54 protein-coding genes and 1 other RNA gene (2 of these 55 running past the window's edge) are annotated in these 56,579 nt (G+C 61.0%); 28 read left to right on the forward strand and 27 right to left on the reverse strand.

Features of this window, described 5'->3' with window-relative positions:
* The 7 genes from AC4PR2_RS15390 to AC4PR2_RS15420 form a co-directional block, all read right to left on the reverse strand.
* Positions 1 to 392, reverse strand: partial view of a sugar ABC transporter ATP-binding protein gene (locus tag AC4PR2_RS15390; RefSeq protein WP_060441311.1) — the 5' end (the start) only. It extends 1,126 nt beyond the left edge of the window; 392 of the gene's 1,518 nt are visible here — the first part of the coding sequence; its start codon is at positions 390 to 392; its stop codon lies off the left edge, out of view.
* Positions 393 to 394: 2 nt separating this feature from the next.
* A complete protein-coding gene (locus tag AC4PR2_RS15395) occupies positions 395 to 1,378 on the reverse strand; it encodes a substrate-binding domain-containing protein (RefSeq protein WP_060422843.1) in 984 nt (327 codons plus the stop codon).
* A gap of 47 nt (positions 1,379 to 1,425) precedes the next feature.
* Positions 1,426 to 2,244, reverse strand: a complete 819-nt coding sequence (locus AC4PR2_RS15400; RefSeq protein ID WP_004931653.1) for a DeoR/GlpR family DNA-binding transcription regulator — start codon at positions 2,242 to 2,244, stop codon at positions 1,426 to 1,428.
* Between the two features lie 378 nt (positions 2,245 to 2,622).
* Positions 2,623 to 2,940, reverse strand: a complete 318-nt coding sequence (locus tag AC4PR2_RS15405) for a BrnA antitoxin family protein (RefSeq protein ID WP_187321684.1) — start codon at positions 2,938 to 2,940, stop codon at positions 2,623 to 2,625.
* Positions 2,903 to 3,226, reverse strand: a complete 324-nt coding sequence (locus AC4PR2_RS15410; protein WP_492175271.1) for a BrnT family toxin — start codon at positions 3,224 to 3,226, stop codon at positions 2,903 to 2,905. The genes AC4PR2_RS15405 and AC4PR2_RS15410 overlap by 38 nt, the downstream gene beginning before the upstream one ends.
* A gap of 76 nt (positions 3,227 to 3,302) precedes the next feature.
* Positions 3,303 to 4,049, reverse strand: a complete 747-nt coding sequence (locus tag AC4PR2_RS15415; protein WP_141960188.1) for an SDR family oxidoreductase — start codon at positions 4,047 to 4,049, stop codon at positions 3,303 to 3,305.
* Positions 4,050 to 4,144: 95 nt separating this feature from the next.
* The gene (locus AC4PR2_RS15420; protein WP_060441308.1) at positions 4,145 to 4,378 is read right to left on the reverse strand and encodes a hypothetical protein; all 234 of its coding nucleotides are present in this window, start codon (positions 4,376 to 4,378) and stop codon (positions 4,145 to 4,147) included.
* Positions 4,379 to 4,567: 189 nt separating this feature from the next.
* Between AC4PR2_RS15420 and AC4PR2_RS15425 the strand changes: the two genes are divergently transcribed.
* The 3 genes from AC4PR2_RS15425 to AC4PR2_RS15435 are packed head-to-tail and all read left to right on the forward strand — an operon-like array spanning position 4,568 to position 7,177.
* A complete protein-coding gene (locus AC4PR2_RS15425; protein WP_019455640.1) occupies positions 4,568 to 5,227 on the forward strand; it encodes a response regulator in 660 nt (219 codons plus the stop codon).
* Positions 5,228 to 5,231: 4 nt separating this feature from the next.
* Positions 5,232 to 6,650 carry an ATP-binding protein gene (locus tag AC4PR2_RS15430; protein WP_197779682.1) on the forward strand — a complete coding sequence of 473 codons (1,419 nt, stop codon included), beginning with the start codon at positions 5,232 to 5,234 and terminating at the stop codon, positions 6,648 to 6,650.
* Positions 6,647 to 7,177, forward strand: a complete 531-nt coding sequence (locus tag AC4PR2_RS15435) for a GNAT family N-acetyltransferase (RefSeq protein ID WP_187321687.1) — start codon at positions 6,647 to 6,649, stop codon at positions 7,175 to 7,177. The genes AC4PR2_RS15430 and AC4PR2_RS15435 overlap by 4 nt, the downstream gene beginning before the upstream one ends.
* A gap of 10 nt (positions 7,178 to 7,187) precedes the next feature.
* On the opposite strand, the gene AC4PR2_RS15440 is transcribed toward AC4PR2_RS15435, so the two are convergent.
* The 8 genes from AC4PR2_RS15440 to AC4PR2_RS15475 all read right to left on the reverse strand — a co-directional run bounded on the left by AC4PR2_RS15440 (position 7,188) and on the right by AC4PR2_RS15475 (position 17,684).
* Complete coding sequence (locus tag AC4PR2_RS15440; RefSeq protein ID WP_337046858.1) at positions 7,188 to 8,153, reverse strand: zinc-binding alcohol dehydrogenase family protein; 966 nt, start codon at positions 8,151 to 8,153, stop codon at positions 7,188 to 7,190.
* Between the two features lie 108 nt (positions 8,154 to 8,261).
* A complete protein-coding gene (gene gcvP / locus AC4PR2_RS15445; RefSeq protein ID WP_060432203.1) occupies positions 8,262 to 11,141 on the reverse strand; it encodes an aminomethyl-transferring glycine dehydrogenase in 2,880 nt (959 codons plus the stop codon).
* Between the two features lie 92 nt (positions 11,142 to 11,233).
* Entirely contained in the window at positions 11,234 to 11,620 is a 387-nt protein-coding gene (gene gcvH / locus AC4PR2_RS15450; protein WP_049199255.1) for a glycine cleavage system protein GcvH, read from the reverse strand.
* Between the two features lie 46 nt (positions 11,621 to 11,666).
* The gene (gene gcvT, locus AC4PR2_RS15455) at positions 11,667 to 12,764 is read right to left on the reverse strand and encodes a glycine cleavage system aminomethyltransferase GcvT (RefSeq protein WP_004931631.1); all 1,098 of its coding nucleotides are present in this window, start codon (positions 12,762 to 12,764) and stop codon (positions 11,667 to 11,669) included.
* Positions 12,765 to 13,270: 506 nt separating this feature from the next.
* Positions 13,271 to 14,473, reverse strand: a complete 1,203-nt coding sequence (gene ubiI, locus AC4PR2_RS15460) for an FAD-dependent 2-octaprenylphenol hydroxylase (protein WP_049273437.1) — start codon at positions 14,471 to 14,473, stop codon at positions 13,271 to 13,273.
* 80 nt (positions 14,474 to 14,553) lie between these two features.
* Positions 14,554 to 15,732 (reverse strand): 2-octaprenyl-6-methoxyphenyl hydroxylase, encoded by a 1,179-nt coding sequence (gene ubiH / locus AC4PR2_RS15465; RefSeq protein ID WP_337046856.1) that lies wholly within the window; start codon positions 15,730 to 15,732, stop codon positions 14,554 to 14,556.
* A 4-nt stretch (positions 15,733 to 15,736) separates the two neighbouring features.
* Positions 15,737 to 17,050: a Xaa-Pro aminopeptidase gene (gene pepP / locus AC4PR2_RS15470; protein ID WP_049199264.1), complete on the reverse strand. Its 1,314-nt coding sequence runs from the start codon at positions 17,048 to 17,050 to the stop codon at positions 15,737 to 15,739.
* Positions 17,051 to 17,105: 55 nt separating this feature from the next.
* On the reverse strand, positions 17,106 to 17,684 hold the full coding sequence (locus AC4PR2_RS15475) for a YecA/YgfB family protein (protein ID WP_038871164.1): 579 nt from the start codon (positions 17,682 to 17,684) through the stop codon (positions 17,106 to 17,108).
* 319 nt (positions 17,685 to 18,003) lie between these two features.
* Between AC4PR2_RS15475 and zapA the strand changes: the two genes are divergently transcribed.
* From zapA to AC4PR2_RS15490, 3 genes are all read left to right on the forward strand, one after another.
* Entirely contained in the window at positions 18,004 to 18,333 is a 330-nt protein-coding gene (gene zapA / locus AC4PR2_RS15480; protein ID WP_004931621.1) for a cell division protein ZapA, read from the forward strand.
* A 40-nt stretch (positions 18,334 to 18,373) separates the two neighbouring features.
* Positions 18,374 to 18,556: non-coding RNA, 6S RNA (ssrS, locus tag AC4PR2_RS15485), on the forward strand.
* Positions 18,557 to 18,608: 52 nt separating this feature from the next.
* Complete coding sequence (locus AC4PR2_RS15490) at positions 18,609 to 19,217, forward strand: 5-formyltetrahydrofolate cyclo-ligase (RefSeq protein ID WP_060441302.1); 609 nt, start codon at positions 18,609 to 18,611, stop codon at positions 19,215 to 19,217.
* Positions 19,218 to 19,265: 48 nt separating this feature from the next.
* Here the strand turns inward: AC4PR2_RS15490 and serA are convergent, their stop codons facing one another.
* On the reverse strand, positions 19,266 to 20,504 hold the full coding sequence (gene serA, locus AC4PR2_RS15495; protein ID WP_025304156.1) for a phosphoglycerate dehydrogenase: 1,239 nt from the start codon (positions 20,502 to 20,504) through the stop codon (positions 19,266 to 19,268).
* Positions 20,505 to 20,796: 292 nt separating this feature from the next.
* Positions 20,797 to 21,453 carry a ribose-5-phosphate isomerase RpiA gene (gene rpiA, locus AC4PR2_RS15500; protein ID WP_025304157.1) on the reverse strand — a complete coding sequence of 219 codons (657 nt, stop codon included), beginning with the start codon at positions 21,451 to 21,453 and terminating at the stop codon, positions 20,797 to 20,799.
* Between the two features lie 203 nt (positions 21,454 to 21,656).
* Here rpiA and AC4PR2_RS15505 point away from each other — a divergent pair, with 203 nt between their 5' ends.
* Positions 21,657 to 22,550 carry a LysR family transcriptional regulator ArgP gene (locus AC4PR2_RS15505; RefSeq protein WP_004931613.1) on the forward strand — a complete coding sequence of 298 codons (894 nt, stop codon included), beginning with the start codon at positions 21,657 to 21,659 and terminating at the stop codon, positions 22,548 to 22,550.
* Positions 22,551 to 22,598: 48 nt separating this feature from the next.
* Here the strand turns inward: AC4PR2_RS15505 and AC4PR2_RS15510 are convergent, their stop codons facing one another.
* The 3 genes from AC4PR2_RS15510 to AC4PR2_RS15520 form a co-directional block, all read right to left on the reverse strand.
* Positions 22,599 to 23,330 carry an oxidative stress defense protein gene (locus AC4PR2_RS15510; RefSeq protein ID WP_025160209.1) on the reverse strand — a complete coding sequence of 244 codons (732 nt, stop codon included), beginning with the start codon at positions 23,328 to 23,330 and terminating at the stop codon, positions 22,599 to 22,601.
* Positions 23,331 to 23,451: 121 nt separating this feature from the next.
* Positions 23,452 to 24,069: an arginine exporter ArgO gene (gene argO / locus AC4PR2_RS15515; protein ID WP_004931603.1), complete on the reverse strand. Its 618-nt coding sequence runs from the start codon at positions 24,067 to 24,069 to the stop codon at positions 23,452 to 23,454.
* A gap of 124 nt (positions 24,070 to 24,193) precedes the next feature.
* Entirely contained in the window at positions 24,194 to 25,012 is an 819-nt protein-coding gene (locus AC4PR2_RS15520; protein WP_049199270.1) for an IclR family transcriptional regulator, read from the reverse strand.
* Between the two features lie 374 nt (positions 25,013 to 25,386).
* On the opposite strand from AC4PR2_RS15520, the gene AC4PR2_RS15525 reads away from it, so the two are divergent.
* From AC4PR2_RS15525 to AC4PR2_RS15580, 12 genes are all read left to right on the forward strand, one after another.
* Positions 25,387 to 26,940: an ATP-binding cassette domain-containing protein gene (locus tag AC4PR2_RS15525; RefSeq protein ID WP_197803848.1), complete on the forward strand. Its 1,554-nt coding sequence runs from the start codon at positions 25,387 to 25,389 to the stop codon at positions 26,938 to 26,940.
* Positions 26,933 to 28,015: an ABC transporter permease gene (locus AC4PR2_RS15530; protein WP_337046852.1), complete on the forward strand. Its 1,083-nt coding sequence runs from the start codon at positions 26,933 to 26,935 to the stop codon at positions 28,013 to 28,015. The genes AC4PR2_RS15525 and AC4PR2_RS15530 overlap by 8 nt, the downstream gene beginning before the upstream one ends.
* A gap of 14 nt (positions 28,016 to 28,029) precedes the next feature.
* Entirely contained in the window at positions 28,030 to 29,130 is a 1,101-nt protein-coding gene (locus AC4PR2_RS15535) for an ABC transporter substrate-binding protein (RefSeq protein ID WP_060422797.1), read from the forward strand.
* Positions 29,127 to 29,993 carry an SMP-30/gluconolactonase/LRE family protein gene (locus AC4PR2_RS15540; RefSeq protein WP_244952581.1) on the forward strand — a complete coding sequence of 289 codons (867 nt, stop codon included), beginning with the start codon at positions 29,127 to 29,129 and terminating at the stop codon, positions 29,991 to 29,993. Before AC4PR2_RS15535 ends, AC4PR2_RS15540 begins: the two co-directional genes overlap by 4 nt.
* A gap of 256 nt (positions 29,994 to 30,249) precedes the next feature.
* A complete protein-coding gene (gene yiaK, locus AC4PR2_RS15545) occupies positions 30,250 to 31,248 on the forward strand; it encodes a 3-dehydro-L-gulonate 2-dehydrogenase (protein ID WP_064290724.1) in 999 nt (332 codons plus the stop codon).
* A 13-nt stretch (positions 31,249 to 31,261) separates the two neighbouring features.
* Complete coding sequence (locus AC4PR2_RS15550; RefSeq protein ID WP_100396851.1) at positions 31,262 to 31,732, forward strand: NanQ anomerase/TabA/YiaL family protein; 471 nt, start codon at positions 31,262 to 31,264, stop codon at positions 31,730 to 31,732.
* A gap of 124 nt (positions 31,733 to 31,856) precedes the next feature.
* Positions 31,857 to 33,152 carry an MFS transporter gene (locus tag AC4PR2_RS15555; protein ID WP_060422782.1) on the forward strand — a complete coding sequence of 432 codons (1,296 nt, stop codon included), beginning with the start codon at positions 31,857 to 31,859 and terminating at the stop codon, positions 33,150 to 33,152.
* Complete coding sequence (locus tag AC4PR2_RS15560; RefSeq protein WP_337046875.1) at positions 33,152 to 34,642, forward strand: FGGY-family carbohydrate kinase; 1,491 nt, start codon at positions 33,152 to 33,154, stop codon at positions 34,640 to 34,642. The genes AC4PR2_RS15555 and AC4PR2_RS15560 overlap by 1 nt, the downstream gene beginning before the upstream one ends.
* Positions 34,639 to 35,295, forward strand: coding sequence for a 3-keto-L-gulonate-6-phosphate decarboxylase UlaD (ulaD, locus tag AC4PR2_RS15565; protein ID WP_060422776.1), 657 nt, complete (start codon positions 34,639 to 34,641; stop codon positions 35,293 to 35,295). The genes AC4PR2_RS15560 and ulaD overlap by 4 nt, the downstream gene beginning before the upstream one ends.
* 1 nt (position 35,296) lies before the next feature.
* The gene (locus AC4PR2_RS15570; RefSeq protein WP_060422773.1) at positions 35,297 to 36,157 is read left to right on the forward strand and encodes an L-ribulose-5-phosphate 3-epimerase; all 861 of its coding nucleotides are present in this window, start codon (positions 35,297 to 35,299) and stop codon (positions 36,155 to 36,157) included.
* On the forward strand, positions 36,151 to 36,846 hold the full coding sequence (araD, locus tag AC4PR2_RS15575; protein ID WP_197803843.1) for an L-ribulose-5-phosphate 4-epimerase: 696 nt from the start codon (positions 36,151 to 36,153) through the stop codon (positions 36,844 to 36,846). Before AC4PR2_RS15570 ends, araD begins: the two co-directional genes overlap by 7 nt.
* Positions 36,847 to 36,988: 142 nt before the next feature.
* Positions 36,989 to 37,687, forward strand: coding sequence for an RluA family pseudouridine synthase (locus AC4PR2_RS15580; protein WP_197803842.1), 699 nt, complete (start codon positions 36,989 to 36,991; stop codon positions 37,685 to 37,687).
* Positions 37,688 to 37,694: 7 nt separating this feature from the next.
* Here AC4PR2_RS15580 and AC4PR2_RS15585 read toward each other — a convergent pair whose 3' ends face one another.
* Positions 37,695 to 38,234: a DUF2058 domain-containing protein gene (locus AC4PR2_RS15585; RefSeq protein ID WP_025160208.1), complete on the reverse strand. Its 540-nt coding sequence runs from the start codon at positions 38,232 to 38,234 to the stop codon at positions 37,695 to 37,697.
* 315 nt (positions 38,235 to 38,549) lie between these two features.
* On the opposite strand from AC4PR2_RS15585, the gene AC4PR2_RS15590 reads away from it, so the two are divergent.
* The 3 genes from AC4PR2_RS15590 to AC4PR2_RS15600 all read left to right on the forward strand — a co-directional run bounded on the left by AC4PR2_RS15590 (position 38,550) and on the right by AC4PR2_RS15600 (position 42,105).
* On the forward strand, positions 38,550 to 39,527 hold the full coding sequence (locus AC4PR2_RS15590) for a DUF1852 domain-containing protein (protein WP_047729897.1): 978 nt from the start codon (positions 38,550 to 38,552) through the stop codon (positions 39,525 to 39,527).
* Between the two features lie 25 nt (positions 39,528 to 39,552).
* Positions 39,553 to 40,584, forward strand: a complete 1,032-nt coding sequence (locus AC4PR2_RS15595) for a methionine synthase (protein WP_047729896.1) — start codon at positions 39,553 to 39,555, stop codon at positions 40,582 to 40,584.
* 171 nt (positions 40,585 to 40,755) lie between these two features.
* Positions 40,756 to 42,105 carry an MFS transporter gene (locus tag AC4PR2_RS15600; protein WP_197803841.1) on the forward strand — a complete coding sequence of 450 codons (1,350 nt, stop codon included), beginning with the start codon at positions 40,756 to 40,758 and terminating at the stop codon, positions 42,103 to 42,105.
* Positions 42,106 to 42,187: 82 nt separating this feature from the next.
* Here AC4PR2_RS15600 and mscS read toward each other — a convergent pair whose 3' ends face one another.
* Entirely contained in the window at positions 42,188 to 43,054 is an 867-nt protein-coding gene (gene mscS, locus AC4PR2_RS15605; RefSeq protein WP_015378992.1) for a small-conductance mechanosensitive channel MscS, read from the reverse strand.
* A gap of 205 nt (positions 43,055 to 43,259) precedes the next feature.
* On the opposite strand from mscS, the gene AC4PR2_RS15610 reads away from it, so the two are divergent.
* Complete coding sequence (locus AC4PR2_RS15610; RefSeq protein WP_048234646.1) at positions 43,260 to 43,928, forward strand: DUF1345 domain-containing protein; 669 nt, start codon at positions 43,260 to 43,262, stop codon at positions 43,926 to 43,928.
* A 219-nt stretch (positions 43,929 to 44,147) separates the two neighbouring features.
* Here the strand turns inward: AC4PR2_RS15610 and fbaA are convergent, their stop codons facing one another.
* The 4 genes from fbaA to AC4PR2_RS15630 all read right to left on the reverse strand — a co-directional run bounded on the left by fbaA (position 44,148) and on the right by AC4PR2_RS15630 (position 48,861).
* A complete protein-coding gene (gene fbaA / locus AC4PR2_RS15615; RefSeq protein ID WP_025304179.1) occupies positions 44,148 to 45,227 on the reverse strand; it encodes a class II fructose-bisphosphate aldolase in 1,080 nt (359 codons plus the stop codon).
* A 116-nt stretch (positions 45,228 to 45,343) separates the two neighbouring features.
* Entirely contained in the window at positions 45,344 to 46,507 is a 1,164-nt protein-coding gene (pgk, locus tag AC4PR2_RS15620) for a phosphoglycerate kinase (RefSeq protein ID WP_025160206.1), read from the reverse strand.
* A 70-nt stretch (positions 46,508 to 46,577) separates the two neighbouring features.
* Positions 46,578 to 47,594: an erythrose-4-phosphate dehydrogenase gene (epd, locus tag AC4PR2_RS15625; RefSeq protein WP_004931582.1), complete on the reverse strand. Its 1,017-nt coding sequence runs from the start codon at positions 47,592 to 47,594 to the stop codon at positions 46,578 to 46,580.
* Between the two features lie 313 nt (positions 47,595 to 47,907).
* Complete coding sequence (locus AC4PR2_RS15630; RefSeq protein WP_492175272.1) at positions 47,908 to 48,861, reverse strand: LysR family transcriptional regulator; 954 nt, start codon at positions 48,859 to 48,861, stop codon at positions 47,908 to 47,910.
* Positions 48,862 to 48,943: 82 nt separating this feature from the next.
* Here AC4PR2_RS15630 and AC4PR2_RS15635 point away from each other — a divergent pair, with 82 nt between their 5' ends.
* From AC4PR2_RS15635 to AC4PR2_RS15655, 5 genes are all read left to right on the forward strand, one after another.
* A complete protein-coding gene (locus AC4PR2_RS15635) occupies positions 48,944 to 50,029 on the forward strand; it encodes a tartrate dehydrogenase (RefSeq protein ID WP_187321696.1) in 1,086 nt (361 codons plus the stop codon).
* A 364-nt stretch (positions 50,030 to 50,393) separates the two neighbouring features.
* The gene (locus tag AC4PR2_RS15640) at positions 50,394 to 52,004 is read left to right on the forward strand and encodes a BCCT family transporter (protein ID WP_174136688.1); all 1,611 of its coding nucleotides are present in this window, start codon (positions 50,394 to 50,396) and stop codon (positions 52,002 to 52,004) included.
* Positions 52,005 to 52,030: 26 nt separating this feature from the next.
* Entirely contained in the window at positions 52,031 to 53,155 is a 1,125-nt protein-coding gene (locus AC4PR2_RS15645) for an aromatic ring-hydroxylating oxygenase subunit alpha (RefSeq protein WP_019455611.1), read from the forward strand.
* Between the two features lie 47 nt (positions 53,156 to 53,202).
* Positions 53,203 to 54,651, forward strand: a complete 1,449-nt coding sequence (locus tag AC4PR2_RS15650; RefSeq protein ID WP_049199308.1) for an NAD-dependent succinate-semialdehyde dehydrogenase — start codon at positions 53,203 to 53,205, stop codon at positions 54,649 to 54,651.
* Positions 54,652 to 54,692: 41 nt separating this feature from the next.
* On the forward strand, positions 54,693 to 55,658 hold the full coding sequence (locus AC4PR2_RS15655; protein WP_038871117.1) for a PDR/VanB family oxidoreductase: 966 nt from the start codon (positions 54,693 to 54,695) through the stop codon (positions 55,656 to 55,658).
* A gap of 30 nt (positions 55,659 to 55,688) precedes the next feature.
* On the opposite strand, the gene AC4PR2_RS15660 is transcribed toward AC4PR2_RS15655, so the two are convergent.
* Positions 55,689 to 56,579, reverse strand: the 3' portion of a protein-coding gene (locus AC4PR2_RS15660) for an ABC transporter ATP-binding protein (protein ID WP_197757663.1). Its footprint extends 180 nt past the window's final position; the window shows 891 of its 1,071 coding nt (coding positions 181-1,071); its start codon lies off the right edge, out of view; the stop codon is at positions 55,689 to 55,691.

The raw sequence follows: 56,579 nt of genomic DNA on the forward strand, positions 1-56,579 counted from the left end.
CGCCGCAGCCGTGCCGGGCGGTACCATCCCAGCAGCCCATGCAGGTTGTGCTCGAAAGCGATGTTTTCCGCCACCGTCAGGTTGGGAAACAGCGACAGATCCTGGTAGATCACCTGAATGCCGAAGGCGCGCGCCTGATCAGGCGACAGCCGACCGAAGGTTTGCCCGTCGATGGTGATGCGGCTGCCGTCGTCCGGTTGATACACGCCGGCGATCGCCTTGATCAACGTACTCTTGCCGCAGCCGTTGGTACCCGCCAGGCAGTGCACTTCCCCCGGCATCAGCGCCAGCGAGATAGCGTTCAGCGCACGCTGGCCGCCAAAGGTCATCGACAGCTGCTGCAGCGCGATCAGCGGCGCGCCCTGCGTTGCCGTATTACCGGAAATCGCCATGATTACAGCCCCATCTTCACCAGCTTCGGCAGGTTTTGCTTATCCAGGCTTTCGGTGGCGTTGCCGAGAATGGTGTGCTGCTGCGCATCCACCTGCACCTTGCCCATGCCTTCGATGGTCATGCCGTCGGTGATTTTTTCTCCCTTATGCATCATGTCGGCGATGCGCACGAACACTTCGCCCGCCACCAGCGGATTCCAGATATAGCCACCCTTGATGGCGCCACGGTTGACCAGCGAAGCGCCCTGGCCCGGGCTGAACGGCCCGATGACGCAGATATCGTTGCTTTTGCCGCGGTTGAGCACCGCGCGCCCGGCGCCGATCGGCCCCTGTGAACCAAAGGCCAGCACGCCTTTCAGATCGGGATATTTGGCCATCAGATCGTTGGTGGTGCGCACGCTGTCATCCAGCGATTCGCCCACGCCGAACTTGTCGCCCACCAGCTGCATGTTCGGGTAGTGCTGCTTCTGGTAGTTGATCGCCGAGTCTGACCAGGTGATGTGCAGCGGCACCGTCAGGCTGCCGACATACACCGCGTACTTGCCCTGCTCTTTCATGCAGGCGGCCAGCGCTTTCATGTGGTTGACGCCGTGCTGCGAGGCGTCCACCAGCTCAAAGTCCCAGTCGGCGTATTTTTGGCCGGGGGATTCGTGCACGATCACCTTGATGCCCGCTTCCTGCGCGCGCTTGAGCACCGGCTCCAGCACCCGGGCATCGTTCGGCACCACGCCGATGATGTCCACCTTCTGCGCGATCAGATCTTCGATGGCGCGCACCTGCAGCGCCGGGTCCGCCGCCGTCGGCCCGACCATCCAGGCGTCGATGCCGCGTTTGGCGCCCTCGCTTTTGATGCCGGCCTCCATGGCGTTGAACCAGGGAATGCCGCCTATCTTCACCACCACGCCCATTTTCAGTTTGTCCGCCGCCTGCGCGGAGACCGAAAGCAGCAGCGAGGCAAACAGACCGACCAGTACGGATTTTTTCATTGTTCTCTCTCCACAAGTGTTGGCTGTAATAAGGGTTTTCGTTGTTGTTATCGCGCCGCCCTTTTCGCGGCGGGTGAAACTTCAATCACGTCGACGTTGTTCCAGGCCAGTTCCTGACGAAATTCGTCGTCGCTGAGCCGATCGGTGATTAAGGTATCTATCTCCCGGTAGTGGCAGATGCGCGCGAACGAGCGGCGGCCGAACTTGTTGCTGTCCACCAGCAGGAACTTGCGCTCCGACGCCAGCAGCATCTGCTGCTTCAACCGCGCATGGTGCTCGTTGCTCTCGCGGATGCCGCCGTCCTGACAGATGCCGTGGCAGGAGAAGAACAGCTTGTTGATCACAAACTCCTTCAACATCTGCTCCGCCAGCACGCCGATAAAATCCTCGTACTTGGCGGAATACTCGCCCCCCAGTCCGATGGTGCGCACGTTGGCCTTGCAGGCCAGCGTCTGGATGATGTGCAGCGAGTTGGTCAATACCACCAGCGAGATATCCGGCAGTTGGCGCGCCAAAAACCAGCTGGTGGAACTGCTGTCCAGCAGCAGACAATCCCCTGGCGCGATAAATTCCAGCGCGCGTTTGGCGATGCGCGTTTTCTGCTCCGGCGCCTCGTTGCTGCGCTGGCGGAAAGATTCCCCCTGGTCTATCTCAGCGGGCACATAGGTTTTCTCCACCGCCGGCGGCTCGACGAACACCGCGCCGCCGTGGCTGCGCAGCAGCAGGCCGCGCCGTTCCAGCAAGGCCAAATCACGCCGCGCCGTCTCGATAGAGATATGGCACAGCTGCGCCACCTCCTGCACCATCACGCGGCCGCGCTGGCTCAAGACTTCGGTGATAAAGCGATGACGTTCTACAGGCAGCATGATTCTTTTCTCCTCCAGGACGATGATTACGATATCGATTTGCCGCGCCGCGTTTTGCGCGCAGACGCAAAGCGCATCGCCCCGCGATCGGTCAACGATGGCGGTGTGATAGTTGTCAAAAAAATCGGGAAGGAAATGAAATGAATAATTACGAAAGTGTGGAGTAACAGGCAGTTATGATGCGTGTGCGTCTGAGACAGACAGGGGAGAAACGGTAAACGGTCACAATTCCACGTTCCGCAACATGACCGTTAATGACCGTTTTTGTGGTTTTGACCGAACGCCGCCGAGCGGCAGCTAATGCTGGTAGGCTTTACCTGAAAAACTGCAAAAAAATCCGGTGAGAACCTCACCGGACCGTTACCCGTCTGACACGACTTATTCCTCGCGCTCATGCTCTTTCAACATTGCCTCACGCAACACAGCGTTCAGGCGTTTCTGATAGCCTTTGCCTGGCCGCTGAAGCCAGGCCAACACATCCGCATCAATTCGGATGGTTTTCGATACTTTCATCGGTTTATAAAAACGCCCCTGTACCGCAGTCTGCCACTTTTCCTCACCCAAGGCCGGGGCATCGGCATAATCGATCTCCTCATCCGGCAGCACACTCAACGAAGCAATTTGCGCTTTCTGCTCCTCCGTCAACGGAGGGAGTACGCTATGCGCCAGATTTTTGGCTGAATTTTTGCGCTTCATATCTTCCCCTCTCTTTGGCATCGGCCTTGCGTGCTGAAATGATACGCACGATCTCTACTGTATCGCCTTCGACATCCGTTTCGATCGTCGTATGCGCCACCAGCAGCAGCAAACAGGAGCCGACCATACCGAGCGTTTGCCAGCGTTCTTCTCCGCCCTCGATCCTCTCCAGCACGGCCAAATGGTTGGGATCCAGAATAACCCGTTGCGCAATCTCAAAACTGACGCGGTGTTTACGCTGGTTGCTGTGATTTTTATCCTGATTCCATTCAAAATAAACATACATTTTTGTAACTACATTTTGATTATTATTTAATCAAAATACACTCCGCACGACGGGATGTCAAAACCCCCTCATGCGTTCAACGCCCGCCGGCGGCCTCGATAAAGGTGCCGGTCACGTAAGACGCGGCGTCAGACAGCAGCCAGGCGATCGCCTCCGCCACTTCCTGCGGCTGCCCGCCGCGCTGCATCGGTAAACTGTCCTTCACGCGATCCACCCGGCCGGGCTCGCCGCCGCTGGCGTGCATCTCGGTATAGATGAATCCGGGCCGCACGCCGTTGACGCGGATGCCCTGCGCCGCCACCTCGCGCGATAACCCGATGGTCAGGGTATCGACGGCGCCTTTCGAGGCGGCGTAATCGACGTATTCCCCGGCCGCCCCCAACCGGGACGCCGCGGAGGAAACGTTGACGATAGCGCCGCCCTGCCCGCCATGGCGCAGCGCCATGCGCTTCACCGCCTCGCGGCAACACAGGAAGTAACCGGTCACGTTGGTGCCGAGCACCTGATTGATGCGCTCGGCGGTCAATTGTTCAATGTTCGCCTGCTGGAACAGAATCCCGGCATTGTTGACCAGCGCGCTGAGCGTGCCCGGCCCGGCGTCCAGCGCAGCGAACATCGCCATCACCTGTGCTTCATCGGCCACGTCGGCCTGCAGCGCCAGCGCCTTGCCGCCCTGCGCCTCAATCTGCGCCACCACCTGCCGCGCCGCGCTTTCGTCGCGCAGGTAATTCACCCCCACCGCATAGCCCTGCCGGGCCAGCAGCAAAGCGGTCGCACGACCAATTCCCCGGCTCGCGCCTGTGACCAATGCCACTTTCGTCATATTGTTTTTCTCTGGTTGGCGATATCAACACAGCGGCCTGTGCACAGGCGCCCCGTTTGCCCGTCAGAGTATAGAGCCGCGCGCTAAAAAACGCTTTAAAGCTGAGCCAGGCGGCGCAGCTGCTTTTTAATGCGCGCTTTGACGCAGCCGTAGGCGTCCGGCGTCGTCACCTGATGCCCCCGTTGCAAGCCGGCAGCATGCAGGCCGCTATGGCCATGGCTCTGGGCGTCGCCGCGAAAAGACAGCATCAACAGAACGAGCACGGCCGCCACGCCTGCATATATCAGCCGCCGCGAGGTGCCCGCAGGCGGGGAACCGTCAGTCTGCATGTTTCGCTCCTTCTGTTGTGGCATCGAATGGCAGCAAAATAACTGAAATTCCACCGCGTTCCCTTAACGCGAGATTAAAGCCAGATTAAGGTTTGCTTAAGAACGCGCAGGCAAAGCGAGTTTCCCCGTTGTCTTCCCGGCAGGGTTATAGTTAGATAATCGCGACTTGAAGATCTCAGCGGAACAAACGTGAACATACTGTTGGTGGAAGACGACCTGCAATTAGGCAAGGCGCTGTGCCGCGCATTGGAGCTCACCGGCTTTAATTTGTGCTGGGTGCGCCTGCTCGCGGACGCGGAAAATAAACTTTCACCCGGCGGGTTCGACCTGATGCTGTTGGATCTTACGCTGCCGGACGGCGACGGTTTGCAAAAGCTAATCGCCTGGCGCGCCGCCGGGCAAAATATCCCCATCATCATCCTGACCGCCCGCGACCGCATCGAAAGCCTGGTGAACAGCCTGGATTCCGGCGCGGACGACTTTCTGGCCAAACCCTTTGCGCTGCCCGAGCTCATCTCACGCGTCAAGGCGGTCAACCGACGCATGGCGGGCTTCGCTTCGCAAACCTGGAGCCTCGGCACGCTGTATCTCGACCCGGTAAACCATCAGGTGACGCTGGATAACGAACTGCTGATGCTGTCGAAAAAAGAGTATCACCTGCTGCACGAGCTGATGCGCTGTGCCGGCACCGTGGTGCGCAAAGCGGTGTTGGAACAGCGGCTGTTCGGCCACGGCGACAGCGTGGAAAGCAACTCGCTGGAAGTGCACATGCATAATTTACGGCGCAAGATCGGTAAAGAAAGAATTATTACCGTACGCGGCATTGGTTATTTGCTGAAGAAAGAGTAGCAGGATGATCGGTTTCAAATCCTTCTTTATGCGCACCATTATTTTCCAGGTCCTGGCCATTTTATTATTGTGGGGGATCCTCGTCGCCTGGGTGAAATATTGGTATTACCCCGATATGGAAAAATATTTCGATAACCAGCAACGCATTGTCGCCGTGGGTATCGCCAATATTCTCGATGAAACCGGCACCGACAATATCGATTACCGCGGCATCATCAAGACCATTGAAGGCATGTACATTGATTCCATCAATAACGGCATGCAGGATCAAATCGATTACCACCCGCTGTTCGTGGTTTACGATCGGGACAACCGGGTGCTTTACAGTTCGCAAACGCAGGGAGAACCGCTGCGCCTGCCGCCTTCGGTGCTGTCCGGCTCCGTTAAGTACGCCGGCGCCAACTGGCATCTTGCCGGCAGCTGGAGCGAAAAGCGTCAATACCGGGTGATCGTCGGCGAGTCGTTCAACGATCGCACCACGCTGTTCGGTAACCCGGCGGAAAGCACCGCCATGCCGCTGCTGGGCATTCTGGCGGCGATCATCATCACCCTGCTGTTTACCGCCTACTTCAGCCTGCGGCCGCTGCGCCAGATCGCCCGCACCATCTCCGATCGCCAGCCGGGTAACCTGTCGCCGATCAACGTCAGCGAGCAGTATCAGGAAATCCGGCCGGTGGTGGTGGAGGTCAACAAGCTGATGGCGCGCATCGACGCCGCCAACCAGCGCGAAAAACGCTTTATGGCCGATGCGGCACACGAACTGCGCACGCCGATCGCCGCCGTGCTGGCGCAGCTGCATCTGCTGACCCAGGTCTCGGAGCAGCAGGAGCGCCGGGAGATCATCGGTGACATGCAGCAGGGGCTGGATCGCGCGGCGTCGCTGTCGCGCCAGCTGATCAACCTGGCCAAGCTGGAGGCGGAGGATTTTCCGCTGAAAATCGAGGCGGTGGACATCTACGCCGACATTGGCAAATGCATCGCGCAGCACGTCCCCTATGCGCTGGAAAAGGATGTGGAACTTTCACTCGACGGCAGCGAGGACGTGGTGATAAACACCGATCGCCATGCGCTGATCGCCATCTTCACCAATCTGCTGGACAACGCGCTCAAGTACGCGCCGCCCGGTAGCCGCATCGAAGCCAATATCCGTTCGCTGGCACCGCTCGGCTGCTATATTACGTTGCGCGACAACGGCCCCGGAGTGAGCGAAGAGCACCTTCCGCGCCTGTTTGAACGCTTTTACCGCGTGCCCGGCACGCAGCAAACCGGCAGCGGGCTGGGATTGGCCATCGCCCGGAACCTGGCCGACAAAATCGGCGCGCAGCTGCGCGTCACCGAAGGCCTCGACGATCGCGGCATCGGTTTTATTATCGATTTGCCGGAAAGTTACCGGCCACAAATTGAGAGTGAACAACGATCATGAGCGCCCCTGTTCTGCTGCAGCGGCAGCAACTCGACCGCCTATGGGATATCGACCGCAGTGAAATCATCGACACTCTGTATCGCCTGCAGGACGGCAAGCTGCAGTCCTATGCGGAGTACTACGACGTGCGCGGTTGGGATCCGCACGATCGGGAAACCTATACGCCAATCCACGAAGCCTGCTTCGATCGCGGCGGCGCGTTCTTCGCGCGGTTCGAAGGCGAGGAGATCGTCGCGGCGGCGGCGCTGGACACCGAGCCGCGCGGCCCGCAGCGGGATCTGCGCCAGCTGCTGTTCTTTTACGTCAGCGCGCACCAACGCGGCCTGGGGCTGGGCAAGCAGCTGTTTCAACTCTGCCTGCGTCAGGCGGCACAGGAAGGCGCCGCCGGGCTATACGTCTCCTCCATCCCTAACAAAAGCACCGTAGACTTCTATCTGGCGCAGGGCTGCCGGCTCATCGAGCGCCCGGATGCCGAGCTGTTCGCCCGCGAGCCGGAGGATATTCACCTGGTCTGCCCTTGCCGTTAACGGCAAGGGCCTAACGGGCGATGCGTATCACCGAACGCACGTCGCTTTTCTTGTTCAGATCCCACACCTCGGCGATCTCCGCCAACGCGTGCTCCTGCGTCTCGATAGTGAGCGCGCCCGTCGCCGCCAGCGTCAGAATTTCGGTCGCGTAGCGCTGCATCTCCGGAATCGGCGGGAAGTTGCCGGTGCCGCTGCCGAGGATCTGCAGCTGATTGCTGCGCAATACCGCCGCCGGCAGCCGGATGTCCGGCGCGGCCATCGAGCCGACGTTGACCAGGCGAATGCCGCGCCCGCCGGCGTAAGACGAGAGATCGTGATTATTGAGCGTCGCGAGCAGCGCTTCGGTCGCCGGGCCCCAGATATAATCGACGATCACCTGATAACCGCCCGGCCCCGCCGCCGCCGCGAAGGCCTGCGTCAGCGCCTCGCCCTGCAGGCTCAGATCCACCGTGGCATCCACGCCCAACGCCTCCAACACGCTCAGCCGACGGCCGGCGGCAACGATGCGCCCGGCTCCCGCCTGACGCGCCGCCGCAACCGCCAGTTTGCCCGAGGTGCCGGTAGCGCCGATGATCAGCACCGTTTCACCGGGCTGCAGATCCGCTCGCCAGCGCAGCGGCAGCCAGGCGGCGAAGGCCGGATTGATCAGCGCCGCCGCCGTGGCGTCGTCTACCGCCTCCGGCACCGGCACCGTCCATGACGCGACGCTGCGCTCAGCCATCGCGCCGTAAGGACGGCGGAAGGAGGCGAAATAGACCCGTTGCCCGTCGGCCGTCCGGCCCACGCCGTCGGTGCCGGGCACGATCGGCAGCTGCTTGGGGCTGGAGTAATGGGTGCCGGCGACGGTAGCGCGATCCAGCTGTTTGATGCCGGCCGCCAGAACCTCGATCGGCACTTCATTCGCCTGCGCCTGGGGCTCCTCAAAGGTGCCGAAAACCGGGGCTTGCCCCAGCGCTGTTACGATTGCCGCTTGCATGGTGACTCCTCAAATCGTGGGAACGTACAGAAAAGAATAGGCCGCAATAAAATAAAAAGGGACACCGCATGATGCGGTGTCCCCCGAACACAAACTTTGCCGAACGTGTTATTCGTAATCGCTCATCGGCACGCAAGAACAGAACAGGTTACGGTCGCCGTACACGTCGTCCAGGCGCTTAACGCTCGGCCAGTACTTGTTCTCGCGCACGCCGGCCACCGGGAACACCGCCAGCTCGCGGCTGTACGGGTGCTGCCAGTCGCTGACCAGCTCCGCCTGCACGTGCGGCGCATTCACCAGCGGGTTATCTTCCAGCGGCCATTCGCCTTTGGCGACGCGATCGATCTCGCTGCGGATCGCCAGCATCGCATCGATAAAGCGATCCAGTTCCACCTTGCTTTCCGACTCGGTCGGCTCAACCATCAGCGTGCCCGCGACCGGGAACGACATGGTCGGTGCGTGGAAGCCGAAGTCGATCAGGCGCTTGGCGATGTCCATTTCGCTGATGCCGGTCTCTTCCTTCAGCGGACGAATATCGAGGATACATTCGTGCGCCACGCGGTGATCGCGGCCGGTATACAGAATCGGGTATGCGCCTTTCAGGCGGGTAGCGATGTAGTTGGCGTTCAGGATCGCCATCTGGCTGGCCTGCTTCAGGCCTTCCGCGCCCATCATGCGGATGTACATCCAGCTGATAGGCAGGATGGAGGCGCTGCCGAACGGCGCTGCGGAAACTGCGCCCTGCTGGGTGGTTACGCCGTCGATCTGCACGACGCTGTGGCCCGGCACGAACGGCGCCAGGTGCGCTTTCACGCCGATCGGGCCCATGCCCGGGCCGCCGCCGCCGTGCGGGATGCAGAAGGTTTTATGCAGGTTGAGGTGCGAAACGTCCGCGCCGATGTAGCCTGGCGTGGTGATGCCCACCTGGGCGTTCATGTTAGCGCCGTCCAGATACACCTGACCGCCGAACTGATGCACGATCTGGCACACTTCGCGGATGGTTTCTTCATACACGCCGTGGGTCGACGGGTAGGTCACCATGATGCAAGAGAGTTCTTCGCCCGCCTGCTCTGCCTTGACGCGCAGATCGTGCAGATCGATGTTGCCGTTCTTGTCGCAGGCGACCACCACCACGCTCATGCCCGCCATTTGGGCAGAGGCCGGGTTGGTGCCGTGTGCCGAGCTCGGGATCAGGCAGACGTGGCGGCCCGCTTCGTTACGGCTTTCGTGGTAGCGACGGATCGCCAGCAGGCCGGCGTATTCGCCCTGCGCGCCGGAGTTCGGCTGCATGCACACCGCGTCATAACCGGTCAGCTGTACCAGCCACTGAGACAGTTGGCCGATCATCTGCTGGTAGCCGGCAGCCTGCTCCGGCGGGCAGAACGGATGCAGCTCGGAGAATTCAGGCCAGGTGATCGGGATCATCTCCGCCGCGGCGTTCAATTTCATGGTGCAAGAACCCAGCGGGATCATCGCCTGGTTCAGCGCCAGATCCTTACGTTCCAAACGGTGCATGTAACGCATCATCTCGGTTTCGCTGTGATAGCGATTGAATACCGGATGGGTCAGGATCGGATCCTGACGCAGCATGGCGGCCGGGATCGATTGGCTGCTCTTGCTCACCGCCGCGTCCAGCGCGTCGATGTCCAGGCCGTGGTTGTCGCCGGCCAGCAGTGCGAACAGCGTCTGCACGTCTTCACGCGAGGTGGCTTCGTCCAGCGTGATGCCCACGGCGCCGTGGATATCGGTACGCAGGTTGATGCCGAAGCTCAGCGCGCGTTCCAGCACCGCCGCTTTGTCTTTCACTTCAACGGTCAGGGTGTCGAACCAGGTGTTGTGACGCAGCGTCAGGCCGGCCTTCTGCAGCCCGGCGGCCAGAATGTCGGTCAGGCGATGGATACGCCCGGCGATGCGCTGCAGCCCCTGTGGGCCGTGGTACACCGCGTACAGGCTGGCGATATTGGCCAGCAGCACCTGCGAGGTACAGATATTCGAGTTGGCCTTCTCGCGGCGGATATGCTGTTCGCGGGTCTGCATCGCCATGCGCAGCGCGGTGTTGCCGGCGGCATCGCGGGAAACGCCGATGATGCGGCCCGGCATCGAGCGCTTGAACTCGTCGCGGCAGGCGAAGAAGGCGGCGTGCGGGCCGCCGTAGCCCATCGGCACGCCGAAGCGCTGCGCGGAGCCGAACACCACGTCGGCACCCTGCTTGCCCGGCGCGGTCAGCAGCACCAGGGCCATGATGTCGGCGGCCACGCTGGTGATGATTTTGCGCGATTTCAGTTCGGCCAGCAGCGCGCTGTAGTCGTGCAGCTCGCCGGTGGTGCCCACCTGTTGCAGCAGCACGCCGAACACGCCGTCCAGCTCCAGCACTTTTTCCGCTTTATCGACGATGACGTCGAAGCCGAAGGTTTCGGCGCGGGTGCGCACCACGTCCAGCGTCTGTGGATGCACGTCGTCAGCCACGAAGAAGCGGTTGGCGTCTTTCAGCTTGCTGGCACGTTTGGCCAAGGCCATCGCTTCGGCGGCGGCGGTGGCTTCATCCAGCAGCGAAGCGGAAGCCAGATCCAGGCCGGTCAGATCGAGGGTCACGGTCTGGAAGTTCAGCAGCGCTTCCAGGCGGCCCTGCGACACTTCCGGCTGATAAGGGGTATAAGCGGTGTACCAACCCGGATTTTCCAGCATGTTGCGCAGGATCACCGGCGGCGTCAGCACGGCGCTGTAGCCCATGCCGATATAGGATTTGTAGCGCTGATTTTGCGAGGCGATCGCCTTCAGCTCAGCCAGCGCCTGGTGTTCGGTCGCCGCGTCGCCGACCGGCGGCGGCCCCGGCAGCTGAATGTCCGCCGGCACGATCTGTTGGATCAGCGCGCTGAGCGAGCGAGCGCCCACCGCTGCCAGCAACTCCTGGCGTTGTTCCGCAGAAGAGCCGATGTGGCGTTCAATGAACGCTTCGCTGTGTTCGAGTTGGCTGAGTGTCTGAGTCATTGCTACAAATTCCTGAATGCTTGCGTGATACGGGATATCGCTTGAGCGGTAACTAAAACGCCCCGGCCAAAAGGCCTGGGGCGTGGTCACGATTACTCGTCGATCGAGGCCTGATAAGCCGCGGCGTCCAGCAGGTTCGCCAGCTCACCTTCGTCGGCGGCTTTAATCTGGAACAGGAAGCCGTCACCGTAGGGCTCGCTGTTCACCAGCTCCGGGGAGCTTTCCAGCTCGCCGTTCACCGCCACGATTTCGCCGCTGATCGGCGCGTAAATGTCCGACGCCGCCTTGACGGACTCCGCCACGGCGCAATCTTCACCGGCGGCGACTTTGCGGCCCACTTCCGGCAGATCGACAAACACCATATCGCCCAGCAGTTCCTGCGCGTGTTCGGTGATGCCTACGGTGTAAACGCCGTTACCTTCTGAACGAACCCACTCGTGGGAGGATGCGTATTTCAATTCTGTTGGCACATTGCTCATCGCCGGTTACTCCTTCGAAGAAATAAAAGAATCAATCAATAAAAAATCAATTTGTCAGCGGCTTGCCGGCGCGAACGAAACCGGGCTTGGTCACTTTGACCGGCATTTCACGGTTGCGGATCTGCACGATGGCCTGCTCGCCGATACCTGCCGGCACGCGCGCCAGCGCGATGCTGAAGCCCAGCGTCGGAGAGAACGAACCGCTGGTGATCACGCCTTCGTGGGTTTGCCCCGCCGCGTCGGTGAAACGCACCGGCAGCTCATTACGTAATACGCCTTTTTCCGTCATGATCAAGCCGACCAGTTGCTCGGTGCCCTGCTCGCGCTGTTGTTCCAGCGCTTCGCGGCCGATGAAACGACGATCTTCCGGCTGCCAGGCGATGGTCCAGCCCATGTTGGCGGCCAGCGGTGAAACGCCTTCGTCCATCTCTTGCCCGTAGAGGTTCATGCCCGCTTCCAGACGCAGCGTGTCGCGCGCGCCCAGACCGGCCGGCTTGACGCCCGCGGCCAGCAATTTTTGCCAGAAATCCGCCGCCTGCTCTTTCGGCAGCGCGATCTCATAGCCGGCCTCGCCGGTGTAACCGGTGGTGGCGATGAACAGCTCGCCGGCCTGCACGCCGAAGAACGGCTTCATGCCTTCGACCGCACTTTTTTGTTCCGGGGTGAACAGCGTGCCGGCACGCTCTTTGGCCTGCGGGCCCTGTACCGCGATCAGCGCCAGATCGTCGCGCACCGTCAGCGCAACGCCATACGGCGCGGCGTGCTCTTCAATCCAGGCCAGGTCTTTGTCGCGCGTGGCGGAGTTCACCACCAGGCGGAAATAGTCTTCAGTGAGGAAATAAACGATCAGGTCGTCGATCACGCCGCCGGAGGCATTCAGCATGCCGGTGTACAGCGCCTTGCCGGGTTGGGTCAGTTTGGCGACGTCGTTCGCCAGCAGGTAGCGCAGGAACTCTCGGGTGCGGGCGCCGTGCAGATCCACGATGGTCATGTGAGACACGTCGAACATGCCGGCATCCTGACGCACCGCGTGGTGCTCATCGAGCTGCGAGCCGTAGTGCAGCGGCATCATCCAGCCGTGAAAGTCTACCATGCGCGCACCGCACGCCACGTGCTGGTCGTACAGTGGGGTTTGCTTTGCCATCTTTTCCCTCTTTCCACTCGTCGCTAGAAGTTAGGGTGCTGCCACGCAATGCGGCGGAGCCTGGCTCGCGGCCCGATCGCCATGGCGCACTGACTGCTCAACACAAATGCTGCGCCGGGACGGGCGGAAACTGCGTGCAACCGCCGTGACGCAAACGATACCTTTCCCTCGAACTTATCACCGAACGACCACATTAACCATAAGTTAAAATAGGCTCATCGCCGTTCCAGGGCGGTAAAATGCCGGGCTAGTGTGCAGAGTTTTTCACTGGAAAAATGCGCTTTAAGGCACAAAATTAACAATTAAAGCGGCAAAACTCCGAAGTTATATAACAAAGCGACGGCCGCGCATGAGATTCCGACTTTTGATAACCGAACATGGAATTAGAAAAAGTAATGATAAAAAGAGGCTGAAATTAGATTATTTCAAATGAAGGGTTATATAAGGAAAGACGATGGCATAAGGCGAGAAGCGCGAGCCCGCTGGGGGCTCGCAGAAGGCAGGTATCAGGCAAGCCACTCGGGCAGATCGTTCAGGCCCATCGCCTGACGCACCAGCTTTGGCTTGACGCCCGGCAGGCTGTCAGCCAGCCGCAGTCCCACGTCGCGCAGCAGCTTTTTGGCCGGGTGGTTGCCGTCGAACAGTTCGCGGAAACCCTGCATGCTGGCCAGCATCACCGCCGCGCCATGTTTGCGGCGGCGCTCATAGCGGCGCAGATAGAGGTGCTGGCCGATATCCTTGCCCTGCCGCTGCAGGCGGCGCAGTTCGGCAATCAGCTCGGCGGCGTCCATAAAGCCCAGGTTCACGCCCTGTCCGGCCAGCGGATGCACGGTATGCGCCGCATCGCCCACCAGCGCCAGGCGGTGCGCGGCGAAGCTGCGCGCATAGCGGCCGGTCAGCGGGAACGCCAACCGCTCGCTTTCCAGGCTGCAGGCGCCCAAGCGCATATCGAAGGCCATCGCCAGTTCGCGGTTGAACTGCTCCGGCTCAAGCTGTTTAAGCCGCTCGGCGTCTTCCGGCGTCACCGACCAGACGATGGAACTCAAATGCGGATCGCTGAACGGCAGGAACGCCAGAATGCCGTCGCCGTGGAAAATTTGCCGCGCCGTCGCCTGATGCGGCTCTTCGGTGCGAATGGTGGCAACCAGCGCATGGTGGCGGTAATCCCAGAAGGTGAGCGGGATGTCGGCGTGCTGGCGCAGCCACGACTGGGCGCCGTCGGCGCCGATCACCAGACGGGCGGTCAGCATGCGCCCGTCCTCCAGCGTAACGAAGGCATCGTTCTCGCCCCACGCCACCTGCTTGAGCGCGGCCGGGGTAATCAGCGTGATGTCCGACAGGCTTTCGGCGCGTTTCCACAGCGCCTGCTGGATCACCGAGTTTTCGATAATGTGGCCGAGATGGCTGAAGCCGCACTCGTCGCCGCGGAAGGCGATTTTGCCGAAGCTGTCGCGCTCCCACACTTCCATCGCGTTGTAAGCGCTGGCGCGCTGCTGGAGAATGTCGTCCCACACGCCGATGTGCTGCAGCAAACGCTCGCTGGCGGCATTGATGGCGGAGACGCGCAGCGCAGGCTGCTCCGACGGCGGCGCCATGTCCGGCTGGCGTTGTTCCAGCACCGCCACGCGCAGCCCGCTGCCCTGCAGGCCGCAGGCCAACGCCAGCCCCACCATACCGCCACCGGCGATAATCACGTCAAATGATTGCATGCTGCTCGATTTCCTTAAATAACGCGCGGCGCCTTGCCGCGCCGCGTTTTGGGCGCGCCACAGGGCGCCCGATTCTGTGTCTAACGTTCCACCCAGCCCAGCGTGCGCTTGGCGAAGGCGTCGCGCACCGCCGGCAAACGCGCCATCGCCATCAGCCCCAGATTACGGCCGACCACCAGCGGGACATAACGGTTAGCGAACAGGCGGATCAATCCGTCGGTCACGCCGATCGTCGCCTGCCGATCGTTTTGCCGCCGCTGCTGATAGCGGCTCAGCAGCGCATAACCGCCGGCGTCTTCGCCGCTGTCTACTGCTTCCGCCAGCGTTTCCGCCAGCGACATCACGTCGCGCAGGCCGAGGTTGAACCCCTGCCCGGCGATCGGGTGCAGCGTCTGCGCCGCGTTGCCCACCAGCGCCAGACGATGGCTGACATGACGATCGGCGGTCAGCAGGCTGAGCGGATAACTGTGCCGTTTACCGGCCTTGAGGATACGCCCCAGCCGCCAGCCGAAGGCCTGTTGCAGCTCGGCGATAAAACGCTCGTCGTCCCAGGCATCCACCCGGGCGCGATCTTCGCGCGCGTGGCACCACACCAGCGAACTGCGCCCCTGCGACATCGGCAGCAGCGCCAGCGGCCCGTAGCGGGTAAAACGCTCGAAGGCGCGCCCCTGCGGATCTTCCGCCGTGGTGACGTTGGCGATGGTGGCGAACTGCGGATACTCCTCCTGCCGCCACTGCACGTTGCAGGCCTGCGCCAGCGCCGAACGCGAACCGTCGGCCGCCACCAGCAGCTGCCCGCACAGCCGCAGACCGGTATCCAGTTGCACTTCCGCCCGCTCTGCGGTGCGAATCACGTCCACCACCCGCGCGGGGCAATGCAGCGTAACGCCCGGCGCCTTCGCCAGCAGCGCGAACAGCCGCTGCCCGGCGTCGTGCAGTTCGATCACCTGGCCAAGCGCATCGACCTGATAATCCTGCGCCCGCAGATTCACGAAACCGGCATGGCCGCGATCGCTGACGTGCACCTGAGTGATCGGCGTGGCGCAGTCGCGCAGCGCCGGCCAAACACCGATGCGCGCCAGCTGTTGGCAGGTGCCCTGCGCCAATGCGATGGCGCGGGCGTCAAAGCCCGGATGGCTGCGGTCATCCGGCCGAGTCGCCTCGACCAGATCCACGGCCATTCTTCCCTGAGTAAGCGACGAGATAGCCAGCGCCAGCGTCGCGCCCGCCATACCGCCACCAACGATAATTACGCTCATTCCGTTACCTTGCCGCCGCCATCAAAGCCTCGATGGCATCGGCGTCTTTCACCACGGTGGCGGTCAGGTTTTCGTTGCCGTCGGCGGTGATCACGATGTCGTCCTCGATGCGGATGCCGATGCCGCGGTATTCCGCCGGCACGTCCGCATCCGGCGCAATGTACAGCCCCGGTTCCACGGTCAGCACCATGCCCGGCTCCAGCAGCCGATCGCGGCTCGGCGTGCCGTAGTGGCCGACGTCGTGCACGTCGAGGCCCAGCCAGTGGCTCAGCCCGTGCATGAAGAACTGCCGGTGCGCTTGTTCGGCGAGCAGCTGGTCGACTTCACCTTTCAAGACGCCCAGTTCCACCAGCCCGACCACCATGATGCGCACCACTTCGTCGTTGACCTCACGGATGCTGGTGCCGGGTTTGAACAATGCCAAAGCGCGCAGCAGCGACGCCAGCACAATGTCGTACACCGCGCGCTGCGGCTTGCTGAACTTGCCGTTGACCGGGAAGGTGCGGGTAATGTCGCCGGCGTACCCCTGATACTCGCAGCCGGCGTCGATCAGCACCAAATCGCCGTCGCGCATCTGGCTCTCGTTCTCGGTGTAGTGCAAGATGCAGCCGTTTTCGCCGCTGCCGACGATGGTGTTGTAAGACGGGTAGCGGGCGCCGAGGCGGGTAAATTCATGGTGAATTTCCGCTTCCAGCTGGTATTCGAACATGCCAGGACGGCATTTTTCCATCGCGCGGGTATGCGCCAGCGCGCTGATCTCACCGGCGCGGCGCATCACCGCCAGCTCTTCCGGCGATTTGAACAGGCGCATGTCGTGCAGCCACGGCCGCCAGTCGGTCACGGTGGCCGGCGCCTGCAGATTCTGGCGGAACCCCTTGCGCAGTTTGTCCAGCGCACCGAACAGGATCTGATCGGCGTAGGCGTATTCGCCCTGCGCGTGGTAGACCACGTCCAGGCCGTTGAGCAGCAGGTGCAGCTGATCATTGATTTCATCGAACGGCAGCGCGCGATCCACGCCCAGCTTCGCCGGCGCAGCGTCTTGCCCCAGGCGGCGGCCAAACCAGATTTCCGCCGTCAGATCGCGCACCCGGTTGAACAACACGCTGTGGTTGTGCGTTTCGTCGCTTTTGATCAGCACCAGCACCGCCTCCGGCTCATTGAAGCCGGTCAGGTACCAAAAGTCGCTGTTCTGCCGATAGGGATAGTCTGAATCTGCACTGCGCGTCGTTTCCGGCGCAGAGAAAATAACCGCCGCACTGGCCGGCGCCATTTTCGCCAACAGCGCCTGACGGCGGTTGTTGAATTCCTGCTGAGTCATTACCTTCTCCTGAAATCATGCCATCCGCACCGCCGGCGGAGGGGCGATAAGACGCTTAGTGCAACGTCGGTTTGATGTTTTCCGGCGCCGTTGGTTTGTGACGGGTGAATTCGCCGTGGCACATGATGGCGGCAACCCGCACATACTCCGCCACTTCTTCCAGCGACTGTTCCAATTCTTCCTGATCTTCGTCTTCGTCGTAGCCCAACTGCGCGATGTTGCGCAGATCGTCGATCGCTTCCCCGACTTCGTCTTTCACCTGGGCCAGCTTCGGCTGCATCATCCCCAGGCCGAGCAGGAAGTGGTTGACCCAACCGGCCAGCGCGTCGGCGCGATCGAACACGCTGACGATCTCCCCTTCCGGCAGCATCAGTTGGAACAGGAATTCGTCGTCTTCGAGCGTTTCGCGCGTCACTTCATACAGCTGTTGCAGCGGTTGGCTGAGCGCCTGCGGGAAGGCGACGCCTTCGTTGGTCAGATCGTGCACCAGCGCCTGCCAGCCGGCATCACGGCTGCCGCCGCACAACAGGCCGCTGATCAGGCCATGCATTTCTGCCGCGGTCAGCGCCACCGACTGCTGGTTGAGGGCCACGGTCAAAGATTGGTAACTTGGAAATGTATTCTGTATAGACATGCGCATTCGTCATCGTTGGCAGGATAAGTTCGTGTTATGCTACCACCAAGGTCCGTCGCTATACCAGATAAGCGCGACACCTCAGTGGCTAGTTATAATCGCGATGTGGCAGGTTTCACACTGCGCCGTCGGGTGGCGAAAGTGCGGTAAATACGCATTTTGAAACCCTTTTTTGACTGGCAATGTGCGCCACAGTAGATTACAACCAGGTACTGAAAAAGGGGTTGTATCTTGGTACCGAGGTATATATAGTGGCGCCCGCTTTGACGGCCCGGCCAGGGCGGACAAGGCTGGCGCGAAATTTAGGCAGGAAGGTGGCATGTCTGCACAACCGGTAGATATTCAAATTTTTGGCCGCTCGTTAAGAGTCAATTGCCCGCCAGAACAACAAGATGCGTTGAATATGGCGGCGGACGATCTTAACCAACGGTTGCAAGATCTTAAAGTTCGCACTAGAGTCTCCAATACTGAGCAACTGGTTTTCATCGCGGCATTGAACGTCTGTCACGAACTTGCTCAAGAACGGTTGAAAACCCGTGACTATGCGTCCAATATGGAACAACGCATACGGATGCTGCAGCAGACCATTGAACAAGCGCTGCTTGAACAAGGTCGCATCTCTGAACGTCAGGATGCACAATTCGAATAACTTAAGTTGTTGAAATCACAGTTTCGGCAACGAGTACAAAATTTCTCTGAGATGTTCGCCAGCGGGCCAGTCCCCTGAGCCGATATTTAGTACAAACAGAATGTGTTGCTCCGCGATCGGTGAGCACGCTCGGTGCGCCGAGAAGCCTTAAGATTGCGACGGCACGTTCACCTTGAACCATGGGTTCAAGGGTTACAGCCTGCGACGGCATCTCGGAGATTCCCCTTCTCAGCGGTTTATGTGTGCCGAACGCCACACTGAGCAAGCCTGATACGATGCCTTTTCAACCCCAATTCGCGCAGCAGCGCCAAGCCATTCGCCAACTCATTCGCCAACGCCGACGCGAACTTACGCCGGATCAGCAACGCTTTGCCGCAGACAAGATAACCGAGCGCCTTGCCGCACATGCACGCATTCAGGCGGCGCACAGCATCGCGGTCTTCCTGTCGTTTGACGGTGAACTCGATACCGGGCCGCTGATCGAGCAGCTGTGGACGCTCGGCAAACGGGTTTACCTGCCGGTGCTGCACCCGTTCAGCCCGGGCCACCTGCTGTTCCTGCGCTATGCGCCGGAAACGCCACTGGTGCGCAATCGCTTCAATATTCTTGAACCGCGCCTCGATGTGCGCCAGGTGTTGCCGCTGGGCGAGCTGGACGTCGTGCTGACGCCGCTGGTGGCATTCGATCATACCGGGCAGCGTCTGGGTATGGGTGGCGGCTTTTACGATCGCACCCTGCAAAACTGGCAGAGCGACGGCCCCTATCCCATCGGGCTGGCCCATGATTGCCAGCAGGTGGAGCACCTGCCGACCGAGCACTGGGATATCCCGCTGCCGGAAATCCTCACCCCGCTCTGCAGCTGGGCGTGGCACGAACCTAAATAGCAAAAGGCCGGATCGCTCCGGCCTTTTTCGTTGCGGCATACCGCCTAATCAGAACAGCAGACGAGCGCGAATGGTGCCGTCGATGGCCTTCATGCGCTGCAGCGCGGCGTCGGCGCGCGCGGTTTCCGCTTCGATGTCGATCACCACGTAGCCGATTTCCGGGCCGGTTTGCAGATACTGCGCGGCGATGTTAACCCCTTCTTCAGCGAAGATCTGGTTAATCTGCGTCAGCACGCCCGGGCGGTTTTCGTGGATGTGCAGCAGGCGGCTGGCATTCGGGCCATGCGCCGGCAGCGACACTTCCGGGAAGTTAACGGCGGACAGGGTCGACCCGTTGTCGGAGTATTTCGCCAGCTTGCCGGCCACTTCGTCGCCGATGTTCTCCTGCGCTTCCTGAGTGGAACCACCGATGTGCGGCGTCAACAGCACGTTGTCGAACTCACACAGCGGCGAGTTGAACGGATCGCTGTTGGTTGCCGGCTCTTCCGGGAAGACGTCGATCGCCGCGCCCGCCAGGTGATTGCTGGCCAGCGCATCGCACAGCGCGGGAATATCTACCACGGTGCCGCGCGAGGCGTTGATCAGAATGGCGCCTGGTTTCATCAGCGCCAGCTCTTCCGCTCCCATCATGTTCTTGGTGGCCAGCGTTTCCGGCACGTGCAGCGTCACCACGTCGCTCATATTGAGCAGGTCGGACAGATGGCGCACCTGCTGCGCATTACCTAACGGCAGCTTGTTCTCGATATCGTAGAAGAACACCTTCATGCCCAGCCCTTCGGCCAGAATGCCAAGCTGGGTGCCGATATGGCCGTAGCCGATGATGCCCAGCTTTTTACCGCGCGCCTCATAGGAGCCCACGGCCAGTTTGTGCCACACGCCGCGGTGCGCCTTGGCGTTGGCGGCCGGAATGCCGCGCAGCATCAACAGCAGCTCGCCCAGCACCATTTCGGCCACGGATCGGGTATTGGAGAAGGGAGCGTTGAAGACCGGAATACCGCGCTTGGTCGCCGCTTTCAGATCAACCTGGTTGGTGCCGATGCAGAAGCAGCCCACCGCCACCAGTTTTTCTGCGGCGGCAAACACCTCTTCGGTCAGATGCGTACGCGATCGGATGCCGACGAAGTGTGCATCGCGGATGGATGCCTTCAGCGATTCGGTGTCTAACGCACCCTTGTGGTATTCGATGTTGGTATAACCGGCGGCACGTAAATTATCGACCGTGCTCTGATGAACCCCTTCCACCAACAGGAATTTAATCCTGTCTTTCTCCAATGATACTTTTGCCATTTACCCGACCCTATGTTCAGACTTCAGAAGCGGCTGTGACGACACAGCTCCCATCCAACATAACAAAAATAACGCGGGCGGCAATACAAACGATTGCCTGCCCGGCAGGACAAGGCGCAGCGTTGATGACGGTTTACGGCAGAAAATGCCATAGGGAAAGTTTTCGGCAGAAGCTTTGGGGAGTCAGGTTTCACAATGTGACATAAGTCACCAAATTTGCCGTTTTTCAGAAAAGATATTTTAACCGAAGAATTATGCGGCCCGGCGCTACCGGGCCACAGACGGCGGAGGCTTATTTGACCACTTTCACGCCTTCCGGGGTGCCGACCAGCGCCACGTCCGCGCCGCGGTTGGCGAACAGCCCCACGGTCACCACGCCGGCGATGCCGTTGATCTTGTTCTCCAGCGCGATGGCGTCGGTGATGCTCAGGTTATGCACATCGAGGATCACGTTGCCGTTGTCGGTCACCACGTTCTGACGATACTCCGGCAGGCCACCGAGTTTCACCAGCTCACGCGCCACGTAAGAGCGGGCCATCGGGATCACTTCCACCGGCAGCGGGAACTTGCCCAGCACGTCCACCTGCTTGCTGGCGTCGACGATGCAGATAAATTTCTTGGCGATGGCGGCGATGATCTTCTCGCGCGTCAGCGCAGCGCCGCCGCCCTTGATCATCTGCATATGGCCGTTGATTTCGTCCGCGCCGTCCACGTAGATATCGAGCGAGTCCACTTCGTTGCTGTCGAACACGTGGATGCCGAGGCTTTTCAGCTTGGCGGTGGAGGCATCGGAGCTGGACACCGCGCCTTCGATCTGGTGCTTGATGGAGCCCAGCGCGTCAATAAAGTGGGCGGCGGTAGAGCCGGTGCCGACCCCGACGATGGTGCCCGGCGTCACGTATTCCAGCGCCGCCCAGCCCACCGCTTTTTTCAGTTCATCCTGCGTCATAATATGTCCCTTGCCTCTGTACGAAAACGTGTGCGTATTATAGGGTAAAACGCTGTTTTTCACGCCGGCAGGATCACACTTATTTACCGCAGCCCGCATTTTTACCCGCTTGGCGGCGAGGTGGGGGCGTGATTTTCCACCTGCGCCGTGCGCAAAATGTGGCATAGTGCCGGTATCATTCTAATTTAAGGGATATCTTTCCGATGAAACGCCCAGACTATCGTACGCTGCAAGCGCTGGACGCGGTGATCCGTGAGCGCGGCTTCGAGCGCGCCGCTCAAAAACTCTGTATCACGCAATCGGCGGTATCCCAACGCATCAAACAGCTGGAAAACCTGTTCGGCCAACCGCTGCTGGTTCGTACCGTGCCGCCGCGCCCGACCGAACAAGGGCAAAAGCTGCTGGCGCTGCTGCATCAGGTGGAGTTGCTGGAAGAAGAGTGGCTGGGCAACGACACCGGCGTCGACACGCCGCTGCTGCTGTCGCTGGCGGTCAACGCCGACAGTCTGGCAACCTGGCTGCTGCCGGCGCTGAAGCCGGTGCTGGCGGACTCCCCCATTCGCCTGAATCTGCAGGTGGAAGATGAAACCCGCACCCAGGAGCGGCTGCGCCGCGGTGAGGTGGTGGGCGCAGTGAGTATTCAGCCGCAGCCGCTGCCGAGCTGCCTGGTGGATCGGCTGGGGGCGCTGGATTACCTGTTCGTCGCCTCCAGCGGCTTCGCCGAGCGCTACTTCCCGAACGGCGTCACCCGCTCCGCGCTGCTGAAAGCGCCGGCGGTGGCCTTCGATCATCTCGACGACATGCACCAGGCGTTCCTGCAGCAGAACTTCGATCTGTCGCCGGGCAGCGTGCCCTGCCACATCGTGAACTCGTCGGAAGCCTTCGTGCAGCTGGCACGCCAGGGCACCACCTGCTGTATGATCCCTCACCTGCAGATCGAAAAGGAGCTGGCATCCGGTGAACTGATCGATCTGACGCCGGGGCTGTACCAGCGCCGAATGCTGTACTGGCACCGCTTCGCGCCGGAAAGCCGCATGATGCGCAAAGTGACCGACGCGCTGCTGGAACACGGCCACCAGGTGCTGCGTCAGGATTAAAACGAAAAAAGGTTCGCCGCAGCGAACCTTTTCTTCAATACGAACACCTTACTGCGCGGCGTTGCGCTGCAGCTCAAACACCACATCCACCTGATCGTCGAAGTGAATGCTTTGCTGCTCATAGGTTTGCGCCGCGTCGCTTTCCGCCGCCGCACCGGCCGCCTTATACATCCGCGCCACCGGCATCGGCTGGTAGTTGGCGACCCGGTAGCGAATGCTGTACACCGGCCCCAGCTTGGCGTGGAAGCCTTTGGCCAGGGATTCGGCCTGCTGAGTCGCGTTCTCGATCGCTTTTTGCCGCGCCTGCTCACGATACACGTCCGGCTTGGCGACGCCCAGCTCCACTGCGCGGATCTCGTTCAGGCCGGATTTCAGCGCGCCGTCCAGCAGCTCGTTCAACTTGTCCAACTGACGCAGGGTCACCTGCACCTGGCGCACCGCCCGGTAGCCCTTCAGCACCGACTCGCCGGTTTTCAGGTAGTCATATTCCGGCTGGGTGCGCAGGTTGGCGGCGCTGATGTCTTTCTTCTCGATGTTATTTTTCTGCAGGAAATCAAAGTACTGCGCCACACGCTCGTCCACCTGCTTCTTCGCCTGGGCGGCGTCTTTGGAGGAAACGCTCACTTCGATCGCCAGGGTGGCGATATCCGGCGTGGCGTCCACGCTGGCGGTGCCGGAGGTGACGACGTGCGGCCCTTCAGGCACTTCAGCCGCCTGCAGCGCCATCGGTAACGTCCCTAATCCGACCATTGCGGCCATAGCCAATGCTTTTAGCTTCACAGTGTCTCCTTAATGACAGGCTGTCTCTGATCGCCGGCTTTTCCCTGTGAGAACCGCCGGATTCCTGGCATCAAACGTAGCATATCGCGCGGCGTTTTGAATTCGGATTAGTGACAAATTCTTATAAATTTGCCCCCTGCCAGGCCAGCTGCAGCGCGATGCCCCACATCACCAGCCCAACCAGCGCGTTGATGATGCGCTGCGCCCGCTGCGTGTTCAACCACGGCGCCAGCCAGGAGGCCAGCAGCGCCAGCCCGAAGAACCACACCGCCGACGCGCTGACCGCCCCGAGCGCGAACCAGGAGCGCACGTCCGCCGTCAGCTGCCCGCCCAAACTGCCGAGCACCACAAAGGTATCCAGATAAACGTGCGGGTTCAGCCAGGTGACCGCCAGCATGGTGACCACGATGCGCCAGCGGCTCTGCGCCAGCTCCTGCGCCGCGGCCTGCGCCGGTTGCGGGCTGAAGGCGGAACGGAACGCGCCCCACCCGTACCACAGCAGAAACGCCACCCCGCCCCAGGTGACCAGCGCCAACAGCAGCGGCGAGCGGGTCAGCAAGGCGCTGCCGCCGAAAATACCGGCGCAGATCAGCACGATATCGCTCAATGCGCACAGCGAAGCAATCATCAAATGATACTGGCGGCGAATGCCCTGATTCATCACGAATACGTTCTGCGGGCCCAGCGGCAGGATCATGGCGGCGCTCAGGGCAAAGCCCTGCAGGAAGACGGCTAACATGGGGATTCCTCGAATGATAAAAGGCGCCGGACGAGGGCGCGTGTCGGTCAACACGCGCATCATACGAGGAAGCGATCATTAGGTGAAATTGATGTTTCTAATCCAGTATCAGAGACGCTAATACTCAAATCGGCGTGACGAAACCCAGCTCCTGCGAGATGCGTTGCGCGGTGGCCAGCACCGGTTTAATCAGGCTTTTGACGCCGATTTGCTGCAGCTTGGCGGTCGGCAGAGAAACCGACACCGCATAAGGCACGCGCTGTTGAATATCGAACACCGGCGCCGCCACGCAGGAGACCCCCAGCTCGTTTTCCTCGCGATCCATCGCCATGCCGCGCTGGCGAATATCGGCCAACTCCTCATGCATCTTCGGCAGCTCGGTAATGGTATTGCGCGTCAGCGTCTGAATCTCTTGCTGGTGAGTCTGCCAGTAGTGGGCCGGGTAATCGTCGTTGCCGTAGGCCATGAAGATTTTCCCCATCGCCGAACAGTACAGCGGCATATGCTGGCCGATATAGGCGCGGGTGCGCATCATGCCGGTGGTCGGCTCCAGCTTGTAGATCAGGATAACGTGGTCGTCTTCGCGGCTGGAGAAGTTGACCGTCTCCCCCACTTCCAGGTTCAGCTGTTCCAAATGCGGCGCGGCCACGTGAATGATATTGAGTGACGACAGCGCCTTCTGGCCGATGGAAATGAACTTGGTGGTCAGGCGGTAGCTGCCTGGCGACGGCGCCTGGGTCACATAGCCGCTGGTGTGCAACCCCTGCAGCAAGCGGTGCACCGTGCTCTTGTTCATACCGGCCAGCTCGGACAGATGCGCCAGCGGACATCCGTTGGGGAAATTGCTCAGGATCTCAATCAACTGCAAACCGCGGAACAGGCTTTGGCTGCCCAGCGGTTTGTCTTTCTTGTCATCTTTCTCGTCGACGGCTTTCAGGCTCATAGCGAAAATCTCTCCAGTGTCGAACCGCCAACCGGCGCTGCGGCGAAGTCAGCAGGCTCTTTGCCGGGCATGTTACCCCAAGGCCTGCATCAGGTGAAGACGGAACGCCGTTTCATTGTCCGCAGCGGGCCAAAAATCCGCAATATTTCCCCCTCATTGAAGTGAGCCATCGGTCACACTTCCGCAAAGTAAAAAATAACTCATTGTTTAATATAAAAAATTAAAACCTCATCGCCTTTGATTTAGCGCAACGAACGTCATATTATTTTTGAAATTGTATTTCGCATGTTGAAATTTAAAGGCCAGATACTCACCAGCGGTTTAGCTGATTTGCCCGGCATCTTCGCACGGGCGCAACACCAGGGGCGCATCACATGACTATCGATAATGCGGCACAACCCATCCTTACCCTCAGCCACATCGTCAAACGATTTGGCGGCAACGTGGCGGTCAACGACGTCAGCCTGCAGGTGATGCCGGGCGAGGTTCTGGCGCTGCTGGGCGAAAACGGCGCCGGCAAATCGACGCTGATCAAAGTGCTGGCGGGCGTCTACCCGCGCGACGGCGGCGATATTCGTTTTCAGGGCGCAAGCATCGCCTCCGCCGCCGCGATAAAAAGCGCCAGCCGCCAGCCGATCGCCTTTATTCATCAGGATCTCGGCCTGATTGAATGGATGACGGTGGCGGAGAACATGGCGCTGGTGATGGGGTTTCCCCGCCGCTTTGGGTTGATCGACTGGCGCGCCATTCGCCGCCGGGCGGCGCAGGCGCTGCACGACGTCGGCATCGCGCTCGATCCCGATGCGCGCGTCTTCGAACTGTCGCGCACCGAAAAATCGCTGCTGGCGATCGCCCGCGCGGTGGCGGTCAACGCCGAGCTGCTGGTGCTGGATGAACCGACCGCCTCCCTGCCCGCCAACGACGTGCGCCATCTGTTCGCCGTGATCAACCGGCTGCGCGCCAAAAAGGTCGGCATGATTTACGTCACCCACCGCCTGGACGAAGTGATCGAAATCGCCGATCGGGTCTGCGTAATGCGCGACGGGCGCTATGTCGCCGGCGGCCGCACCGCCGACTACTCGCTGCGCGATCTGGTGCAAACCATCGTCGGCGAAGCGATGGCGGACGATCAGCGCGAACCGCTGCCGGAACATCGTCCGCCGGTGCTGCAGCTCGATAGCGTCACGGTGGGCGACATCGGCCCGGTGAGCTTCGATTTGCAGCCGGGCGAGATGCTGGCGCTGGCCGGCCTGCGCGGGGCCGGGCAAGAAGAGATTGGCCGGCTGCTGTTCGGGTTGCGCCAGGCCGACGGCGGCGCGATTCGGTTTCGCGATCGGCCCTATCAGGCGAGCTCCCCACGGCAGGCGATGGCCTGCGGCGTTTCGCTGGTCGCGGGCGATCGCACCGGCGAAAGCCTGGTGATGTCGATGAGCGTGCGTGAAAACCTGTTTATCAACCTCTGCGCCAGCGGCCACCGGCTGCTCTCGCGCTATGGGCGGCGAGCGGAGATCGGCGCCAGTTGGTGGAAAGTGCAGCTGTTCGACGTGCGCCCCAAGGACGTCAATATCGATATCAGCGCGCTGTCCGGCGGCAACCAGCAAAAGGTGGTGATGGCGCGCTGGATGCATCTGGGGGCGCCGCTGCTGATCCTGGAAGATCCCACCGCCGGCGTGGACGTCGGCGCGCGAGCGGAAATCTACCACCTGCTGAATAAATCCCTGGCGGAAGGCGTGGCGGTGCTGGTTATCTCCAACGATTTCGAGGAGATCGCCCATATTTGCAACCGCGCACTGGTATTCAACCGCGGGAAAGTGGTCGGCGAGCTGAAAAATCAGCAGGTGTCATTCGCCAATTTATTGGAGCTGGCCTCTGCCAGCACCGGGGAAAGCGTCGCAATCACGTCAGAATCCGAGGTAGGCCATGTCTAAAACATCCGTTAAATCAACCGCGCTGGAGCAGCGCGTCAGTCTGGCGCAGGACGGCGCCGGTCCGTGGCTGATGCAGGTCCTCACCCGCTATGGCCTGCTGCTGCTGTGCATCGCGCTGGTCGTGCTGTTCTCACTGCTCACCCCCTCCTTCGCATCGATGCTGACGCTGCAGGCTATCTTGTCGAGCAAGGCCAAAATCGCCCTGTTGGCGCTGGCGGCGACCATCCCGATGATCGTGGGCAAGATCGATCTTAACGTCGGTTTCGGCATTGTGCTGTGGCACATTCTGGCGATCACGCTGCAGGTGGAATACGGCTTCTCCTGGCAGATGGCGGTGCTGACGGTGCTGGCGATCTCGGCGCTGTACGGATTGCTGAACGGCATTCTGGTGGCGCTGGCCGATATCGACAGCTTCGTCGCCACTCTCGGCTCCGGCACCGTACTGTACGCCATTGCCCTGTGGCACTCCGGCGGGCGGCAGATCGTCGGCGACTTGCCGGATGCCTTCATCGCGCTGCACCACACCGAGATCGCCGGCATTCCGATCGTGGCGTTTTACGTGCTGATCGTCGCGGTGGTGCTGTGGCTCATCACCGAACACACCCCGCTCGGCCGCTGCATGTATGCGGTGGGCGGCAACCCGGCGGCGGCGCGCCTGAACGGCATCTCGGTCAACCGCTTCACCATCGGCGCCTTCATCGCCTCCAGCGTGCTCACCGGTTTCAGCGGCGTGTTGATCGCCGCCGAACAGGGCGTCGGCCAGGCCAGCGTCGGCATGGACTATCTGCTGCCGGCGCTGGTCGGCGCCTTCCTCGGCAGCACCACCATTCGCCCAGGGCGCGTCAACGTCTGGGGCACCGTGGTCGGCATCGCCATTCTGGCTATCGGTATCGCCGGCATTCAGCAGTTCGGCGGCGAATTCTGGGTCGAGCCGCTGTTCAACGGCGCGACGCTGCTGCTGTCGATCACCCTGGCCGGCTATGCCCAACGCCGTCGGCTGCTCAATCAGAAAGCGGTACAACGCAGCCAGGCGACGCCGGCTGACAACAACAATCAGACAGCGACCCACACTTAAACCAGGAGCACACCATGAAACGCATTTGGCTGTTACCGGGGTTCACCACATTCTTGCTCGCCGCATCGCCGGCCTGGGCCGACGCCTATCTCGATCAGGCCACCGCCGCCGTCGCGAAGGCCACCGCCAGCGCCACCCAGTGGGACGGCCCCACCAGCGGCCCGCAGCTGCAGGCCAACAAGAAGATCATTTTTATCGCCTCCGACATGAAGAACGGCGGCGTACAAGGGGTGCAACAGGGGTTGAGCGAAGCGGCGAAAGCCGCCGGCTGGAAGCTGGAAACGCTCGACGGCGGCGGCTCGGTGAAAGATCAGCTGGCATCGCTCAATCAGGCCATCGCCCAAAAACCGGACGGCATCGTGATCGGCGGCTGGAACCCTAACGTCGCCAAGATCCCGCTGAAAAAGGCCGTGCAGCAGGGCATCGTGCTGACCGCCTGGCACGCGGTGCCGGAACCGGGCCCCATCGCCAAATACAACGTGTTCTATAACGTCACGTCGGACTCCAACGAAGTGGCGCGCATCGCCGCGCAATACGCGGTGGTGCAGTCCGGCGGCAAGGCGAGCGTGCTGATCTTCACCGACTCGCTGTATCAAATCGCGCTGGACAAGGCCAACGTCATGAAAGACGAGATCGCCAAATGCAGCGGCTGCACGCTGCTGGAATTCATCGATACGCCGCTGGCCGATACCGCCAACCGCATGCCGGCAATGACCTTCAGTCTGCTGCAGAAGTACGGCGACAAATTCCAATATGCGCTGGCGATCAACGATCTGTACTTCGACTTTATGGCGCCGGCGCTGAAGACCGCCGGCAAAGGCGGCAAGAACGCACCTTACAACGTATCGGCCGGCGACGGTTCGATCTCCGCTTACCAGCGTATCCGCTCGGGCGACAGCCAGTCGGCGACGGTGCCGGAACCCTTGAAGCTGCACGGTTGGCAACTGCTGGACGAATTCAACCGCGCCTTCGCCAAGCAGCCGCCTTCCGGCTACGTGACCCCGGCGCATCTGGTGACCCGCGACAATATCGCCGCCGACGGCGGCGCCAATAACCTGTATGACCCGCAAAACGACTATCAGGGCCATTACAAAGCGATCTGGGGCGTGAAGTGAACGGCGATTCATTGCGCACGCACGCCCGGCTCGAGCGCCTGTGTTCGCCGGCGATCTGGGCAGAGGGGCCGGTCTGGCTGCCGCAGGAGGATGCGGTGGTGTTCAGCGACGTGAAAGGCAATCGCATGTTCCGCTGGTCGCGCCGGGGTGAGCTGACCCTATACCGCTCGCCGTCGCACTACGCCAACGGCAATGCGCGCGACGGCGAAGGGCGCGTGGTCAGCTGCGAACACGGGCGGCGCGGCATCAGCCGCACCGAAAGCGATGGCGAGGTGCGCCTGTTGACCGATCGCGTCGACGGCAAGCGCTTTAACTCGCCGAACGACGTGGCGGTGCGTTCCGACGGCACCCTGTGGTTCACCGATCCGCCCTACGGCATCATCGGCGACGAAGAGGGTTACAAATCGGAAAGCCAGGTGATCGGCTGTTATCTCTACAGCTTCGATCCGCGCGATGGTTCGCTGACCATCGCCGCCTGCGACCTGCAGCGCCCGAACGGCCTGGCGTTTTCACCGGATGAAAAATGGCTGTACGTTGCGGACATGTCGATCGTGGATTTTCCGACGCTGGGCCGCCGAGAGCTGCGCGTCTATGCGGTCAACGGCCGCGGGCTGGAAGCCGGCCGCCGTTTCGCGACGGTGGAGCCCGGTTTCCCGGACGGCTTCTGCGTCGATCGGGCCGGCAATCTGTTTTGCAGCTGTGCCGACGGCGTGCTGGTCTTTGATCCACAGGGGCGACAGATCGACAAAATCAGCGTGCCGGAACGCGTCTCCAATTGTACCTTCGGCGGCCCGAACGGCGATGAACTCTATATCACCGCCACCACCTCACTCTACCGCATGGTGCTGAACACCCGCGGTTAGCCGGGGTCTCGCAAGACGCAGGGTGGGTTTCGATCCGCCCTGCTTTGTCACGTCTGAAGCACGCCATCTCCACCAAAATGTGGCGACGATCACAAAATCACCACTCAATTTTAACGTCATGTTTTTCATGAATAATTTTACTTCCCCTTGCTTTGACTTCCCTGAATCGCCGGGATAGCATTTATTTGAAATGCAATTTCGCATATTGAAATTTAGCGAACCAAAAACAGGCGATTCGCACAGGTGGAGAACCGGCATGAGAGTGAGTTACAGCGAGTTAAAACACCAATTCAAACGCGTGCTGCTGGCGCGCGGCGTGGCGGAGCACACCGCCGATGACTGCGCCGGCATGTTCGCCGACACCACCGCCAGCGGCGTTTATTCCCACGGCGTTAACCGCTTTCCGCGCTTTATTCAGCAACTGGACGCCGGTGATATCGTGCCGGACGCCGAACCCAGCAAACTGTTGTCTCTGGGGGCGATCGAGCAATGGGATGCGCACCAGGGCATCGGCAACCTTACCGCCCGCCGCATGATGGATCGCGCCATGCAGTTAGCCGACGATCATGGCATCGGCCTGGTGGCGCTGCGCAACGCCAACCACTGGATGCGCGGCGGCGGCTACGGCTGGCAGGCGGCGGAGAAAGGCTATATCGGCATTTGCTGGACCAACTCGATCGCCGTGATGCCGCCGTGGGGCGCCAAAACGTGCCGTATCGGCACCAACCCGCTGATCGTCGCCGTGCCCGGCAACCCGATCACCATGGTGGACATGTCGATGTCGATGTTTTCCTACGGCGCGCTGGAGCTGAACCGGCTGGCGGGCAAAACCCTGCCGGTGGACGGCGGCTTCGACAACGACGGCCACCTGACCCGCGATCCGGCCACCATCGAAGAGAATCGGCGCATTTTGCCAATGGGGTATTGGAAAGGATCGGCGCTGTCGATCGTGCTGGACATGATCGCCACCCTGCTGTCCGGCGGCGCCTCGGTGGCGGAAGTGACGGAAGATCACCGCGACGAATACGGCGTCTCGCAGGTGTTCATCGCGATTGAGATAGACCGGTTGATCGACGGCGACAGCCGCGATCAAAAACTGCAGCGCATCATGGATTACGTCACCAGCGCCGAACGGGACAACCCCGACGTCGCCATTCGCCTGCCGGGCCACAAGTTCCCGCGCATTCTGGAAGAAAACCTGCGCGACGGTATTCCGGTCGACGAACGGGTTTGGGCGCGCATTCAGGCGCTGTAACGGGAGGATCATCATGATATTCGGCCACATCGCCAACACCGCGCCCGAGCAGTACCCAGCGCCGGTCGCCAACGCCGTCGCCTATCTGCAGCGCACCGATTTCAGCGTCTTGCCCGCAGGGCGCTATGAAGATCCCGCCACCGGCTACGTGGTGCAAGTGCTGGATCTGCATACCCAACCGCCGGATGCGCTGCGCCCGGAAGTACACCGGCAAAACGTCGACGTGCAGTTTCTGGTCAGCGGTACCGAGCTTATCGGCGTAGCGGCGGACAACGGCGACAACGTCATTCATCAGGAACTGCTGGCGCAGCGCGACATCCTGTTTTATCAGAACGTCACCGACGAATCCTGGCTCACGATGCGGCCCGGCAACTTCGCGGTATTTTTTCCGCAGGACGTGCATCGCCCGGCCTGCATTAACCAACGCCCCTGCGCGATACGCAAGGTGGTGGTGAAGATACCGCTGGCGTCGTTTAGCGCCTGATAGACGCAACACCCGTAACGATAACAACACCGGTCCATGAGGCCTGTGCGGGCGCCCTTGCGCCCAAATCAAGCAAAACAATAACGCCCGACCCTACAAAAAGCGAACATCGAAAGAGGTCCTTATGAATACAGCCTCCGTTTCCGTCAGCCAAAGCCAGGCGATACCCAAGCTCCGCTGGCTGAGGATCGTGCCGCCGATCCTCATTACCTGCATCATTTCTTACATGGACCGGGTCAACATCGCCTTCGCCATGCCCGGCGGCATGGATGACGAACTCGGCATCACCGCCTCGATGGCCGGGCTGGCTGGCGGCATCTTCTTCATCGGTTACCTGTTTCTGCAGGTGCCCGGCGGCAAGCTGGCGGTATACGGCAACGGTAAGAAATTCATCGGCTGGTCACTGTTGGCCTGGGCGGTGATCTCGGTACTGACCGGCCTGGTCACCAACCAGTACCAGCTGCTGTTCCTGCGCTTCGCCCTCGGCGTTTCCGAAGGCGGCATGCTGCCGGTGGTGCTGACCATGATCAGCAACTGGTTCCCGGATAAGGAGCGCGGCCGCGCCAACGCCATCGTCATCATGTTCGTACCGATCGCCGGCATTCTCACCGCCCCGCTGTCGGGTTGGATCATCACCGCCTGGGACTGGCGCATGCTGTTCCTGGTGGAGGGCGCTCTGTCGCTGGTAGTCATGGCGCTGTGGTATTTCACCATCAGCAACCGGCCCCAAGAGGCCAAATGGATCTCGCAGGCGGAAAAAGAGTATCTGGTGAAGACCCTGCACGACGAACAGCTGCTGATCAAAGGAAAAACGGTGCGCAACGCCTCGCTGCGCCGGGTGCTGGGCGACCGGATCATGTGGCAGCTGATCCTGGTGAATTTCTTCTACCAGACCGGTATCTACGGCTACACCCTGTGGCTGCCGACCATTTTGAAAGGGCTGACCCACGGCGATATGGAGCAAGTGGGCCTGCTGGCTATCTTGCCCTATATCGGCGCCATCTTCGGCATGCTGATCATCTCCACCCTCTCCGATCGCACCGGCAAGCGCAAAGTCTTCGTCGCCCTGCCGCTGGCCTGCTTTGCCGCCTGCATGGCGCTGTCGGTGCTGCTGAAGGATCACGTCTGGTGGTCTTACGCTGCACTGGTCGGCTGCGGCGTGTTTATTCAGGCGGCGGCCGGGGTGTTCTGGACCATCCCGCCCAAATTGTTCAACGCCGAAGTGGCCGGCGGCGCGCGCGGCGTGATCAATGCGCTGGGCAACCTCGGCGGCTTTTGCGGCCCGTATATGGTCGGCGTCCTGATCAGCCTGTTCAGCAAGGATGTCGGCGTCTACAGCCTGGCGGCCTCGTTGGCGATCGCCTCCGTGCTGGCGTTGATGCTGCCCAATAAATGCGACCACAGCGCGAGGAGCGAATGATGGAATATTGGCTGGGGCTCGACTGCGGCGGTACCTTCATCAAGGCGGGTTTATACGACCGCAGGGGCCATGAACACGGCGTTGCGCGGCGCAATCTGGCGATCGTCGCGCCGCAGCCCGGCTGGGCCGAGCGCGATATGGCGTCGCTGTGGCGCACCGCCGCCGACGTGATCCGTGAAGTGCTGTCCGCCAGCGGCGTCGCCGCCGGCGCCATCCAGGCCATCGGCATCTCGGCGCAGGGTAAGGGGGCGTTTCTGCTGGATAAGCAGGGGCAGCCGCTGGGCAACGCCATGCTCTCTTCCGATCAGCGCGCGCTGGCGCTGGTGCAGGAATGGCAACGGCAGGGCGTGCCGCAGGCGCTGTATCCGCAAACGCGCCAAACGCTGTGGACCGGGCACCCGGTCTCGCTGCTGCGCTGGCTGAAGCGGCATCAGCCGGAACGTTACGCCGGCATCGGCAGCGTGCTGATGGCGCACGACTACCTGCGCTATTGCCTGACCGGCGAGCTGGCCTGCGAAGAAACCAATATCTCCGAATCCAACCTGTATCAGATGCGCAGCGGACGCTATGACCCGGCGCTGGCGCAGCTGCTGGGTATCGGCGACATCATGCCCGCCCTGCCGACGATTGTCGGTTCGGCCGAGATCGCCGGGCGCGTCGCGGCAAACGCCGCGGCCATCACCGGCCTGCAAACCGGCACCCCGGTGGTCGGCGGGTTGTTCGACGTGGTGTCCACCGCGCTGTGCGCCGGCCTGCAGGACGAAACCCGACTCAATGCGGTGATGGGAACCTGGTCGGTCACCAGCGGCATCACCGACGCCATCGTCGAGGGTTTCGATCATCCCTTTGTCTATGGCCGCCACGCCGAAAGCGGCCAATACATCGTGCACGAAGCCAGCCCCACGTCCGCCGCCAACCTGGAATGGTTCTGTCACCAATGGGGGCTGCAGGACTACGACCAGCTTAACCGGTGGGTCGCCGCCCTGCCGAAAGCCGCCGGCGATCTGCTGTTCGCCCCTTTCCTGTATGGCTCCAACGCCGGCCTGGGGCTGAGCGCCAGCTTCTACGGCCTGCAGGCCTTCCACCAGCGCGAGCACCTGGTGCAGGCGATCTACGAAGGCGTGGTGTTCTGCCACATGACGCACCTTAACCGCATGCGCCGGCGTTTCCCTGAGGCGCAGGCGCTGCGCGTGACCGGCGGCCCCGCCAAATCCCTCCCCTGGATGCAAATGTTCGCCGACGTCAGCGGCCTGCCGGTTGAGCTGCCGCAGGTGGAAGAAACCGGCTGTCTGGGCGCGGCGATGGCGGCCATGGTCGGCAGCGGCGTCTTCAACGATTTCACCGCCGCCCAGCACCGGCTGGCGCCGCGTATCGAGCGGCTGCTGCCTGATGCGGCCGCTGCCGAAGCTTACGACAACAAACACCAACGTTATCAGGCGCTGATTGCTGCATTGCAACATCTGCAGTCCGCCAACAAGGAGGCCCCATGAGCACGAAACCGCGCCTGCAGCTGGCGCTCGATCAAACCCGTTTGGATACGGCGCTGCGCACCGCCGAGACCCTCAGCCCCCATGTGGACATCATCGAGGCCGGTACCATTTTGTGCATCAGCGCCGGCATTCAGGCGGTTAGCGCGCTGCGCGAGCGCTGCCCGCAGCACACGCTGGTGGCCGACCTCAAGGTGGCCGACGCCGGTGCGACGCTGGCCGAGCAGGCCTTCGGCCAGGGCGCGAACTGGATGACGGTGATCTGCGCCGCGCCGTTGGCCACCATGGCCAGCGCGCGGGAGGTCGCCGAGCGTCACGGCGGTGAAATCCAGATCGAACTGTTCGGCCGCTGGACATTGGAGGATGCGCGGCAATGGCGCGGCCTCGGCATCCGCCAGGCGATCTATCACCGCGGCCGCGACGCGCAGGCCAGCGGGCAAACCTGGGGCCGGCAGGATTTGGATCGGATGAAGGCGCTGTCCGATCTGGGCATCGAGCTGTCGGTGACCGGCGGCATCACGCCCGCCGACCTGCCGCTGTTTAAAGAGATCGCCGTCACCGCCTTTATCGCCGGCCGCGCGCTGGCCGAGGCCGGCGATCCGCCGGCGGCCGCCAGGCAGTTCCGCACCGCCATCGATGACATCTGGAGATCATGATATGCGTCAGCACCCGTTGGGAATTTACGAGAAAGCGCTGCCGAAACACCTGAGCTGGCCCGAACGCCTGGCGCTGGCCAAGGCTTGCGGCTTCGACTTCGTCGAAATGTCGGTGGACGAAAGCGATGAACGTCTGGCGCGCCTGAGCTGGAGCAAAGCTCAGCGCCTGGCACTGGTGGACGCCATGCTGGAAACCGGCATCCGCATTCCGTCTATGTGCCTCTCCGGCCACCGGCGCTTCCCGTTTGGCAGCCACGATCCGGCGCTGCGACAGCGCGCCTTCGACGTGATGGAACAGGCCATTCAGCTGGCCAAAGATGTCGGTATCCGGACGATCCAGCTGGCCGGCTACGACGTGTATTACGAAGAGCAAGACGAGGGGACGCTGGCGCGCTTTAGCGAAGGCATGCAGTGGGCGGTAGACCGTGCCGCCGCCGCCCAGGTGATGCTGGCGGTGGAAATTATGGATACCGCCTTTATGAACTCGATCGGGAAATGGAAAGCCTGGGACACCCTGTTGGCCTCGCCGTGGTTCACGGTGTATCCGGACGTCGGCAACCTCAGCGCCTGGGGCAACGACGTGCCGCGCGAGCTGGAGCTGGGCATCGATCGCATCGCCGCCATTCACCTGAAAGACACCTACCCGGTCACCGCCACTTCGCCGGGGCAATTCCGTGACGTGCCGTTTGGCGAAGGCTGCGTCGACTTCGTCGAGGTGTTTCGCACGCTGCAGCGCCTCAATTACCGCGGCGCATTCCTGATTGAGATGTGGACAGAAAAAGCCGAGGAGCCGGTGGCCGAGATCGTTCAGGCCCGCCGCTGGATCGAACAGAAAATGCAACAAGGGGGCATGACATGCTGACTCAGTTAAAACAACAGGTGCTGGAGGCCAATCTCGATCTGCCGCGCCATAAGCTGGTGACCTTTACCTGGGGCAACGTCAGCGCGGTGGATCGCGAACGCGGTCTGGTGGTGATCAAGCCTTCCGGCGTTGAATACGAGCATATGACGGCGGAGGATATGGTGGTGGTCGATCTGGCCAGCGGCCGCACCGTCGAGGGGGCAAAAAAACCGTCGTCGGACACCGCCACCCATCTGGCGCTGTACCGCGAATTTGCCGATATCGGCGGCATCGTCCACACCCATTCGCGCCACGCCACCATCTGGGCGCAGGCCGGGCTGGACATCCCCGCCTGGGGAACCACCCACGCCGACTATTTTTATGGCGCGATCCCCTGCACTCGCCTGATGACCCAGGATGAAATTGAGCACGATTACGAACTGGAAACCGGCAACGTGATTATCGAAACCTTCCGCCGGCGCGATATCAATCCCAACGCTATCCCAGCGGTACTGGTCAATGCCCACGGCCCCTTCGCCTGGGGCAAAGACGCCCACAACGCGGTGCATAATGCGGTGGTGCTGGAAGAAATTTCCTACATGGGCATTTTCTCGCGCCAGCTGACGCCGGGCATTCACAGCATGCAGCGCGAGCTGTTGGACAAACACTATCTGCGCAAACACGGCCAAAACGCCTACTACGGGCAGTAGGGCCGCCGGGGCCCCAGCCGTTGCACCCGATGCTTTGCCGCATCGGGTGCAACGGGCATGAGGCGCAGTGTAGCGAAAACCGCATTCGCTCATCGACGCGAAATTCGCTATCATCCGCACCCACCCTCCAGCCGGCCGCCCGATGTCTACGATCACCGATACCTTTATCGCCCCGTCATGCCATGACCAAATAGAGATCCTCTATCAGGACGATCATCTGGCGCTGATCAATAAGCCGGCCGGGCTGCTCAGCCTGTCGGGCAAGAATCCGCAGAATCTCGATTCGGTACACCATCGGCTGGTACAGATCTTCCCCGGCTGCGCCCTGGTGCACCGCCTGGATTTCGGCACGTCCGGGTTGATGGTGGTGGCCCGCAACAAGGCCGCCAACGCCGCGCTCTGCCGGCAGTTCAGCGAGCGCACCGTCAGCAAAGTGTACAGCGCGCTGCTCTGCGGCCATCTGGCGGATAACGAAGGGGTCATAGACGCGGCAATCGCCAAAGATCCGGCGCTGTTCCCGCTGATGTCAATTTGCGCCCTCCACGGCAAACCCGCCCGCTCCCACTATCGGGTCGTCGAGCGTTTTTATCGTGAAGCGGAGGGCGGGATCTCGCTGCCGCTGACGCGGGTGCAGCTCACCCCAGAGACTGGGCGCACCCACCAGCTGCGTATTCACAGCCGGCAGTTGGGCCACCCTATTTTAGGCTGCGATCTGTATGGCGGGCGTCTGCTGCCGGGTACCGAACAGACGCCGCGGCTGATGTTGCACGCCAGCGAACTGGACTTTGTGCACCCCATCAGTGGAGAGCGGATCGCCGCTCGTCACGCCGCGCCGTTCTGAACGCGGCTTACCACATCAAATCGTCAGGCACTTTGAAGTCGGCGTACGGATCGTCTTCATCCTGCTCTTCCTGACTCAGCGCGCTGTGCAGCACAATGCTGGCCGCATCGCGCTGCGCGATTTTATCGGCGACGCTCGCGGGGATAATCGCGTATTCACACTCTTCGCGGTTCTCGACCACCAAGCGGGCAATGGCGAGACGGCCATTGATCAGCTGGGTCTGCGTCGCCTTATCCACCAGGATTTTCTTGATCAGGTTACCGTCGGTGAAGTTGAAACCGATATCGCCTTTCGCCAGGACGATGCGGTTCATCTCGATCAGCTGCTTCACCTGCGCCTTGTATTCTTTGGACAGCGCGGCCTGCTTTTGCTGTTCGCTCAGCTGCTTATCGCGCTCAAGCTGTGCTTTTTTGTTCTCTTCCACCGCCTCTCTGGCCTCACGGGCCTGAACGCGTGATTTTTTAGCCGTTCTTTGGACTTTGGCCATTTTCTTGCTGGTAACCAAGCCCGCTTTGAGCATCTGCTCTTGTAAGGTGAGTTTTGTCATGTTCGTGTCTGAAGCCGTGGGGTCATGGGGGGATTATACCCGTAATTTTTCAGGCTGCACCAGGTTGCCGGCCCGTACGTTGGCGGTTTGCGCCGCAGGGCAACGGCGGCAAACCGGCCCGAACGCCAGATCATGAATACCGCTCATGTAGTAATGAAATTAAGTCTCTTTCACTCCCATCGGGACTCTGGCAAAAATAGACCTCATTAACGACAGACAATATGAAATCGGCTGAATAAAAAAAGAGAAAAACAACCCATTGAAAGAAATGGATAAATCCAGCCTTCATATCATATAACAGGATGCTATAAGACGATGAATAGAGACTTTGCCTTTACGATTAAGAGCAGTTCTTTCGATGAAGATTATAACCCTTCTGAAAGTACGCGTATCACCACCAACTTCGCCAATTTGGCCAGAGGGGAAAACCGCCGGGAGAACCTGCGCAACACGCTGGTGATGATTAACAATCGCTTCAATTCGTTGGCGCATTGGGATAACCCCAAGGCCGACCGCTATTCGGTTGAGCTTGAAATCATTTCGGTTGAGATGCGCGTTGAAGATCAGGGGGCCAGCTTCCCGGTGATTGAAATCCTGAAAACCAACATCATTGATAAAAAAACGCAAAAGCGTCTTGAGGGCATCGTCGGGAATAACTTCTCGTCTTACGTGCGCGATTACGACTTTAGCGTCCTGCTGCCGGCGCACAATAAAAACACGGCGGAATTCAACATTCCGGATGATTTCGGCGATTTGCACGGCAATATCTTTAAGCACTTCGTCAATTCAAACGCATACCATGAGAATTTCAGCAAACCGCCGGTGATCTGCCTCAGCGTGTCCAGCAAAGACACCTATCATCGGACGGGCAATCAACATCCGGTGTTGGGCGACGAGTATCGGCAAGACGGCGCTTCGCTGACCGACCGGTATTTTAAAAAAATGGGCCTGCAGGTGCGCTACTTCATGCCGAAAAATAGCGTTGCGCCCCTGGCGTTTTATTTCCCCGGAGATTTGCTGAGCGATTACACCGATCTGGAACTGATCGGCACCATCAGCACGATGGAGACCTTCCAAAAAATCTATCGGCCTGAAATTTACAATGCCAACTCGGCGGCAGGGCAATGCTATCAGCCAAGCCTGAATAACCAGGATCATTCATTAACCAAGATTGTTTACGATCGCGAAGAGCGTAGCCGGTTAGCGATTGAGCAGGGGAAATTTACGGAAGAGCAATTTATCAAGCCCTACAAGCCCATTCTTGAGCAATGGTCTGCTCACTACGCGCTTTGATTCACTCAAATACAGGTCATCTATTATGAAAATATTGCTCCCTACCTCGACCGCCGGCAGCTTGCCTAAACCTTCCTGGCTGGCCCAGCCGGAAACCCTGTGGTCGCCCTGGAAATTGCAGAATGAAGAATTAATCGAAGGGAAACAGGACGCTCTGCGTTTGTCGCTGGCTGAACAACAACAGGCCGGCATCGATATCGTCAGCGATGGCGAGCAAACGCGCCAGCACTTCGTCACGACGTTTATCGAGCACCTCAGCGGCGTCGATTTCGAGAAACGCGAAGTGGTTAAAATTCGCAATCGCTATGAGGCGAGCGTGCCAACCGTCGTGGGTGCGGTCGCGCGCCAAAAGCCCGTATTCGTTGAAGACGCCAAATTTTTACGCCAGCTGACCAAGCAGCCGATTAAATGGGCCCTGCCGGGGCCGATGACCATGATCGACACGCTCTATGACAACCACTATAAAAGCCGCGAAAAATTGGCCTGGGAATTCGCCAAGATCCTCAATCAGGAAGCCAAAGAGCTCGAGGCCGCCGGCGTCGACATTATTCAGTTTGATGAGCCCGCATTTAACGTGTTCTTTGACGAAGTGAATGACTGGGGCATCGCCGCCCTGGAAAGGGCCGTTGAGGGGCTTAAGTGTGAAACGGCGGTGCATATCTGCTATGGGTACGGCATTAAGGCCAATACCGACTGGAAAAAGACGCTGGGCTCAGAGTGGCGGCAATACGAAGAGGCGTTCCCCAAGCTGCAAACGTCTACTATCGATATCATCTCGCTCGAGTGCCATAACTCGCACGTCCCGATGGATCTGCTTGAACTGATTCGCGGTAAGAAAGTGATGGTTGGCGCCATTGATGTGGCGAATCATACCATTGAGACGCCGGAAGAAGTGGCCGCTACGCTGCGCAAAGCGCTGCAGTTTGTCGATGCCGACAAGCTCTACCCGTCGACCAACTGCGGCATGGCTCCCCTGCCTCGCCAGGTCGCCAGCGGCAAGCTGAATGCCTTGAGTGCGGGCGCCGAGATCGTGCGCCGGGAACTGCTAGCCAAATAACCTCACCAGCGCCTGCCGCAGGAGCCTCCTGTGGCGGGCGATGATCATCGACTCCTTCTCCCCGCAACGCCCCCCCTCTGGTGTATACTCGGGTTTCTACGCGATGCCAGCCACAGCGGCCTGAACGGCCCCTCAGCCAGCCCACAACAGCTTAATAACAGTGGAACCCTCATGAGCCCAGATACCGCTCGCATCAGCGAAATTATCGATCGCGCCAGGATCTCGCCTTATCAAATCCTCATCCTTACCCTGTGTTTCCTGATCGCCCTGCTGGACGGCTTCGATACCGCCATCATCGGCTATATCGCCCCGGCGCTGCGTGAAGAGTGGGGCCTGCACCCCTCGCAGCTCTCCCCCGCCTTCGGCGCGGGGCTGTTCGGCCTGTTGATCGGCAGCCTGCTGTTCGGGCCGATCGCCGACGCCATCGGTCGCAAACGCGTGCTGCTCGTCGCGGTGCTGGTGTTTGGCGGCTGCACTCTGGCTTCGGCCTATACGCAATCGATAGAATCCCTGACCTTGCTGCGCTTCATCACCGGCATTGGCCTTGGGGGCGCGATACCGACCTGTATCACCCTCAGTTCGGAGTACTCACCGGCGCGACGCCGCATGCTGATGGTCACCCTGAGCTGGAGCGGCTTTACCGCCGGATTGGCCTTGGGCGGCCTGCTGGCCGGGCAGATCATTCCGGCGTTCGGCTGGCGCGGCGTGCTGCTGGTCGGCGGCATCGCGCCGTTGGCGCTGCTGCCGCTGCTGGCCTGGCAGATGCCCGAATCAGTACGCTTTATGGCCGCCAACGCCAAACATGCCGATCGGCTGCGCCGGGTGGTCGAGCGTATCACCGGCCGGCGTTGGACGGGGGTCACCATCGTCGATGACGAACGCCCGGCGCAGGCCAAGTCGCCGATCTCGCACCTGTTTATCGAAGGGCGCGCCGTGCGCACCCTGCTGCTGTGGGCGGCGTTCTTCTGCTCGCTGTTCGTGTTCTACCTGCTCACCAGCTGGCTGCCGACGATCCTCAAAGACGCCGGTTACGATATCGCCCACGCCTCGCGCATCGGGGCGATGGTGCCGCTCGGCGGCACCCTGGGCGCCATCCTGATGGCGCTGCTGATGGATCGGATCGGGCCCTACCGCGTGCTGGCCGTCTCCTACCTGGGCGCTGCGCTGGTGATCGGCGCGACCGGGTATCTGATGGGCGACGTCTATACGCTGGCCGCCGTCGTGTTCCTGATTGGCTTCGGCGTGGCCGGTGCGCAAAACGGCCTGAACCTGGTCTCCGCCACCCTTTACCCGACCGCTGCCCGCGTGACCGGCGTCAGCTGGGCCATGGCCAATGGCCGCTTCGGTTCGATCGTCGGCTCGATGCTCGGCGCCTGGATGATGACCGCCGCCGGATCGGCGGAAGTGTTCTTCCTCTGGCTAGCGCTGCCGGCGCTGCTGGGCGCGGTCGCTATCTTCCTGCTCTATCGCCTCAGCCTGCATCGCCGCGCACCGCTAACCAAGCCGGTCGCCGGCGCCTGAACTCGTGGAAAAGAAAAGGCCGAGACGCCTTCGATGGCGTCTCGGCCTGTAATGAAAAAAGGGGCCAAGGCCCCCTTCTCTGTTATTCCGCCTTGGCGGAAGCGTCTTCGGTGCGATACAGGTGCACGTCCATCTGCGGGAACGGAATGCCGATGTTGTGGGCATCCAGCGCGCGCTTGAAGTTTTCCATCAAATCGAAGTACACGTTCCAGTATTCCGCGTTGGTGGTCCAGGAGCGGGTGACGAAGTTCAGGGAAGACGGTGCCATCTCGTTCAGACGCACAGTCACGCCTTTGGCATGCATGATTCGCTTGTCGGCGGCGATCACGTCGCCCAGCACCTTCTTCACCACGTCGATATCGGCATTGTAGGCCACGCCTACCACGATATCCACGCGGCGGTTCGGTTCACGGGAGTAGTTGATGATGTTGCCGGCGATGATTTTACCGTTCGGCACCACGATGGTTTTGTTGTCTGCGGTACGCAGGGTGGTGGAGAAAATCTGCACCTGATCGACGGTACCGGCCACGCCGCCCAGATCGACATATTCACCCACGCGCAGCGGGCGGAAGATCACCAGCAGCACGCCGGCGGCGAAGTTGGACAGCGACCCTTGTAGCGCCAGACCGACGGCCAAACCGGCGGCACCCAGCACGGCGATCACCGAGGTGGTCTGCACGCCAACGCGCCCCAGCACCGCGATGAAGGTGAACGCCAGCACGCCGTAGCGCACGATCGCCGACAGAAAGTCTGCCACCGTGGCGTCGATGCCGCGCAGCTTCATCACGCGGTTCAGCGCATTACCGACCACGCGGGCCACGATCGAACCGATGATCAGGATAACGATGGCGGCGACGATATTCACCGCGTACTGGATCAACAGATCCTGGTTCTTCACCAACCAGTCGCCGGCACCGTTGATGCCGTCTACTACATTCAAATCTTTCATTCGTGTCGTCCTAACTCAGTCCCTAACGGGAGAAACTCGCAAAAATACACTGGCCTCGGCGGCCAGTAGGAAACCACCGCCTAAGGGTAACCAACATTAAAGGCTCATGCCAACCGTCAGCGTTAAAAATAGCCGAAACCGCCCGCCGCTTCTTCTATGCTGAGAACAGCGCGTTGGCCATTTCACGACAAGGGATCCGTTAATCATGCACATTCGCTCTTCGCTCAAACACTATTGGCAAGTGCGGCCCAGGCTGCTGTTTTCCGTCGGCGCCGGGCTGCTGTGCTTTCTGCTGCTGCCCGCCCAACTTTCGCTGCTGCAGCGCCTGATGATCGGCTGGAATACGCTGGCCTGGCTCTACCTGCTGTTTCTCTGGCGGCTGATGCTGATCAGCACGCCGCAGCACATTCGCCAGATCGCCCGGCGGCAGGATGAAAGCGCCAGTATGGTGCTGACGCTGGTCAGCCTCGGTTGCCTGGTCAGTTTACTCGCGATCCTGTTTGAACTGAGCAGCGCCAAACAGGTGGCCGGCTCTCTGAAGACGCTGCATTTGCTGCTGACCGGTGCCACGCTGGTGGTCTCCTGGCTGCTGCTGCCGACCGCCTTCACCATGCACTATGCCCACCAGTTTTATCGCCAGGGTGCACAGCAGGATCCTTTGCCGCTGCTGTTCCCCGGCAACCTCACCGAGCCGACCTATCTGGATTTCGCCTACTTCTCCTTCACCATTGCGGTGGCGTCGCAAACCGCCGATGTGGCGGTCGGAGCAGCGGAGGTGCGTAAGGTCACCCTGCTGCAGTCGGTGATCTCCTTCGCGTTCAACATGCTGATCCTGGGCCTGTCTATCAACGTCGGCGCCGGCCTGCTGGGCTGAAAACGAAAAAGGCTCCCCGCAGGGAGCCTTTAACTCACCAACAAAGGAGGAAAAAACGTGTTTTTTCCTCCTTTGTGGTCATCAGACGAAAATCAATGGCTTGATTTTCCTTATTTTTTATATTTTTCCAACGGCAAGCCAGGCAACGCCATCAGGCTTGTCATAAACAAAAAGGCTCCCCGCAGGGAGCCTTTTGCATCGTGCAACAGGTGCCGAAGATTACAGAACGTCTACCGCGTTCAGATCTTTGAAGGCCTGCTCCAGACGCGTCACCATGCTGGTCTGCGCTGCGCGCAGCCATACGCGTGGATCGTAGTATTTCTTGTTCGGCTGATCGGCGCCTTTCGGGTTGCCCAGCTGGCCCTGCAGGTAAGCTTCGTTCGCTTTGTAGTACTGCAGGATGCCGTCCCAGGTCGCCCATTGGGTGTCGGTGTCGATGTTCATCTTGATCACGCCGTAACCCACAGACTCTTTGATCTCTGCGTCGGTAGAACCGGAACCGCCGTGGAACACGAAGTTCAGGCTGTTGTGCGGCAGGTTGAATTTCTTGGACACGTAGTCCTGAGAATCACGCAGGATGGTCGGGGTCAGCTTGACGTTGCCTGGCTTGTACACGCCGTGTACGTTACCGAAGGAGGCAGCGATGGTGAAGCGCGGGCTGATGGCGTTCAGTTTTTCGTACGCGTAAGCCACGTCTTCCGGCTGGGTGTACAGAGCGGATGCGTCCATATGGCTGTTGTCCACGCCATCTTCTTCACCGCCGGTGCAGCCCAGTTCGATTTCCAGCGTCATGCCGATTTTGGCCATGCGCTTCAGGTAGGCACTGCAGATCTCGATGTTTTCTTCCAGAGATTCTTCAGACAGATCGATCATGTGGGAAGAGAACAGCGGTTTGCCGGTAGCGGCGAAGTGCTTCTCGCCGGCGTCCAGCAGGCCGTCCAGCCATGGCAGCAGTTTCTTCGCGCAGTGGTCGGTGTGCAGGATCACCGGCACGCCGTAGTGTTCAGCCATCTGGTGAACGTGGTGTGCGCCAGAGATGGCGCCCAGAATCGCTGCGCCCTGAGGCACATCGGTCTTCACGCCTTTGCCGGCGATGAACGCGGCGCCGCCGTTGGAGAACTGAACGATGACCGGCGCGCGCACTTTAGCCGCGGCTTCCAGCACTGCGTTGATGGAGTCGGTACCCACGCAGTTTACCGCTGGCAGCGCAAAGTTGTTCTCTTTAGCAACTGCGAAGACTTTCTGAACGTCATCACCCGTGATGACACCCGGTTTTACGAAATCAAAAATTTTAGACATGTTACTTTGTCCTGTTTCGTCGGCCGTAGATGGATGTAAATCGATGTTTTCACGCCGCGCAGCATTAGCCGCGCGGTATAAAACAAACGGGCGGCTTTCGCCTCCCGTTGTCTGAATTACTGCTTAGCGCGCTCTTCCAGCATCACGACTGCAGGCAGCGGTTTCCCTTCAACGAATTCCAGGAATGCGCCACCGCCGGTGGAGATGTAGGAAATTTTGTCAGCGATACCGAACAGATCGATGGCTGCCAGAGTGTCGCCGCCGCCAGCGATAGAGAAAGCGTCGCTATCGGCGATCGCGCGGGCGACAATTTCGGTGCCCTTACGGAAGTTAGGGAACTCGAATACGCCAACCGGGCCATTCCACAGAATGGTCTTGGCGTTCTTCAGGATAACGGCCAGACGCTCGGCAGAGACGTCGCCCATATCCAGAATTTGCTCGTTGTCCTGGATCTCGTTGGCCTGTTTCACGGTTGCGGTCGCGGTTTCGGAGAACTCGGTCGCGACGCGCACGTCGGTCGGAACCGGGATGTCGCAGGTTTCCAGCAGTTTCTGCGCGTTCGGGATCAGGTCAGGTTCGTACAGGGACTGGCCCACGTTGTTGCCCTGCGCCGCCACGAAGGTGTTGGCGATGCCGCCGCCGACGATCAGCTGATCGGCGATTTTGGACAGGGAATCCAGCACGGTCAGTTTGGTGGACACTTTAGAACCGCCCACGATGGCGACCATCGGACGGGCCGGGTTGCCCAGGGCCTTGCCCAGCGCTTCCAGCTCGGCGGACAGCAGCGGGCCGGCACAGGCGACAGGCGCAAACTTGCCCACGCCGTGGGTGGAAGCCTGCGCGCGGTGCGCGGTGCCGAACGCGTCCATCACGTACACGTCGCACAGCGCCGCGTATTTCTTGGACAGGGTTTCGTCGTCTTTCTTCTCGCCCTTATTGAAACGGACGTTTTCCAGCACCACCAGTTCGCCTTCGGCGACGTCGACGCCATCCAGATAATCCTTCGCCAGACGCACTGGGGATTTCAGGTGATCTTTCAGGTAGTTGACCACAGGCAGCAGGGAGAATTCTTCGTTGTACTCGCCTTCGGTAGGACGACCCAGGTGGGAGGTCACCATCACGCGGGCGCCTTGCTTCAGCGCAGCTTCGATAGTCGGCAGGGAAGCGCGGATACGCGCGTCGGAAGTCACTTTACCGTCTTTTACCGGCACGTTCAGATCGGAGCGGATCAGTACGCGTTTACCCGCCAGATCCAGATCGGTCATCTTAATTACAGACATGGTGAACCCTCTTTATTGAATCTCTATAAAATTGCCTGAGCAGCGCGCCTGTCACGCCGGCGTCGCCGTACTAGAAACCGCTGGCGGCCATTGCCCGTGTGGTATCCAACATCCGATTGGCAAAGCCCCATTCATTGTCGCACCAGACCAAGGTCTTTATCAGGTGCTGCCCGCTGACCCGGGTCTGCGTACCGTCGACGATAGCGCTGTGCGGGTCATGGTTAAAATCGATCGAGACCAATGGTAATTCCGTGTAGTCAACTATACCACGAAATGACTCCCGTGCGGCCTTTTGCAACAGCTGGTTGACCTCCGCCACCTTCACCGCGGCGCTCACGCTGACGCTAAGATCGATAGCCGTCACGTTGATGGTCGGCACGCGCACCGAGATAGCCTCGAAGCGATCGCAAAACTGCGGGAAGATACGGGTGATGCCCGCAGCCAGCTTGGTATCGACCGGAATGATCGACTGGCTCGCCGCACGGGTGCGCCGCAAATCCGCGTGATACGCGTCGATCACCGGCTGATCGTTCATCGCCGAGTGAATGGTGGTCACGGTGCCGGATTCGATGCTGTAGGCGTCGTCCAGCAGCTTGATCACCGGAATAATGCAGTTGGTGGTGCACGAGGCGTTGGACACGATGCGATGTTCCGCCAACAGCGTCTGATGGTTGACGCCGAACACGATGGTAGCGTCCAGATCGTTGCCGCCCGGATGGGCGAACAGCACTTTCTTCGCCCCCGCCGCCAGATGGGCTTCGCCATCCGCCCGGCTGCCGTACACGCCGCTGCAATCCAGCACCACGTCGACGCCCAGCTCGCCCCAGGGCAACTGCTCCACCGCCGGCTGATGCAACAGGCGAATCGCGTCGTCCCCGACGCTCAGCGTGTCGCACTCTTGCCGCACATCCCAGGCGAAGCGACCGTGGCTGGAATCGTACTTCAGCAGATGGGCCATGCCCTCGGCATTCGCCAGCTCGTTGATCGCCACCACGGAGATTTCCGCCCGTCGTCCCGATTCGTACAGTGCGCGCAATACGCTGCGGCCGATGCGGCCAAAGCCGTTTATCGCTATGCGGATGGTCATGCTGCTCCTGAAAAAGGGCCGTCCCCGCCGGGCTGACTCACCGGCGCCGGGCCGGCGCTGACTGGTTGTCTCACTAACCCGCATAGAGTAGTGGATCGCACCGCCCGCTGTGAATCGCCGCGTTTGCATTATTCCCGCGCTTCAGCGGCTTTTCGCCGCCGTCACATCGGCATTTCTGTCGAAGAGTGCTTCAACTGAAACGCTTCAGCTGAGCATAAACCAAAGTTTTGGCAAAAGGAACAGGTGCAACAGTTCCACAAGTAACGGAGGGGAGTTTTACGAGCATAAGATGATCTGGCGCACATTTTTGGCCTCAAGGCCGCGGCGAATTTTCACTCGCCGCCCCCGTTTCGCCATAGTGCTCACGGAAATAGTCGCGCAAAAATTCGACCGTCACCCGCACTTTCGCCGACGTTGCCAGCCGGGAAACGTACACCGCCCAGATGTTGGCCGGCTGAAAATACTCCGGCAGAATGTGCACCAACCTGCCGCTGTCGATGTTCTCTTTCACGTCCCAGGCGGAACGCAGCGCAACGCCCTGCCCGTCCAGGCACCACTGGTGCACGATTTCACCGTGGTTCGACGCCAGCGCCCCCGTCACCTTCACCGTCTCTTCGCCGCCCGGCCCCTGCAGCCGCCACAGCCCGAACGGGTGATCGCGCTCCTTGATCACCAGGCAAGCGCGGCCCGCCAGCTCCGCCACGCTTTTCGGCACGCCGTGGCGCTGCAGATACGCCGGCGAAGCGCACAGGATGCGCTGGTTGTCCGCCAGCTTGCGCGCGATCAGATTAGGGGCGATATCGTCGCCGATGCGGATATCCAGATCGAACCCTTCGCTGACCAGATCCACCAACCGATCGGACACGTCAAGCCGCAGCTCCAGCTGCGGATACTCCCGCGCCAGCGCCGACAGCGCCGGGGCCACGAAGCGCCGGCCGAAGCTGCTGACCACGCGCAGCATGCCCTGCGGCGCCTGACGCACCTCGGACAGTTCGTCCATCATCTGATCGACATCGTTGAGAATGCGCTGCGCCCATTCGTAGATGCGCTCGCCGTCCTCGGTGATCGCCACCCGCCGCGTGGTGCGGTGCAGCAGCGACACGTCCAGCGCCTTTTCCAGCAACGCGATGCGTTTGCTGATAAAGGCCGGCGACACGCCCAGCTCTTCGGCGGCGGCGGCAAACCCGGCGCGGCGCGCCACCAGCACGAACACCCGCAGGTCACTCAGGATCGGCATATTGTTCATGATTCGTGTTTTATGTTTCACCGTTTTCGAGATTGATTAACAGTTAGTCAATTATAGGATAACAGTGTTGTCAATCTCCCCTACCTACAAATGAGACCTCTGTATGAGCAAAAATTACAAGATTGCCGCTATCCCCGGGGACGGTATCGGGCGGGAAGTGTTGCCGGAAGGCATACGGGTATTGCAGGCGGCGGCGGCGCGCTGGGATCTGTCGCTGGAATTCGACACCTTCGAGTGGGCCAGCTGCGACTACTACCAGCACCACGGCCAGATGATGCCTGACGATTGGTTTGAGCAGCTCAAGGGCTTCGACGCCATCTATTTCGGCGCCGTCGGCTGGCCGGATACGGTGCCCGATCACATTTCGCTGTGGGGTTCGCTGCTGAAATTCCGCCGCGACTTCGAGCAGTACGTCAACCTGCGCCCGGTGCGGCTGTTTCCCGGCGTGCCCTGCCCGCTGGCGAACAAACAGCCGGGCGACATCGATTTCTACGTGGTGCGCGAAAATACCGAAGGGGAATACTCCTCGCTCGGCGGGCGGATGTTCGAAGGCACCGAACGCGAGATGGTGATCCAGGAATCGGTCTTCACCCGTCAGGGCGTGGACCGCATTCTGAAATACGCCTTCGAGCTGGCGCAGCAGCGCCCGCGCAAACGCCTGACCGCCGCCACCAAGTCCAACGGCATGGCCATCAGCATGCCGTACTGGGATGAGCGCGTGGCGGAGATGGCGCGCCAGTACCCCGATATCGCCTGGGACAAACAGCACATCGATATTCTGTGCGCGCGCTTCGTGCTGAACCCCGAACGCTTCGACGTGGTGGTCGCCTCTAATCTGTTCGGCGATATTTTGTCGGATCTCGGCCCGGCCTGCACCGGCACCATCGGCATTGCGCCGTCGGCCAACCTGAACCCGGAGCGCAACTTCCCGTCGCTGTTCGAACCGGTGCACGGCTCGGCGCCGGACATTTTCGGCAAGAACATCGCCAACCCGATCGCCATGATCTGGAGCGGCGCGATGATGCTGGATTTCCTCGGCGACGGCGATGCCCGTTACCGCCAGGCGCACGACGGCATCCTGCAGGCGATCGAGCGCATCATCGCCGACGGGCCGCGCACGCCGGACATGCGCGGCGATGCCTCCACCCAGCAAGTTGGCCAGGCGATCGCCGCCCTGCTACAACGCTAAGCATCACCGGTTTTCCTGCGCAGGGCGCCCTTTCGCGCCCTGCTTTGCCACGTCCGTTTTTCCGCTTCGATCGCCGCCGCAAATCCGCTGAAAACCACCGCAGAAAGCACGCCAATACCCCGGCCAAGATCACAACAAATTGTTTACATACTGTGTTTTATCCTTTTACAGATGCCCCAATTGTGGCCCTCCTGTAATTTGTGCACACTCGAAAATGTTAATGAAGAGTAAATATTCTCGGCGGCGTTTTGCCGGGGCGTTTGCTCCTCGCGGTGTAACAAAACAAAGGGTTCAAACCAATAAGGCCCGGGCGCACCCTACGCTTCGCGCACCGGCCCACCACCGATAACAGGAGTTCACTCCCATGCAGAGCACCCCTAAAAAGGATGTCACGCTCATCGCCATCAGCCTGTGCAGTATTGCGCTGATCGCCATTTGCCTGATGCTCTTTCCGGCTCAATCCGCGCTTATCGCCAACACCATTTTCAACGGCGTCACCCGGCTGTTCGGTTCAACCATTCAAATCCTGGTGCTGATCGCCCTGCTGGTGGTGCTGTATCTGGCGTTGAGCAAATACGGCAACATCCGCCTCGGCGAAGGCAAACCGCAATACTCCACGCTGGCCTGGCTGTTCATGTTCATCTGCGCCGGCCTCGGCTCGTCCACCCTGTATTGGGGGGTAATGGAGTGGGCGTATTACTACCAGACGCCAGGGCTGAACATCGCGCCGCGCACCCCGAAAGCGCTGGAATACAGCATCAGCTACTCCTTCTTCCACTGGGGCCTGAGCGCCTGGGCAACCTATGCCCTCGCCTCGCTGATCATGGCCTACCACTTCCACGTGCGTAAGAACAAAGGGCTCAGCCTGTCGGGGATCATTTCCGCCATCACCGGCGTGCGCGCCAACGGCCCAATCGGGCGGATAGTGGACCTGATTTTCCTGGTCGCCACCGTCGGCGCCCTCACCATTTCGCTGGTGCTGACCGCCTCCACCTTTACCCGCGGGCTGACGGCGCTGACCGGCATCCCCGACAATTTCGTGGTGCAGGCGACGGTGATCCTGCTGGCGGCGGTGATTTTCTGCCTCAGCTCCTACATCGGCATCGACGGCGGCATGCAGCGCCTGAGCAAAATGGTCGGCTGGGGCGCTTTCGTCTTCGCCGGGTTGGTGCTGCTGGTCGGCCCCACCGAGTTCACCATCAACAACACCATCAACGCCATCGGCCTGACGGCGCAAAACTTCCTGCAGATGAGCCTGTTCACCGATCCGATGGGCGACGGCAGCTTCAGCCGCAGCTGGACGGTGTTCTACTGGCTGTGGTGGATCTCTTACACCCCGGGCGTGGCGATGTTTGTCACCCGCGTCTCGCGCGGCCGCAAGATTAAAGAGGTGATCTGGGCGCTGTTGCTCGGCAGCACCCTCGGCTGCTGGTTCTTCTTCGGCTCGCTGGAAAGCTACGCCATGCACCAGTTCATCAGCGGGCAGCTCAACGTGCCGGAGATCCTCAGCACTCAGGGCGGCGAAACCGCCGTGCAGATGCTGCTGACGGCGCTGCCGCTCGGCAAGCTGTTCCTGGCCGCCTATCTGTTCATCATGATCATTTTCCTGGCCTCGCACATGGACGCGGTGGCCTACACCATGGCCGCCACCAGCACCCGCAACCTGCAGGAGGGGCAAGATCCCAGCCCGATGCTGCGCCTGTTCTGGTGCGTGGTGATCACCCTGATCCCGCTGTCGATCCTGTTCACCGGCGCCTCGCTGGACACCATGAAAACCACGGTGATCCTGACCGCGCTGCCGTTCCTGCTGGTGCTGCTGGTGAAAACCTACGGCTTCGCCCGCTGGCTGAAGCAGGACTACGCGGCCATTCCGGCTCACCTGATCGAAAGCAGCGCGCCGGCGCTGCCCGAGGCGCCGCCGGCCGCCGAACTCTCCGCTCCATCGTCGTATCAACCGCGCCCTATGGCGAAATGACAATAAGAAAAGAGGAAGGTTAACTTATGAGCACTCTGATCCCTGAATTTACCTTACCGAAAGATTTCTGCGCCGACGCCCGCGAGGCTTACACCATTCCGGCCCGGTTCTATACCCACCAGGCGGCGTTCGAGCACGAAAAAGAGCAGGTGTTCGCCACCAGCTGGATTTGCGTGGCGCACCGCAGCGAGCTCGCCGAACCGAACGACTACATCACCCGCGAGATCATCGGTGAAAACATTCTGGTGGTGCGTGGCCGCGACAAAGTGCTGCGCGCCTTTTACAACGTCTGCCCACACCGCGGCCACCAGCTGCTGGCGGGCGACGGCCGGGCGAAAAACGTCATCACCTGCCCTTATCACGCCTGGGCGTTCAAGCTGGACGGCGAACTGGCACACGCGCGCAACTGCGAAAACGTGCAGAACTTCGATAAGGAAAACTCGCACCTGATGCCGGTGCGGGTCGAAGAGTACGCCGGGTTTATTTACGTCAATCTGGACTCGCAGGCCGGCACGGTGGAAGACCAGCTGCCGGGCCTCGGCGCCAAAGTGCGCGAAGCCTGCCCGCAGGTCGACGATCTCAAGCTGGCGGCGCGCTTCGTCACCCGTACCCCGGCCAACTGGAAGAACATCGTCGACAACTATCTCGAGTGCTACCACTGCGGCCCGGCACACCCCGGCTTCGCCGACTCGGTGCAGGTCGACCGCTACTGGCACACCCTGCACGGCAACTGGACGCTGCAGTTCGGCTACGCCCGCCCTTCCGAGCAGTCATTCAAGTTTGAAGAGGGTAAAGAAGCCAGCTTCCACGGCATCTGGCTGTGGCCGTGCACCATGTTCAACATGCCGCCGCTGGAAGGCATGATGACGGTGATCTATGAATTCCCGGTCGATGCAGAAACCACCCTGCAGCACTACGACATCTACTTCACCAACGCCGATTTGAGCGACGAGCAGCTCAAACTGATCGACTGGTACCGCGACGTGTTCCGCCCGGAAGATTTGCGGCTGGTGGAGAGCGTGCAAAAAGGCCTCAAATCGCGCGGCTATCGCGGCCAGGGGCGCATCATGGCCGACGGCGCCGGCAGCGGCGTCAGCGAACACGGCATCGCCCACTTCCACAACCTGCTGGCGCAGGTTTATCAACCCTGATGCGACGGGGCCCACGGGCCCCCTCCCCCTGACTTGTGAGGTTCTTTGTGAATATTTCCGATCGGGCGCTATTCCGCCAACAGGCCTACATCAACGGGCAATGGCGCGATGCCGACAACCAGGAAACCCTGCCGGTGAGCGATCCCGCCACCGGCCAACTCATCGGCAGCGTGCCCAACATGGCGACGGCCGAAACCCAACGGGCGATCGACGCCGCCCAGCAGGCGCTGGAAGGCTGGCGCGCGCTGCCGGCACAGCAACGCGCCCAGCTGCTGCGCCGCTGGTTCGAACTGATGCTGGAACACCAGCAGGATCTGGCCAGCCTGATGACGCTGGAGCAAGGCAAGCCGCTGGCGGAGTCGCTGGGCGAGATCCGCTACGCCGCTTCCTTTATCGAATGGTTCGCCGAACAGGCCAAGCGCACCAATGGCGACATTATTCCCTCGCCGAGCGGCGATAAACGCCTGATGGTGCTGAAGCAGGGCATCGGCGTGTGCGCGGCGATCACGCCCTGGAACTTCCCGGCGGCGATGATCACCCGCAAGGCCGCGCCGGCGCTGGCGGCCGGCTGCACGCTGGTGGTCAAACCCGCCAACGAAACCCCTTACTCGGCGCTGGCGATGGCCGAGCTGGCCGAGCGCGCCGGCATTCCCGCCGGGGTGTTCAACGTGGTGACCGGCAACTCGCAGGCGATCGGCGCCGAGCTGACCCGCCACCCGCAGGTGCGCAAGCTGAGCTTTACCGGCTCCACGCCGGTGGGCAGGCTGCTGATGCGCCAGAGCTCGGACACCATCAAGAAAGTGTCGCTGGAGCTGGGCGGCAACGCGCCGTTCATCGTGTTTGACGATGCGGACATCGATGCCGCAGTGGAAGGCGCGCTGATCGCCAAATACCGCAACGCCGGGCAGACCTGCGTTTGCGTCAATCGGTTCTACGTGCAGCGCGGCGTTTACCCACAGTTCGCCGAGAAGTTTGTCGCCCGCGTGGCGGCGCTACAGGTCGGCAACGGCTTCGAACCCGGCGTACAGATCGGCCCGCTGATCAACCGCAAGGCGCGCGACAAGGTGCTGGAACTGCTCGATGACGCGCTGAGCAAAGGCGCTCAGGTGCTGACCGGCGCCACGCCGCACGCGCTGGGCGGCAATTTCTTCACGCCGACGGTGCTTGGCGACGTGCAGCCTGGCTCGCTGCTGCTGGAAGAAGAGATCTTCGGCCCGGTCGCGCCGCTGGTGGTGTTCGATGACGAAGCCGAGGCGATCCGCCAGGCCAACGACACCATTTACGGCTTGGCCGCCTACTTCTACACCCGCGATGCGGCGCGCATCTGGCGCGTTTCGGAGCGGCTGGAGTACGGCATGGTCGGCATCAATACCGGCCTTATCTCCAACGAGGTAGCCCCGTTCGGCGGGGTGAAGCAGTCGGGTCTGGGGCGTGAAGGCTCCGAATACGGCATCGAAGACTATCTGGAGCTCAAATACCTGTGCCAGGCGGTATAACTTTTTCATGCGCGGGGACGCCCGCGCTTTGGAGCCAATGAATGACCAGCTATCAGATGCTTGATGTTCGCGTCGTCGACATCGAACCCGTCACCGCACAGGTCAAGCGCTTTACCCTGGCGGATCCGCAAGGCCGGCCGCTGCCCGCCTTCAGCGGCGGCAGCCACATCATCGTGCAAATGCAGGACGGCGAGCAGCGTTACAGCAATGCCTATTCGCTGCTGAGCTCACCGTTCGAGCTCGACCGTTACCAGATCGCCGTGCGCCGTGAGTCCCCTTCCAAAGGCGGTTCCGACTTCATGCACGATCGGCTGGCGATCGGCGATACGCTGACCATCAGCACCCCCAATAACCTGTTCGCGCTGGCGCCGGAGGCGCAGCATCACGTGCTGATCGCCGGCGGCATCGGCATCACGCCGTTTATGGCCCATCTGCACGAGCTGCAGCGCAGCGGGCAACGCTATCATCTTCACTACTGCTTCCACAGCGAGGAACACAACGCCTTCCAGCAGCAGCTGACGCAAGCGCCGTTCACCGACAACGTCAGTTGCCATGTCTCCAGCCTTAACGGCCGGTTGGATCTGGCACGCACGCTGGCCGACGTGGAGCCCGGCGCCCATATCTACGTCTGCGGCCCGGCGGCGCTGAACGAAGCGGTGTACCGGACCGCCGCCGAACTGGGCATCGCCCCCGGTCGCTTGCACAGCGAAGCTTTCGCCGCCGAAGACACGGCGGGCGGCGCCTTTACGCTGGTGCTGGCCCGCTCAGGTATTGAGCTTGAAGTGGCGGAAGACATGACCATCCTGCAGGCGCTGGAAAACAGTAAGGCGGCTAAAGTCGAGTGCCTGTGCCGCGAAGGTATTTGCGGCACCTGCGAAACCCGCATCGTCGAGGGGGAAGCCGATCACCGCGATCAGTATCTCAGTGACGAAGAGCGCGCGGCGCAGCAAACCCTGTTGATTTGCTGCTCGCGCGCCAAAGGCAACCGGCTGGTACTGGATCTGTAAACGGAGCGCCCGCGTCTGCGGGCGTCCTGACTAGGCTTTCGGGAATATCCACAGATGCTCGGCCGGCAGGGAGAGCCGGCAAAGCGCCTGACTGCGCGCCTCGTGGCCATAGGCGCGCACCACGAAATCCTCAGCCACGGTGCGGAACAGGTACTCCCAGCGATCGCCGAGGTACATGCTGGTCAACAGCGGGAGCTCAAGCTGGTTACCCTGCGGATCTTCGCCCAACCGCACGCGCTCCACGCGGATCACCGCCGAGCCCTCCTGGCCAACCTGCACCCCTGCGCCCGCTTTGCCCCACAGCGCCCAGTCCTTGCCTTCGATGCGCGCCCGGTCGCCTTCCAGCGCCACGATCTTGCCCGGCAAGCGGTTGTTACTGCCCATGAACTCAGCGGTGAACAGCGTAGTGGGTGAACCGTACATCTCCTGCGGCGTACCCTGCTGTTCGATTTTGCCGTTATTGAGCAGCAGGATGCGATCGGAGATGGCCATCGCCTCGTTCTGATCGTGGGTCACCATCAGCGCCGACAGGCCAAGCTTGATGATCAACTCGCGCAGGAATACCCGCGCCTCTTCGCGCAGCTTGGCGTCAAGGTTGGACAGCGGCTCGTCCAGCAGGATCACCGGCGGGTTGTAGACCAGCGCACGCCCAATCGCCACGCGCTGCTGCTGGCCGCCGGAAAGCTGGTGCGGATGGCGCTTGGCCAGATGCCCCAACCCGAGCTGATCCAGCACCGCCTGCACCCGCTGGGTGATTTCCGCCGAGGCGATCTTACGCAGCTTCAGCGGGTAAGCGACGTTCTCAAACACCGTTTTATGCGGCCACAGCGCATAGGACTGAAACACCAGCCCCAGATTGCGCTCTTCGGCGGGAATTTCGCTGCGCGCGCTGCCGTTGTACACCGCATTATTGCCGATGAC

Source organism: Serratia sp. A07 (assembly GCF_058725505.1).

Bases quoted from the DNA above. Each gene is read 5' to 3' on its own strand.
- AC4PR2_RS15395 (WP_060422843.1), bottom strand. From the start codon at position 1,378: ATGAAAAAATCCGTACTGGTCGGTCTGTTTGCCTCGCTGCTGCTTTCG.
- AC4PR2_RS15400 (WP_004931653.1), bottom strand. From the start codon at position 2,244: ATGCTGCCTGTAGAACGTCATCGCTTTATCACCGAAGTCTTGAGCCAG.
- AC4PR2_RS15405 (WP_187321684.1), bottom strand. From the start codon at position 2,940: ATGAAGCGCAAAAATTCAGCCAAAAATCTGGCGCATAGCGTACTCCCT.
- AC4PR2_RS15410 (WP_492175271.1), bottom strand. From the start codon at position 3,226: ATGTATGTTTATTTTGAATGGAATCAGGATAAAAATCACAGCAACCAG.
- AC4PR2_RS15415 (WP_141960188.1), bottom strand. From the start codon at position 4,049: ATGACGAAAGTGGCATTGGTCACAGGCGCGAGCCGGGGAATTGGTCGT.
- AC4PR2_RS15420 (WP_060441308.1), bottom strand. From the start codon at position 4,378: ATGCAGACTGACGGTTCCCCGCCTGCGGGCACCTCGCGGCGGCTGATA.
- AC4PR2_RS15430 (WP_197779682.1), top strand. From the start codon at position 5,232: ATGATCGGTTTCAAATCCTTCTTTATGCGCACCATTATTTTCCAGGTC.
- AC4PR2_RS15435 (WP_187321687.1), top strand. From the start codon at position 6,647: ATGAGCGCCCCTGTTCTGCTGCAGCGGCAGCAACTCGACCGCCTATGG.
- AC4PR2_RS15440 (WP_337046858.1), bottom strand. From the start codon at position 8,153: ATGCAAGCGGCAATCGTAACAGCGCTGGGGCAAGCCCCGGTTTTCGGC.
- gcvP (WP_060432203.1), bottom strand. From the start codon at position 11,141: ATGACTCAGACACTCAGCCAACTCGAACACAGCGAAGCGTTCATTGAA.
- gcvH (WP_049199255.1), bottom strand. From the start codon at position 11,620: ATGAGCAATGTGCCAACAGAATTGAAATACGCATCCTCCCACGAGTGG.
- gcvT (WP_004931631.1), bottom strand. From the start codon at position 12,764: ATGGCAAAGCAAACCCCACTGTACGACCAGCACGTGGCGTGCGGTGCG.
- ubiI (WP_049273437.1), bottom strand. From the start codon at position 14,473: ATGCAATCATTTGACGTGATTATCGCCGGTGGCGGTATGGTGGGGCTG.
- ubiH (WP_337046856.1), bottom strand. From the start codon at position 15,732: ATGAGCGTAATTATCGTTGGTGGCGGTATGGCGGGCGCGACGCTGGCG.
- pepP (WP_049199264.1), bottom strand. From the start codon at position 17,050: ATGACTCAGCAGGAATTCAACAACCGCCGTCAGGCGCTGTTGGCGAAA.
- AC4PR2_RS15475 (WP_038871164.1), bottom strand. From the start codon at position 17,684: ATGTCTATACAGAATACATTTCCAAGTTACCAATCTTTGACCGTGGCC.
- zapA (WP_004931621.1), top strand. From the start codon at position 18,004: ATGTCTGCACAACCGGTAGATATTCAAATTTTTGGCCGCTCGTTAAGA.
- AC4PR2_RS15490 (WP_060441302.1), top strand. From the start codon at position 18,609: ATGCCTTTTCAACCCCAATTCGCGCAGCAGCGCCAAGCCATTCGCCAA.
- serA (WP_025304156.1), bottom strand. From the start codon at position 20,504: ATGGCAAAAGTATCATTGGAGAAAGACAGGATTAAATTCCTGTTGGTG.
- rpiA (WP_025304157.1), bottom strand. From the start codon at position 21,453: ATGACGCAGGATGAACTGAAAAAAGCGGTGGGCTGGGCGGCGCTGGAA.
- AC4PR2_RS15505 (WP_004931613.1), top strand. From the start codon at position 21,657: ATGAAACGCCCAGACTATCGTACGCTGCAAGCGCTGGACGCGGTGATC.
- argO (WP_004931603.1), bottom strand. From the start codon at position 24,069: ATGTTAGCCGTCTTCCTGCAGGGCTTTGCCCTGAGCGCCGCCATGATC.
- AC4PR2_RS15520 (WP_049199270.1), bottom strand. From the start codon at position 25,012: ATGAGCCTGAAAGCCGTCGACGAGAAAGATGACAAGAAAGACAAACCG.
- AC4PR2_RS15525 (WP_197803848.1), top strand. From the start codon at position 25,387: ATGACTATCGATAATGCGGCACAACCCATCCTTACCCTCAGCCACATC.
- AC4PR2_RS15530 (WP_337046852.1), top strand. From the start codon at position 26,933: ATGTCTAAAACATCCGTTAAATCAACCGCGCTGGAGCAGCGCGTCAGT.
- AC4PR2_RS15535 (WP_060422797.1), top strand. From the start codon at position 28,030: ATGAAACGCATTTGGCTGTTACCGGGGTTCACCACATTCTTGCTCGCC.
- yiaK (WP_064290724.1), top strand. From the start codon at position 30,250: ATGAGAGTGAGTTACAGCGAGTTAAAACACCAATTCAAACGCGTGCTG.
- AC4PR2_RS15550 (WP_100396851.1), top strand. From the start codon at position 31,262: ATGATATTCGGCCACATCGCCAACACCGCGCCCGAGCAGTACCCAGCG.
- AC4PR2_RS15555 (WP_060422782.1), top strand. From the start codon at position 31,857: ATGAATACAGCCTCCGTTTCCGTCAGCCAAAGCCAGGCGATACCCAAG.
- AC4PR2_RS15560 (WP_337046875.1), top strand. From the start codon at position 33,152: ATGGAATATTGGCTGGGGCTCGACTGCGGCGGTACCTTCATCAAGGCG.
- ulaD (WP_060422776.1), top strand. From the start codon at position 34,639: ATGAGCACGAAACCGCGCCTGCAGCTGGCGCTCGATCAAACCCGTTTG.
- AC4PR2_RS15570 (WP_060422773.1), top strand. From the start codon at position 35,297: ATGCGTCAGCACCCGTTGGGAATTTACGAGAAAGCGCTGCCGAAACAC.
- araD (WP_197803843.1), top strand. From the start codon at position 36,151: ATGCTGACTCAGTTAAAACAACAGGTGCTGGAGGCCAATCTCGATCTG.
- AC4PR2_RS15580 (WP_197803842.1), top strand. From the start codon at position 36,989: ATGTCTACGATCACCGATACCTTTATCGCCCCGTCATGCCATGACCAA.
- AC4PR2_RS15585 (WP_025160208.1), bottom strand. From the start codon at position 38,234: ATGACAAAACTCACCTTACAAGAGCAGATGCTCAAAGCGGGCTTGGTT.
- AC4PR2_RS15590 (WP_047729897.1), top strand. From the start codon at position 38,550: ATGAATAGAGACTTTGCCTTTACGATTAAGAGCAGTTCTTTCGATGAA.
- AC4PR2_RS15595 (WP_047729896.1), top strand. From the start codon at position 39,553: ATGAAAATATTGCTCCCTACCTCGACCGCCGGCAGCTTGCCTAAACCT.
- AC4PR2_RS15600 (WP_197803841.1), top strand. From the start codon at position 40,756: ATGAGCCCAGATACCGCTCGCATCAGCGAAATTATCGATCGCGCCAGG.
- mscS (WP_015378992.1), bottom strand. From the start codon at position 43,054: ATGAAAGATTTGAATGTAGTAGACGGCATCAACGGTGCCGGCGACTGG.
- AC4PR2_RS15610 (WP_048234646.1), top strand. From the start codon at position 43,260: ATGCACATTCGCTCTTCGCTCAAACACTATTGGCAAGTGCGGCCCAGG.
- fbaA (WP_025304179.1), bottom strand. From the start codon at position 45,227: ATGTCTAAAATTTTTGATTTCGTAAAACCGGGTGTCATCACGGGTGAT.
- pgk (WP_025160206.1), bottom strand. From the start codon at position 46,507: ATGTCTGTAATTAAGATGACCGATCTGGATCTGGCGGGTAAACGCGTA.
- epd (WP_004931582.1), bottom strand. From the start codon at position 47,594: ATGACCATCCGCATAGCGATAAACGGCTTTGGCCGCATCGGCCGCAGC.
- AC4PR2_RS15635 (WP_187321696.1), top strand. From the start codon at position 48,944: ATGAGCAAAAATTACAAGATTGCCGCTATCCCCGGGGACGGTATCGGG.
- AC4PR2_RS15640 (WP_174136688.1), top strand. From the start codon at position 50,394: ATGCAGAGCACCCCTAAAAAGGATGTCACGCTCATCGCCATCAGCCTG.
- AC4PR2_RS15645 (WP_019455611.1), top strand. From the start codon at position 52,031: ATGAGCACTCTGATCCCTGAATTTACCTTACCGAAAGATTTCTGCGCC.
- AC4PR2_RS15655 (WP_038871117.1), top strand. From the start codon at position 54,693: ATGACCAGCTATCAGATGCTTGATGTTCGCGTCGTCGACATCGAACCC.